Raw genomic sequence first — 57,671 nt, forward strand, 5'->3', positions numbered from 1 at the left:
AAACAGATGGCCGAAGGCGGTGTAGCGCTTGAGCTGCGGCGCGCCGACCACCAGCGGCACGCTGTCCTGGCTAAAAACCGAGCGGCCGATCTCGATAGCCCGGCCGATGCTGCCGAATGCCGGGCTGGAATCGAAGGTCGAGCAGACCTTGTAGTGGCAGATCTCGGCGTTCAGGGTCTTCAGCCAGGCGAAGGCGCGGTTGAGGTGCATGTCCATCCACTGCGGCGTCTCGCTTCGGCTGGTGCCGGCCAGGCCGATGGCACGGCAATGCGCGAACTGCGAAAGCATGGCCTCGTCCGGCTGACGCATGAACAGCACGGTCGGCACGCCGCCGAGCTCGAGCGCCTCCATGACGTCGGTCGAGCCGGTGAGATCATCGCCATAATAGCTCAGAAGCAGGCTTTGCATGGCGTCAGGCCGCTTTGCCGTCGCCGAATTTCTCGATCGACCGCGCCAGTTCCGGGTGGCTCAGGGCGAAGTCCGCCAACGGTATGCCATCGACGGCCGCCTGCCAGGCTTGCTGCACGGCGCGTACGCCGGCGCCCGGTCCGTCAGGATGGCTGACGATGCCGCCGCCGCAGAGATAGAGAAGATCGACCGTTCGGCCGGTTCGCCGGTAGGTTTCGGGGGCTTGTCCACCCCATTGGCCGGAGCCGGCGACCGGCAGCGCGCAATCCTCCGGCGAAAAGATCGGCGTGGTCACCGCCTCGAAGGAACTGATGAAGGACCAGTCCGGCTCCCAGTATTTCGAGGCGATGCCGTTGATCTGGAACTGGTCGACGCCGAGCAGCCGCCAGAACTGCTGCCAGACCTTGAAGTCCATGCCCAGACCGGGGTGGCGGGTGAGGATATCCCAGCCGTTGCGGTGGGCATGGAGCACCAGGCTGGAGCGCTTTCTCAGGTAAGCCATGCCGCCGAAGCCGACGGAATTGATGTTGACCACGGCGCAATTGCCGCCGGTCTTCGCCACCAGATCATGGTTGCGCATCATCTCGTCCGGGTCGGCGTGCGAGATGCCAAAGGCATACATTACCTTTTTGCCGGTCTTCTGCTCATGGTCGAGGACGAGCGGCATAATCGCCTTCACCCGTTCCGACAGCGGCGAATAGGCCGGGCTCATCAACTTCTCGTCGTCCTTGATGAAATCGACGCCGGCGTCGATCAGCTCACCGACCATTTCGGCCGTCTCGTGCGGGCGCAGCCCAAGCGCCGGCTTGACGATCGTTCCGATGATCGGGCGATCCCTGACGCCGGTCAGCCTGCGACTGCCGGCGACACCGAATTGCGGACCCGGATGCGCACCCCGGTATTCCTCCGGCAGCTTCATATCGACGACGCGAATGCCGGACAGGCCCTTGATCGAAAAGGCGCCGCCAATGGCGATGGTCATCAATGCCGAAAGATCGGTGCCGATGGCATCAAGCGGAAATGCGATGTCGACATCTGCCCGCTTGAAGGGCCCGTCCCCGGCTTCGGGAAGGGACGGGCGATCGGCGTCCGGCAGAGGCCGTATCGCCAATACGCGCGCCGCCACCCGGGCCTTGAGCTCCTCGGTCTCGCCGGCCAGCGCGACGAAGGTTCCGGTCGACTGGTCGCTGGCGATCTTGGCCGCCAGCGCGTCGATGCTGCCTTGGGTTTCGATGCGATAGGTGAGGGTGATCATAGTCCGAAAAAAGTTCCCTGATCCTCGAAATCTGGTATAATGAGTACATAAGTATTGCAAGCGATATCCTGCTCGGCCGAGCATTCCGAGATTCGTGATGACGATGCTAAACAGAACCGGTCAAGGGAGTGATTCGCGACGATGAACCGTTCGGAGCCGATCGTCCGGCGCAAACTTTCCGACGAAGTGTTTTTGCGACTGAAGCGCTTGATCACCAGCGGCGAATTGCAGCCGGGCGACGACATGCCATCGGAGCGCGAGCTGATGGAGCGCTTTGCGGTCGGCAGGCCGGCGATCCGCGAGGCGATGCAGGCGTTGAGCAATATGGGGCTTGTCGCGATCTCGCATGGCGAGCGGGCGAAAGTGCTGCAACTGACCGCCAAGTCGATCATCAAGCAGGTCGACGGCGCCGCCAAGATCATCCTGGCGTCATCGAAGGACACGCTGGAGCACCTCAAGAATGCGCGCATCTTCTTCGAGCGCGGCATGGTCCGGGAAGCCGCCGAAAAGGCCACCGCCGAGGACGTGCAGCGTTTGCGGGCAACAATTGCCGAACAGCGCAGCTTTCGCGGCGATTCCGAAGCCTTCATATCCGCCGACATGAAGTTTCATACCCAGATCGCGGCGATATCCGGCAACCCGATCTATGTCGCGGTCAGCGAAGCAATGCTTGGCTGGTTGAAGGAATATCACACCGAAATGCTGATCTGGACTGGCAAGGAAAATTTCACGCTGCTCGAGCACGAAGAAATCATCAGGCGCATCGAGCAGAAGGACGCGGACGGCGCCGAGAAGGCGATGATCAAGCACCTCGAGCGCTCGCGTGCGCTCTACGTGATGAATTCGGGTGATGAACTCCGGGTGACGAATTCCGGCAGCTGATTCACCCGATCCGGGTGATCGCGTAGGGCGTCATCACAAGGCGGCGTGGTTCGAACCCGGAAATATCAACCGTCACTTCGCTCGCCGTCAGGTTCGCCAGCCACATGATGGTCTGGCCCGCGGCAGAACGGCCGGCCAGCGTGAGCACCCGCGTCTCATCGCTCGTCCTCGCCGCCACCTGCCTGAAGCCGGCCAGTTCGCAAAGCCCCTGCACGGCCTGGAAGATCGGCCGGGGTTCACCTTCGCCGACAGGTTCCCCGGATGCCGCCAGTACGCCGAACGGTCCGCTGAAGCTGGACAGCGTGAGCATCTCCAGCCCGGCCGGCGCGACCCGCGCGCCATAGCCGATCGTCCATGCTGCCGCGAACAGCCCGGCATGGCGGGGATCCCGGTCGGCCATGGCGATGCGCTGATTGTGCGGGTTGGCCTTGGTCGCGCCGCCATAGGGGTTCTGCCGCATGGCGATGGTCGACGGGCCGATCCGGTAGGGTTTTGCCCCGAAGATCGCTCGCGCCGATCGGGTGATGAACGGCAGCGCCTCCAGCGACTGCATGACGCTGAGATCGTCGGCGGCGTGCACGATCGGGCAGGTGCAGTGGCTGACGAAATCGAGCAGATCGGCGGGAACGCGCTTGCGGTTGAGTTCGGTGAAATAGCTGAACATGCCGCCGCCGAGGCGGATGTCGGGAAAGGCGCGGCGCGCCGCGGCATAGACATCTTCAAGCGGCGGACATTCAGGCCATGCGCTGCCCGGCGGCGTCGACTGCCGGTCGACCGAAGGCGAGACGGCAATAGCCGAGAGTTTCAGCCCGGCCTGACGCACCATGCCGGCGACGCCTGAGAGCTCGGCATCGAGATCGCCAACGCAGGAAACGACGCATTCAAGCATGGTCTCGACCGGGTAGGCTGCGGCGAGCCGGGCAAAGGACTGCAAGGCGTCGAGGCCATGGCCCCGCGTTGGATCGTAATGGAACATCAGCTGCTGCGGGCCGAGCGCGGACAGTGTCGGCAGGTTTGCCAGCGCCGTCTCGACCTCGTCCGGGTAGATGATCACGCCGATATCCGGCAGCAGCGGTCCGGTTTCGCCGAGTTCGACTCGTACCGGCTCGGCGGTTGCTGCGGCAGCCGGCACCCTGCCGTCGCCGGTCACACGCAGCCTGATCGTCTGGCGCACAGTCTGGCCGGCGGGCAGCATGTAGGGCCAAGGCAGCGCCAGCGGCCGGACATAGGTCTTGTAGGACGCGTCCGACCAATTGCGCTGGTCCTCCATCTCGAACGCATCGCCTTCCATCCGGCATTCCGCGGTGACGCCGGGCCGGACCTCATGCGTGATCGCCCGCAGATCCTTGAAAGGCTGCCAGGGGTCGATCAGCTCAGGAAGTTTCGTTGCGACGACGCTGCCGTCGGTGTGCTCGACAGTGACCGGGCTGCCGGCCAGGCCGGCGATCGGATGCAGGATGCAGAAGCCGCAGCGATTGGTCTCGAAAGCGTTTTCGGGAAGCGCGCTCACGTCGAAAACCAGCTGGCCGTCGGCGGAACCTTTGATCGTCGCGCGAAAGTCGAGCCGGCTTCGCTCCGGTCCGACACAGCTTGCCGAATAGCTGACAGTGAAAGTGTCGGCGCCCTGGTCGATGACCAAATCCGTCAGCGCGGGCTCGTAGGTGCCCCAGTCGCGATCCCTGACGATGTAGGCTATGGCGCGCAGCACCTCGATGCCGCCATGGCGGATGGTGCGCAGATTGCCGTTGACGAAGTCGGCGCTGAGCGCGCCGGCGCGCAAGCTGACCGGCTCGGTCTCGACCGCGTGTGTGCCATAGAGGAGGAAGGCGTCCGCGGTCATCTCAGCAAAGCGTCGAGCTGCACCGGTTCACCGCTTGCAGCACCGGCATAGGCGGCCTCGACCAGCGCCAAGGTCCTAAGATTGTCGGCGCCCGAGGTTGCCGGCTCGGTTTTGCTCGCCAAGCAGGCGACCCAGTGCTTTTGGATGGCGACGACGCTTTCCTGGATGTTGTGCCACGGCCGCGATGCCCAGGGCAGCAGCGGCGGCGAGACGTCGCTGACCGCCGTTCCGTTCCTGCCGGTGACGGTGAGCCGGTAATCCTGTTCGAGCCGGATCGTGCCGTCGCTGCCGTCGATCTCGACCAGCGTCTGCGGAAATGGCTCGGTCGCGAGCTTGGTCGCATAGCTGCAGTCGACCACGGACGTTGTGCCGCTCTTGTGGTCCATCAGCATGGTAGCGACGTCCTCGCCGGCAATGTTGGGGTTGATGCGAGCGGTTCGGGTCGTGATCGTCGAAACGTCGCCCAGCAGGAAGCGGGCTATGTCGAGACTGTGGATGCCGAGGTCTTCGATGATGAAGCGCTTTCCCGTCGCCAGATAGGGCTGCCCGGAAAACACATCATAGGCCGAGCGGAACGAGATCCGGCCGAAGAAGGGCGTGCCGATGTCGCCGCTGTCGAGCACGGCGCGCACCGCCTGGATCGGCGACTGCCAGCGAAAATTCTCATGCACCATCAACGCCACGCCGGCATCGCTGCATGCCTTCACCATGGCCTTGGCGTCGGCAAGCGTCGGCGCAAACGGTTTTTGGCAGATCGCCGGAACGCGGTTTTGTGCCGCCATCTCGACAAGTGAACGATGGCTCGGCGCGGTGGTGGCGATATCGACGAAATCCAGGCTTTCGCCGGCAAACAGTGCCGCCGCGTCTGTGTAGCGTCGCTCAATGCCGAACTGGTCGCCGACCACCTTGAGCCGTTCCGGGTCGCGGTCGCAGATGGCGACGATCGAGGCGCTGTCGATGTCGCGCCAGGCATGCATCTGGTTGACGGCAAAGAAGCCGCAGCCGATCAGCGCTCCTCGCAGTTCCGCCACGGGTCAGCCCGCCTTTGCCATCTGCATCAGCGTCACCCGGCTCTGCAGCCGGCGCTGCGCCTGGTCGACGACGACGGCGACAATGATGACGAGGCCCTTGATCACCATCTGCCAGAACGAGCTCACCCCCATCATCACCAGCCCGTCGGAAAGGATGCCGATGACGAAGGCGCCGACGATTGTGCCGCCGATCGTGCCGCGGCCACCCGACATCGAGGTGCCGCCGAGCACCGCCGCGGCGATGGCGTTGAGCTCGAAGCTTTCGCCGGTCGCCGGATGCGAAGCCATCAGTTCGGACGAGATGATCAGCCCGACGACCGCCGCGCAGAAGCCGGAGAACATGTAGACGAACATCTTCACCATGTTGACCCTGACGCCCGAAATCCGCGCCGCCCGTTCGTTGCCGCCGACGGCGAAGATGTGGCGGCCGAGCGGGGTGTATTTGGCCAGATAGGCCGCCCCAACTGCTACGACGACAAGAATCCATATCGAGACCGGCAGGCCGAGCAGCCGGCCGGCGCCGAGGAAGCCGAACCCGGTCGTGCCCAGATCGGGTTTGCCGACGAGGTTCGGAAAGGTGCGACCATCCGACGACAGCAGCGCCAGGCCGCGTGCGACATAGAGCACGCCGAGCGTGGCGATGAACGGCGCGACATTCAGCCTGGTGATCAGCAATCCGTTGACGGCGCCGATCAATATACCGACCGCCAGCGTGATCAGTGCGATCTCGAAGACGTTGAAATAGATCGTGTAGCCGACCTGCAGGTCGATGCCGTTGAGCACGAGATAGCCGGCGACCATGCCGCACAGGCCGACAATCGAGCCGACCGAGAGGTCGATGCCGCCGGTGATGATGACGAAGGTCATGCCCATGGCGAGGAAGGCGTTCAGCGCGACGTGCTTCGACATCAGGATCAGGTTGGCGGCCGACAGGAAATTCGGCGCCGCGATCGAGAAGAAGATCAGGACGGCGATCAACGCAATGAACGTCCTCGCCTTCATCAGCGTCAGCAGCACGGAGCCGCTCGAGGCGGAGGCAACCGAAGCCTTGGCCGGGATGTCAGTCATGGGCGTGGCTCTCCATGTGCGGGACCGGCCCGTGGCCAAGCGCCGATGCGGCGACAAGTGCCGCCTCCGTCGCCTCGGCGCGATCGAACATGCCGGTCAGTTTTCCATTGCTCATCACCGCGATGCGGTCGGACAGCGCCATCACCTCGTCGAGATCGGAGGTGGCGAACAGAATGCCCAGCCCGTCGCGGGACAGTTTGCGCATGGTGCGAAAGACGTCGGCCTTGGCGCCGACATCGATGCCGCGGCTTGGTTCGTCCATCAACAGCACCTTCGGTCCGGTGAGCAGCGCCTTGCCGATCACCACCTTCTGCTGGTTGCCGCCCGACAGCGACGAGACCTCCTGCGCCGGATCGGCGACCTTGATCGCCAGTTCCCGCACCATCTGCGTCACCGCCTGGTTCTCCTTGGCGCCGCTGATATGGAACAGGCGGACAAACCGCGACAGGCTGGCCAGCGTCAGATTGCTGGCGACCGAGAGGATCGACACCAGACCTTCGCGCTGGCGGTCCTCGGGGATCAGCGCCAGCCCGCGCCGGATGCGCCGCGTGGTGTCGCGTTCTCTGACCTTCTTGCCGGCTATGAAAATCGTTCCGGTGGCATGGCCGTGGCGCCCCATGATGCAGTCGAACAGCTCGCTGCGACCGGCGCCCATCAGGCCGTATATGCCGAGGATCTCGCCGGCACGCAGCGACAGCGAGACATGATCGACCGCAAGCCCGCCGGTTACGCGCGGCAGGCAGATATCCTCGGCACGGAAGATCTCTTCGCCCGGAACATGGCCGTCGGGCTTGGCGAAGTCCTTGGCGTCGGAGCCGATCATCTGCCGCACGATCCATTGCGTGTCGACGTTTTTCATCCTCTCCTGGCCGGTGATGCGGCCGTCGCGCAGCACGGTGATGTAGTCGCCGATGCGGATCAGTTCCTCGAGCCGGTGCGAGATGTAGACGATCGCCACGCCGCGGGACTTGAGGTCGGCAATCACCTTGAACAGGATCTCGACTTCCGCCGCACTCAGCGCCGAGGTCGGCTCGTCCATGATCAGGATGCGCGCATCGAGCGAGACCGCCTTGGCGATCTCGACCAGTTGCTGCTGGCCGATGCGCAAATCCTCGACCAGCATGTCCGGCCGGATGCCGGCCTGCAGGCGCTCGAGAAATTCGGCCGCGCGGCGCACCTGTTCCCGGCTGTCGATCTTGCGGAACCGGTTGGTGATCTCGCGGGTGGCAAATATGTTTTCGGCGACGCTCAGATTGCCGAACAGGTTCAGCTCCTGGAACACCATGCCGATGCCGCGGTTCACCGCGTCGCCGGATGAGGAGAAGGAGACCTCTTCGCCCTCCAGGAGGATGCGGCCGAGCGTCGGCTGTTCGACGCCGGCGATGATCTTCATCAGCGTCGATTTGCCGGCGCCGTTTTCACCGACCAGCACATTGACCGCGCCCTTGCGCACTTCGAAATTCGCGCGCTTGACCGCGACTGTCCCCGAATAGACCTTGGAGACGTCTTCCAGCTTCAGGATGACATCATGATCGCCGGCGGCAGTCATGGCTTCGGCCCCACCTCTGCCTCCGCCGGGGTAACCAGCGGCAGGTCCTGGCCGCTGCCCATGACATAAGCGCCGACAACCCTGGCGCTGCGGCCCTCCAGCGCTTCGCGCGGCAGCTTGGAGAGCACCGTCTTGTCGGCATGGATGTTGAACGCCTTGCCGAACTGGGCGAAGTCGATCTGATTGGTGAAATCGTTGAACTGGATGAAGTCGAGGCTGTCGCGCAGCGCGGTGCCACGCATCGCGGGTCCGATCTGCACCCGTGCATCCGCCTTGCCGTCACCGTCGGCATCGACATCCATGGTTGCCGCGCGTGATTGTGTGTTCGCCGCGACAATCTTGCCTTCGAGGCGAACCGCGAAGGTCCACGGCGAATTCGCCTGCTTCTTCGGATTGCCATACTTGGCGCCGGCAGCCGCAGGATCGGCTTTCGCCAGGGCGTGAACCTCGGGAAACGATCCGGCCTTCTGCTGGAGATAGGGCACCATTTTGGCAGCCCAGATATCGCCGACCATCTTGTCCGCATTGAAGGCCGGTGCATTGCCGCCATTTTCCGCGGACGGTGTCGGCAGGATCTTGCAGGCAGTCAGGCTGATGCCAAATATCACGGCAACGGTCGCCCAAGTCAGCTTGTTCAACATGTCGGCTTGTTCGGCATGGCGGTCAGGGCACCCGGGAAATGGAAGCAAGGGACGAGCCGGAAGCTCGTCCCTTGCGATTGATGTCACACCGGCTCAGTTGGTCAGCGCGAAGGTTTCCAGCTTGGCGGCATTGTCGCCATTGATCAGGACGCAGTCCATCAGCTGCTTTTCCTCGGCCGGAGACTTCTTGTTCTTGATGAAGTCGTTGGCCTGCTCGACCGCCATCTGCGCCTGCGCATAGGCCGGTTGCAGGACTGTGGCCTTGATGCCGCCAGAGGCGATCGAGTCGCGGACGTCATTCGATCCGTCGAAGCCGACGACAATGACGTCCTTGCGGCCGGCGGCGGCAAGGGCGGCATGGGCGCCCATCGCCATCGTATCGTTGCCGGAGATCACGCCCTTGATGTCCGGGTTGGCCTGGAGGATCGATTCCATCTTGGCATAGGCCTCGGTCTGGCTCCAGTTGGCCGATTGCTGCGCCACCATCTTCAGGTCCGGATAGTCGTCGATGACGTCGTGATAGCCCTTGGAGCGGATGCCGGCATTGGTGTCGGATTCCTTGCCGACCAGCTCGACGTAATTGCCTTTCTCGCCCATCAGCTTGACGAATTCCTGCGCGCCAAGCTGGGCGCCCTGGTAGTTGTTGGAGACGATCTGCGCGACGGCGACGCCGGTGGCGTTGATCTCGCGATCGATCAGGAACGACGGAACGCCCGCGTCCTTGGCCTTCTGCACGGCGGCGACCGAGGCGTCGGCGCCGGCATTGTCGAGGATGATCGCCTTGGCGCCGCGGCCGATCGCCGTGTCGATCAGCTCGGACTGCTTGTTGGCGTCGTCGTCATGGACCAGCACCAGCGTTTCATAGCCGAGTTCCTTGGCCTTGGCTTCCGCGCCGACGGCTTCGGCCTTGAAGAATGGGTTGTCGTGCGAGGGCGTGATGATGGCAATGAGATCCGCCGCATAGGCGGGTGCCGCGGTGCCCAGCGCCAGCATGCCGGCAAAAGCCGCAAATGTCATTCTGCGAGTGAGTTTCATGATTTTCTCCCATTTGAAAAAGCCTGTGCTTCCGCGGCCCAGGCTGAAATGCATTCCAGTTTGTCAGGCGGATCGCGTCCGGTGTCGCGGATCGGGTCATTTGCCGGCTCATCCGGGCGGATCATCCGGCTCGGTTCCGTCCTCAGCCTGCCCCTCCACCTGCCGCCTGCCCAATTTTCAGCCCGGCCTCGGCTGGCCAAAGCCAATCCAACAGCTAAGCCAACTGGTATAATGAGTCAACCACAAATTCAGATGATATGTATCTGATGAGCAGCAAGCGCCAGAGTCATCCCACCAAGAGCGATACTTCGTTCCCTGCGATGCGCCTTGCATCTGGCCAGGTCGGAGAACCACCGCCTTAAGGAGTATGATACGCGCGTGAGGGCGCAATAATTTAAGTAAGGAGTAGACACTCCTAAGCCTTATTCGGTGCTCAGCGGGTACGCGCAGGCTTTGCTAGTGTCGCGTCGTGGTTGTGGAATTTCTCCCCGACCCCAGCCTGCGCGCGGTTTTCTTCCTAATGAAATCCGTTCGCGGCAAGGGTCGCGTTGCCGGTGAGGTTCAGCTATGACTTTTGTGCAGAGTTTCAGGCCGCCATCCTGCAGCCCCGCGCCAAGCTTTGCTGACCGACGGCATTCGCTTTCATTGCGTGGCATGCGCGGCAGGAGGGGCAGCGCCATGCTGTGCCTCATTTCGTTGTGTATCATCCTGCTGCTGGGATCTGCGGCACACGGTCGGCCGAAGGCTGACGACAGACTTGCTCCGCGAGACACGATCGAACTGCACGTTTGGCAGTGGACTGCCTTGCGCGACGGCGTTCTGGAAGCGTTGCAGCTCAACCATAGTTTCACCATCGACTCGACTGGCACACTTGACCTTCCCTTGATCGGCAGCATTGCCGCCGCAGGTCTGCGTGAGGAGGAGCTGGCAAAGCTGATTTCCGATCGCTTGCAAGCTAGGAGCGGCCGTCAGGAACGGGCTGACATAACCGTCAAACTGATACAAAGTTCGCCTTCCGACCTCACAGCTTCGGTGGAGGTCAAACAAGAAGCGCCCGAACCGCCGGCTGACGCAGCCAGCGACGGCTCTTCGGCCGTGGCTTCGCAACGCGCCAGTGTCGAGAACGGCCAGGCCGAGGCGCAACCGGGCGTGCGCGGTCCCCACACATCTCGGCAGCCTGCAGCGGAGCAGCAGCAAGCTCTGCACGGGGCATTGCTGAATGAGCTGTCCGCCGCTCGCATGGAAATCGCGGCAGCGCGCGCGGAAGCACTTGCGGCTCGCCGGACTGCTCGCAACGATGCCGCCCGACACAATCAGGACCTTGCGACGGCGCGTCAACGGGCCGACGCCTTGGTGCGGGAACTCGATGCGGTGCGGACTGACCGCGGTACGCTGGAACAAAAGCTCTTTGCGGCGCTAAGGGAAGTCGACGCGCTCAGGAAGAGCGTGCAGCCGGCTCGCGGTGACCCGGCTCGCGCTGACCATGACGGCCGCGATTTGGCGGCGGCGCGAGCCGAACTGGCCGTGATGCAGCGCGGCGCCCGCGATGCCAGTGCGCAGGCGCGTGCGGTAGCCGACATGATGGCTGAACAAGCACAGGCGCTAAAACAGCAGCAGCGAAGGTCCGAAGAGCTCGCGCTCGATCTGGAAGTGGCGCAACGCCAGGTCAAAGGCTTGAAGGCCAAAGCCACTCTCGCCGATCACGAGAACGCCGCCATGCTTGAAGCGCGTCACTCCATGGCGGCCTCTGTGGCAGAGGCGCAGCGAGCGCTGGATGAGGAGCGGCACAAGGCTGAGCGCTTCGAACGCGAACTCACCGCGGCGCGCCAGACCATCGACGCGCTTAGGACAAGCGCGGATCTGGCTGCGGCTGCGCGCACCGACGCCATCAGGGAACGACAGGTGGCCGAGGCGGCTTTGAAGCGAGCTGACGACGCACTCGAACTGGAGCGCGAACGGGCAGATTCAGCTGCCCGTGATCGCGACAGCGCCCGGCGGGAACGCGACGCGGCAAGGCAGGAAGCGAGCCGCGTCTCGATGGAGCTGAGCGTGGCGTTGGAGCAAGAGCGCAACAAGGCCGTCGGCCTGGCCCGCGAGCTCAGCGCCGCTCGAAAGGCGATTGACGTTGAAAAGGCCCGGGATGAGCGTCGCAGCGAGCGTATCAACCGCGTTCCGAAAGCGCGTGCCGTCGCAGCTTCGCGTGCAGATGTGTCCGTGCGCTCGCGACCAGCCCGTCAATCGGGGTTGCGGGAAAACCACAAAGTGAAGGCCAAAAAACCATCGCGACCTGTTCTGGTGGCGACCATCGCGCTTCCCGACGCGTTGCTCCCGACACGACCGCCGAAGCTCGGCGCTCCCTAGCGAGGGCTGATCGTGAAGGGCATTTCGGTGGGCCGAATCCATGCCGCAGGAGGAATATGGTGATGAACAAATACGTCGCAGCCGCATTGACCGTCGCGATCGCAATTTGCCCTGCCTCGGCTCTTGAGGCGGGGCTTGGCGGCAAACTTGGCGGTGTCGGGGTCGGTGCTGGCCTTAGCGCTGGCCCGAAAGGCGCCTCGGTGGCGGGCGGCTCGAGCGTCGATGGAGTAGGAGGAGCAAGCCTTGGCGGATCGCTCGGCGCGGGCAAGGGATCGCTCGGTGCCGGACTTGGCGTCAGCGGCAACCTCGGCGGCGCAAGCGGCGACCTGTCGACAGGTGTCGGGGTGGGCGACCGTTCGTCCGCATCGGGCACCGCTCCAGGAGGTAAGCCAGGCAATCCGGCGCTGGGCGCTGGGCAAGCCGCGAGCAGCAATGCCGGCATCACGCCAGCCACCACCAAGGCCAAGGCCGCGAGTCAATTCGCCATCCTGCCCCGCAAGCTCAGGCCTTCCGGAACTGGTCGCAACACGTCGGCGCGGATCACCTATGGCTATCCGTTTATGGCGCCACTGAAAACCAAACCCGGTATCCCACCAGCTGTGGTGCGCGCCTGCCGCACGGCGATCGCGTCGGCCGCGACGCCGCTTGGCGCCGTGCTTGTTCACGCGGTAAGCGCGGGCCCGTTGCAGCAACGTCGGGGCGCGCTCACGGCGCCGATCGAGGTGCGCATACACTATGCAAGACAAGGCGGCGTCGAGGTTCGGCAGGCGCGAGTCGGCTGTCGCCTCGATGCGGCGGGTAGGGTCACCGCGGTGACATAGGACGCGCCTGTACCTTCTCCTACGAGAGGAGAAGGAAAGGCGGCTTCCGCCTTCAGGTGATGCGCTGGATGCTCGCTGCAATCTCTTCCGGCTCGAAGACCCGCTTCCAGTCCTCGCGCATCAGCACCGGCTTGCCGAACTCGATGGCCTTGTTGCAGGCGTCGGAGAACACGCCCTTGGTCTCGCCGAAGATGACGGCGCCGAGCACATTCATGTGGCCAAGCAGGAAGTCGAGCGCGGCCTGCTGGTCGACTCCGCGCGCGACGACCTCGTCGACCGCTTCCTTCATCACGACCAGCAGCGAAGCGCAGACGGTCTCCGAAAGGCCCGGCTCGAGCAGCGCCATCTGGTCGACCGTGACGCGATGCGACCGCATCACCGGGGCCCAGATGATCTTGGCGATCGCTTCGCCCTTGGCGAAATCCTCCTCCGGTCCCTGCATCAGCGCGCTGACCATATGCTGCTTGGCCTTGACGCCGCCGAAATAGTCCTTCTTGGCCGCCATGTCGGTCTCGTCGTTGAAGATCGGCGGATGGCAGGGATGGGTGACGAAATAGGTCAGGTCCGGCCGCTTCGGCAAATGGCCGGCGAAAGGCGCTGCGGCGTCGAGCACGACCACCATTGTGCCGGACGCAAGCTTGCCCTCGATGCTGGCAGCGACCTTGCCGATATGGGTGTCGGGAACCGCCAGGATCACCACCTCGGCGGCGTCCAGGGCTTCATCGGCGCTGACCGCGTCGATGCCCAGCCCGGTCTTCAGCCGCTCGCGGCCGGCGTCGCTGACCTCGACATGGCGTAGGATGTAGGGAGAGCCGCGAAAATTGGTCGACAGGCGGTAACCCATTTTGCCGCCGGCACCAAACAGCGCAATCGTAGTCATCTAGCCCTACTCCTGATCTCCAACGATGGCCCTGCCGATCGTCACCTTAGTAACTGGTATAATCACACTACCATGGATTGGCAACCCGTTTGGGATGAACGCGTTCACGAGAGCCAATTCCGCAGTCCCGCGCCGTCGGCTGCGCCAGCTGGTGGCGGCCTTGTCGGATCATGTGGTGGATCGACATCGCATTTGGCATTGCCGGGGAGGCCGGGTCTTTTCAGGGGTCCGGCGAGCCGTCAGTCTTGATATTTAGGGTCCGCTGCCAACCGTTTCAGCAGTATCCGTGGGAGCAGGATCCATCAGCGTCCGGGAAACATCGCCTTCAAGCCTGCGCGCGACGCCCTGGCGACGCCGCGCTCGGTGATCAATCCGGTGACCAGCCGCGCCGGCGTCACGTCGAAGGCCGGGTTTGCCGCGGGCGTCGTCTCCGGCGAGATGCGGACCTGCGCAATCTCGCCACTCGCGGTCTTGCCCCAGACCAGTGAGACCTCGTCGCTGGAACGCTGTTCGATCGGGATTTCGGCTAGCCCGTCACCCACCGTCCAGTCGATAGTTGGCGACGGCAGCGCGACATAGAACGGCACGTCGTTGTCGGCGGCGGCCAGCGCCTTCAGATAGGTGCCGATCTTGTTGCAGACATCGCCGTCGGCGGTGGTGCGGTCGGTGCCGACGATGACCATGTCGATCTGGCCGCGCTGCATCAGATGGCCGCCGGCATTGTCGACGATCAGTGTATGCGGCACACCGTGGCCGGCCATCTCCCATGCGGTCAACTGGGCGCCCTGGTTGCGCGGGCGGGTTTCATCGACATAGACATGAACGGAAATGCCGGCTTCCGTTGCCAGATAGATCGGCGCCGTGGCGGTGCCGTAGTCGACGGTGGCCAGCCAGCCGGCATTGCAATGGGTCAGGATGTTGACCGGCTCTCCCGGTTGCTTGCGTGCTGCGATTTCCCTGATGATTTCAAGCCCGTTGAGGCCGATGGCGCGGTTGAGGCCGACATCCTCGTCGGCGATTTCGCCGGCGCGCCGGTAAGCCGCCTCGGCGCGCTGTCCTGATGTAAGCGGCCGCAGCAAATTGCGCATCTCATCGAGCGCCCAGCGCAGATTGATCGCGGTCGGGCGGGTTTCGTGCAAGATCTCCCAGACGCCGTCGAGTGCCGCATCCGAAGGGTCGTCGGCCATCTGCATGGCGACGCCATAGGCGGCGGTGACGCCGATCAGCGGCGCGCCGCGCACCCACATGTCGCGGATCGCCGTGGCAATGCCGGCAACGGTGCCGACTTTCTCGACGCGGAAATCATGCGGCAGCCAGCGCTGGTCGATGATCTCCACCGAACGGCCGTCGTCGCTCAGCCAGATGGTGCGATAGTGGCGGTCGCCGACGTTCAAATCCTGTTCTCCCGTTCGATCAGTGCGGCCAATTTGTTGACCTCGTCGATGCTGTGGATCTGGCGCCGGTTGACGGCGATGTGACGGCCGAATTTCAGCGCCTTCGCCTCACATGTGGCGCGCAGATCGGCGTCGGCAATGGTCTCGAAATCGGCATTGTGCGCGAGGCCGAGGATACGCCGGTGCACCTCGACGCCGGCAAAGCCCAGCATGTCGGTCCACACCTGGTGCAGCATGTGGTCGAGCGCCTGCTCGGCGCCGAGCCTGTCGCCCTGATCCTCGAACAGGCTTTGCTGGTAGAGCATGCCGGTGCGCTCGGTCCACCACAGATGCGAGAACTCGCTGCGGAACACCGACCATGTCTCAACCGTGACGTCGAGCAGATAGGCGCGCATGGTGTCGCGCTTCCCGTTCTGCTCGTGGCCACGCTGCGAGAAGAACGCCATCCAGAAATTGGCGAGCAGCATGCCGACGTCGAAGGCGATCGGGCCGTAGAAGGCGAATTCGGGATCGATCATCCGCGTTTCTGTCTCGGTGACCATGATCGAGCCGGAATGCAGGTCGCCGTGCAGCAGCGTCTCTGCATTGGCCGCAAAAATGTGCTTCAGCCGCTGCGCCTCGACCTTGAGGTCGCGGTCGGCGCGCAGCTCTGCGACGACGCTGTCGAGTTGCGGGCTCGTATGCCGGTTCATCCTGGCGTCGAAATACGGGTCCGAGAACACCAGGTTCTCGGTGATGTCGCAAAGCTCGACATTGTCGGCGAACAGCGCCAGATCGGCCTTGCGATCCCTGGTCGCCATATGCAGGTCGGAGCCGCGAAACAGGGTGCGGGCCATGAACAGGCCGATGTCCCTGGCGATGTTGGGCAGTTGCCGGCCCTCGATCAGCGCGCGCCGCAGGATGATGTGCGGCGACAGGTATTCCATGATGATCAGCGCCTGGCCTTCGTTGAAGTGATGGATCGCCGGCACCGAACCGGGCGCTCTTGCTTGCTGCCGGGTCAGTGCGTGATATTCGAAGAAGGAACGTTTTAGCGGCAGCGGCCAGCTGTCGCCGACCAGGCGGACATAGGGCAGGGCCTGCTTGACGACGGCCGCACCCTGCGCACCCTCGACGATGAACACCAGGTTCAGATTGCCGTCGCCGACCTCGCGAACCTTCCAGCGGCTCGTGTCCTTGCCGATATGCGAGCACAGCGCCGCGTTGGCGCCGAGGCGTGCCGCCAGTGTTTCGACCGATAGTGCTTCGAACGGCAATTTCCCAGTCATCCTCACCTCCCGTTTACGTGCTCTCACCTTAGTGGAGCCATCACGGTTGGTCCAAGCTAGGAAGCCCTCTGGCAATTGTCAATCGTGTTGACAATTGCCGGAACAGCCCATAGCGTCGTCGCCAGGGAGGAACGAATGGGCAATGATGCCGTGTTCCGCGTCGACGGCCTGAGGAAATCCTTCGGCCCTATCGAGGTGCTTGGCGGCGTCTCGCTCGATTTGCATGCCGGTGAAGTGACCGTGCTGATGGGCGCCAACGGCGCCGGCAAATCCACCTTGGTCAAGATCATCAGCGGCGTTTATGAGCGCGGCAGCGGCACGATGAGCCTCGCCGACCAAAACTTCGCGCCGAAAACGCCGGCGGCGGCGATCCGCGCCGGCGTCGTCACCGTCCATCAGAACATCAATGACGGTGTCGTCACCGATCTCGACGTCGCCACCAATTTGACGCTCGACAGGCTGAGCGGCAGCGGCGCGCCGACCCTGTTCAATCCGGGCCGGGTGCGCCGCGAGGCAAAGGCGGTTGCCGACCGCATGGGGCTGATGATCGACCTGAAGGCCCGGATCAGCGATCTCTCGCTGGCCGATCGCCAGATGGTGGCGATTGCCCGCGCCATGGCGCATCAGCCGAAGGTGCTGATCCTCGACGAGCCGACGTCGTCCTTGTCCAGCGCCGAGGCCGACCGGCTTTTCGCGCTGCTCGACAGGCTGCGCGAGCAGGGCGTCGCCATCCTCTACATCTCGCACCGCATGTCCGACATCAGGCGGCTTGCCGACCGGATCGTCTCGATGCGCGACGGCGTCGTCTCAGGCGTCTTCGACAGCAAGCCGCTCGATTATGAAGGCGCGGTCAACGCCATGCTCGGCCGCAAGATCCACCTCGAGCGGATCGTCGCCAGGAATTCGGCCAGGCCTGTCCTGACGATCGACAGGTTGCGCATTGCCGAAGGTTCCAGGCCGATCTCGCTGACGCTCGGCGACGGCGAAGTCGTTGCCATCACCGGCCTCGTCGGCGTCGGCAAGACAGCGCTCGCCGAGACGCTGTTTGGCGTCCGCAAGCCGCTGTCCGGCACCATGGTGCTGAACGGCAAAGCCTATGCACCGGGGTCGACAGGCGAGGCGATCGCCGCCGGCGTGTTTCTCGTCGCCAAGGACCGGAGCGAAAACGGGATCGTCGGCGACTTCAACATCCAGAAAAATATCAGCCTGCCGTTTCACAGGCGGATGTCGCGTCTGGGCGTTCTCAAGCGCCGCATCGAGCGCGCCACCGCCCGCCGGCAGATCAAGGAATTGGGCATCGTCTGCCGCTCGGAGAAGGACGAAATGTCAGCGCTTTCCGGCGGCAACCAGCAGAAGGTGATGGTCGCCCGCTGGATGTCGCAGGCGGCAAGACTGTTCATACTGGACGAGCCGTTTCAGGGCGTCGACATTTCAGCCAGGCGCGATATCGCGGCCAAGCTGCGGGCGAGCGCCAACGGCCGTGCGACGCTGCTGTTCGTCACCGAGCTCGACGAGGCGCTGGAGACCGCCGACCGCATCCTGGTGATGTCGGAGCAGACAATCGTCGGTGAGCATCGCAACGCCGACATCGACCTCGATCGCCTGCTGGCCGAAGTGGCGGGCGGGCCGCTGCACAGCGCAGCGTGAGGCGGGCAGACAATGGGACGTGGAATGGAGAGGGCATGAGTTCGGGTTGGGTAAGGATGGCAGCCGCGCGCGGCCATGCCATCCGCTATGGCTTCATCGTTCTGCTGTTCGGGTTGATCGCCTATTTCGCCATCGCCGCCGATGGCTTCGTCTCGCCGCAGAGCGCCGTCTTCATCTTCCAGTCCGTCGCCATCACCGGCGTGCTGGCGCTCGGCGTCACCGCCACCCTGGTCGTCGGCGGCTTCGACCTGTCGATCGGCTCCGTCGCCACCAGCGCCATGATGGCGGCCGCCTATGTCATGGTGGTGCTGGAGCAGAACGCTGTCGTCGCGGTTGTCGCCTGTCTCGCGATCGGCGTCATCGTCGGCCTCATCAATGGCTGGCTGATCGTCTATATGCGTGTACCGGACCTTCTGGCGACGCTCGGCATGATGTTCCTGCTCGTCGGTTTGCAGCGCATCCCGACCGAGGGCCGCTCGATCGCCACCGGCATGACGATGCCTGACGGCTCGGTCGCCAACGGCACGTTCGGCGCCGGCTTCCTGGCGCTCGGCCGCCACCGCTTCGATTTCTTCATCCCCAACCTCATCCCGGTTTCGGTCGTCGTGCTGCTCGTGCTTGCGGTGCTGATCTGGTTCTTTCTCGAATACACCCGTTTCGGCCGCATGATGTATGCGGTCGGCAGCAACCAACGGGCTGCCGAACTCGCCGGCGCGCCTGTCAAGGCATACAAAATCTGGGCATACGTTATTTCGGGGGTTTTTGCCTCGATCGGCGGCATTTTGCTCGCTGCCCGGCTTGGACGCGGCGACATCGCCTCGGGTAATAATCTCCTGCTCGACGCAGTGGCTGCGGCACTCATCGGCTACGCGGTTCTTGGCGCCGCCAAGCCGAACGCCTTCGGCACGGCTGTCGGCGCGGTGTTTGTCGGCGTGCTGCTGCAGGGTCTGACGATGATGAACGCGCCCTATTACACGCAGGATTTCATCAAGGGCGTGGTTCTCGTGGTTGCCCTGGTCTTCACCTTCGCCCTTTCCGACAGGGGCAACAGGTAGGATTTCGACGGACAGGATTTTCGACCGGCTGAAATTTGAATTCAACAAGTGGAGGAGACACCATGAAGATCACAAGAAGAGTTTTGGGGAAGGCAGCAATCGGGCTTGCCGGTGCTGCGCTGCTGATGCAGGTCCCGGCGATGGCGCAGGACAGGCCGGCGCCGTTCGACAAGCCCGGCGCCGTCAAGATCGCGCTGGTCCGCTATCTCTCGACCGGCGACTTCTTCCAGGCCTATCTGTCCGGTGTCGAAGCGCAGGCCAAGGCGCTTGGCGTCGATCTGCGCGTCCTCGACAGCCGTCAGGATGCCGCCCTTCAGGCGGACATGGTCGACCAGGCCATCGCGCTCGGCGTTCAGGGCATCATCATCCAGCACGGCTTGACGGAATCGATGAAGGAAGCCGCCCAGCGCGCGGTCGACGCCGGCATCAAGGTCGTCGCCTTCGACGTCAACCTCGAGAACCCCAAAATACCGCAGATCGAGCAGTCCGACCGCGACCTTGCACGCCTCGCTCTCGAGCAGGCAATCAAGGACAATGGCGAGGGCTGGAAGGCCGGCTACGTCTATGTCGCCGGCATCGCGCCGCTCGACCGCCGCAACGAGACCTGGGTCGAGTTCAAGAAGAAATATCCGGGCATCAAAGAGGCGGCGATGTTCGGCACGCTCGACAACCCGATCGCCAATTCCGTCGCCAACCAGGCCCGTTCGGTGCTGTCGGCCAACCCCGACATCAAGGTGATGTTCGCGCCCTTTGACGAATTCGCCAAGGGGGTGAAGATCGCCGTCGACGAGGCCGGCCTGTCACAGGACATCAAGATCTATTCGGCCGACATCTCGACCTCCGACATCGCCGCGATGCGCGAGCCCGACAGCGCCTGGGCGGCAACGGCTGCCACCAACCCGGCCGTCGTCGGCCAGGTTTCGGTGCGCGCGCTGGCGCAGCTTTTGGCCGGCGAAGACCCCGGCCAAAACGTCATCGTGCCGCCGACGCTGATCAGCCAGAAGGACCTGATCGACAAGGACATCAAGAACATGGAAGACCTCTCGGCCAAGCTGCCGCAGTTCGCCCATGCCGATGTCGCGATGCCGGCCTGGATGCCGAACCCCAACGCGAAGTAGGTTTATCACAGGTAAGTGGAAAGAGCGGCTCGCGGGTGGGTGGAATCACTTGGCGTCGCAGAAATGGGGCTAAAACAGATAGTTAGAGCGGGATGCCCAGTTCAATTTGAACGCATCCCGCTAGGTATCAATGCCTGCTGCGTCAGCCTCTCTGGTTTACAGCCAGTGTTCCGGATTGCGCATCCCGTGTACGATCGCCACGGGTCCTCCAACTGTGCAGCGGCTTTGCGAGCCGGCCGGCCTGCAGGCACTATCTCTGACGCTGGTGATTAGCCACAGGCCACCATGCCTTCGTCATCCCAGGGCGGAGCAGGAGCGAAGCGACGTCGCGCAGACCCTGGGATCCATTCCGTGACATCAGCCGAAGAATGCAACGGCCCAGAACGGCGCTTGCATCCGCAACGGTGGCAGTTACCCTTCACCATGACCGGCTATGCCTTTATGACCGCAAGCCAGAAGCGCGGCACGATCTACATCGGCGTCACCAATGATCTCGGCCGCCTCGGCGTTTGAGCGACATGCATTACCGCAGCGCTGCCGCGATGTTGCCGCCGTCCACCGTCGTCACATTGGCGGTGGTGCGCTCTGCCAGCGCCTGATGCAGGAAGGCCTGGGCGACGTCTTCGGCCGTCACTTCCTGCCCGAGCAGATTGCCCGCCATATATTCCTTTTCCGAGACCCCGCGGGCGCTCGAACGGCTGGCGATCATCGCGTCGGTCAACAGCCCGGAACGGATGCGGTCGGCGTTGACGGCATTGGAGCGGATGCCGTGGGCGCCGTAGTCGACAGCATATTGCCTGGACAGGAAAAGCGTCGCCGCCTTTGGCATGCCATAGGCGCCGAACTTCGGACCCGGATTGATCGCCTGCTTGGAGGTGTTGAACAAAAGCACGCCGCCGGTGCCCTGCTCGAGCATGATGCGCACTGCGTTCTGCGCCGCCGACTGGTGGGCGAAGAAATTGAGCTCGAAGCTCTTGCGCAAAGTGGCGTCGTCGAGTTCGCCGATCCTGCCTTCCCAGGCCGCGCCGGCATTCGAGACGAGGATGTCGAGGCCGCCGTAGACGGCAACGGCCTTGTCGAAGGCAGCGCGCATCTGCGCCGGGTCGGTGATGTCGGCGCCGACGCCGATCGAACCGTTGCCGGCCTTTTTTGCCGCCTCCGCCGCCCTCGCGGCGTCGAGATCGACGACGACCGCATGGGCGCCATTGTCGGCGAACAGCTTTGCCGTGGCGGCGCCGATCGCGCCGGCGCCGCCGGTGACCAGCACAATCTGGCCGGTCAGCGGCTTCGGCTTGTTGGCGGCGAGCTTGGCCTGTTCCAGCGACCAGTATTCGAGCGGGAAAAGGTCGGCCTTGGACAGTGGATGGAAATCGCCGATTGCTTCGGCGCCGCGCACCGCCTCGATCCACATCTCACCGACGTCGGAGGCAATCTTCGCGTCCTTCAGCGTGCGGCCATGGCCGAACATGCCGAGCCCCGGCACCAGCGTCAGGCGCGGCATCTGGTCGAGCATAGTGCGCTTCACATCGTCGAGCGCGTCGTTGGTCTCGAAGTAGGCGCGATAATCCCTGGCGAATTTTTCGACATGCTGGCGAATGACGGATTTGTAGTCGCCGATCTTGTCCGCGTCGGGCGCCGGCAGCGCCATCGGTCCGGTCTTGATGCGGATCGACAGGTCGGGCGTCGACACGCCGCGCCCGGCATAGTCGGCAATGTCAGCCGAATTGATGAAATCGACGATCGCGTCCGAGGTGCGGAAATCGCTGATCATGCGGTCGAAGCGGCCTTCGCCGCGCGCTACCGCCACCGCACCGCGCAGCATCGGGGCAATCTCCGCAGGCCTCGCCAGCCTGGCCGGCAAGGCAGCTTTTTCGCTGCGCGGCTTGCCGTGGCTGGCGATGAAATCCTCGGCGATATCAACATAATGGATCATCCGGTCGTAAGCCTGCCTGGCATCGTCGCCGAACGTGAAAATGCCATGCTTGTCGAGGATCAGGCCTTCGACCGTCGGGTCGGCGTCGAAGACATCGGCAGCCGCCTTCGCCAGGTCGAATCCCGGCATGATGTAGGGCACGAACCCCATCTTGTTGCCAAAAACCTTCTTGCTCAGCGCCTCGCTGTCGTCCTGGTCGACAATGGCCAGGATGGCGGTCGAGTGCGTATGGTCGACGAATTTATGCGGCAGGAAGGCGTGCAGCAGTGTCTCGACTGAAGGGTTGGGCGAAGACGGATCGATCAGGTTCACCCGCTGCAGCGTCACCATGTCTTCGTCGGAGAGTTTTTTGAGCGACCGCGCCTTGAGCAGCGCGCCGAGCTTGACCGCCGGCAGGCCCTGCGGCTCGATGATGCCCATGTCCCAGCCGCTGCCCTTGACGCAGAGCACGTCCCATTCCTCGCCGACGAGATCGATGGCCTTTGTCTTGCACGATGTGTTGCCGCCGCCATGCAGGACAAGCCGCGGTTCGCCGCCCAGAAGCCTGGTCGTGTAGACGCGCAGCGCCAGGTCGCGGGCCACACCCTTTGTTGCATAGTCGGCAACCAGCTTCTCCGCGTCGCCGTCATTCCACAGGTTCTTCATGTTCGCTTCGTCCGGTTGTTTTTGTTGTGAAACAGGAATGCCGCGACGCCTTGATGACAATGTGTCCGCGGCTTGTGTTCTCTAGGCGACCTTTTCTGCTGCCGGTCCGGCATGGTCGAGCAGTCGTCGCGCCATCCGGGCGCCGACCACCAGATGCGTGCATAGCCCACCTGCGATCGCCGCCACCAGCGGTCCGAACTTGCTGTCCTCCTGCACCACCACAAGACGCTTTTCAATCTTGCGCAGCGATGACAGCTCCGCCGAAATGATCCGCCTGTTGTAGCTGCAGTCGAGCGCCTTGCCTTGCGCGTCGATGATCTGACCGGCGATGACGCCGGCAGCCCCGGCACGACGCAGCACCTCCATTTCGCTGGCAGTCAGCGCGCCGCACTTGACGACATGGCTGTCGGCGTCGACGGTGCCGACCGAGTAAAGCGCCAGATTGCACGCACTGATGCCCGACAACTGCTCGCGGATCACCGGCTCGTCGCGCAGGCCGCGCGCCAGTTCCTCTGTCGTCAGCACCAGCGGCGCATAGAAATTGAGCCCCTTGGCATTGAGCCGGCGGGCGATTTCCATGGTGCATTGGTCGGGGCGGTAGGAATAGGGGGCTCCCAGATTGCCGCAGAGCTGCACCACCGTGACATCCTGCAGATCGGCATAGGACATGATGTCGGCGATCGTATAGATGGTCCTTCCCCAGGCGACGCCGATGCGATCGCCCTTCTTGATCAGCTCGAGAAAGACGCTGGCCGCCAGCACTGCGATGTCGGTCGACGGATCGGCGACATGGCCGTTTTCCGGCGCGATCCAGACGGCATCGAGCCTCAATGCGTCTTCGAGTTTGCGCGCCATGACATCGTCGGTGAAAAGCTGGGTCGAGGTCGAGATGTTGACGATGCCGGTCTCGCGCGCCTTGCGCAGATACATGGCGACCGAGGCTCGGGAAATCTTGAGCTGGCTGGCGACCTGGTCCTGGCGCAGGCCGTGGGCATAGTAGAGCCAGGCGGCCTTATGGATAAGCTGTTCTGCCGGTCGGATCGCCATGCCATCTCCTCGTTGACATTATTCACGGCTGTCGACAAAAGTCAAATTGTGGAATCCTGGTGAACTGCGGGTATTGTCGATGCCAGTGATTGCGCCATTTTTGTTATCGGGATAAAAACTGAACAGGAGGCCTGACAATGAACGTATCATTGGGTGAGCGCTGGGAAACTTTCGTGTCCAACATTGTCAAGCGGGGCCGCTACGGTTCTGCCAGCGAAGTCGTGCGCGAAGGCTTGCGCCTGGTCGAAGAACGCGAGGAAAAGCTAAAGGCGCTACGCGCCATGCTGGATAAGTCATTTGCTGACGACGGCGAAGCGACCGAGCAGGACATTGACGCGGCTGTGGAAGCCAAGGCTGAGCAACTCGCAAAGGAAGGCTTCTAGGAGTGCCACGGCTGCGTATGTTGCCGTCGGTACAGACAGATTTGGTCAATATCTTTGAATACGTCGCTCGCGAAAGCGGCAGCCTGGTGCTTGGCCGCCGTTTTGTGGATGCTCTGCGCCAGAAATGCCGTGATCTGGCGAGCTTGCAGGCGACAATCGGTCGTCCTCGCCCCGATCTCCGGCCGGACATCCGGAGTTTCGCCTTCCGGGGATACGTCATTTTCTTCCGCTATAATGGAGATTGCTTTGAGGTGGCGAACATCATCGAAGGGCATCGCGACATCAATGCGTTATGGTCAGAAGGCGAAGGCGGGCAGGGGCACCAGGAGTAGCTGAGGCGGCCTCGCTCGCCAGCGTCCCGAAGCGTTCGATAAACATGGGGAGGACGGGATGGGCAATCCCTACGAACAGGATCTCGGCAGGAATCCAGCCAACCACCAGCCGCTGACGCCGCTCAGCTATCTGGAGCGGGCGGCAAGGACCTTTCCCGACCATGTCGCCATCATCCATGGTCGCCAGCGCACGACCTATCGCGATTTCTGGCGGCGGTCGCTGAAGCTTGCTTCGGCGCTCTCCAGGCGCGGCATCGGCAAGGGCGACACCGTCACCGTCATGCTGTCCAATACCCCGCCGATGCTGGAAGCGCATTTCGGCGTGCCGATAACCAAGGCGGTGCTGCATTCGCTCAACACCCGTCTCGATGCCGCCGTCATCGCCTTCCAGCTCGACCATGCCGAAACCAAGGTGCTGGTCGTCGATCGCGAGTTTGCAAATGTCGTCAGCGAGGCGCTGGCGCTGGCCAGCGTAAAACCGCTGGTCATCGACTATGACGATCCCGAATACGCCACTGACGCGCCCTATCCCAAGGGCGAGCGGATCGGCTCGCTCGACTACGAGACCTTCGTCGCGGGCGGCGACGAGGATTTCGCCTGGTCGATGCCCGACGACGAATGGGACGCGATCTCGCTCAACTACACCTCCGGCACGACAGGCAATCCCAAGGGCGTCGTCTATCACCATCGCGGTGCAGCACTGATGGCCTATGCCAACACCATCCATGCCGGCATGGGCAAGCATGCTGTCTATCTGTGGACGCTGCCGATGTTCCACTGCAATGGCTGGTGCTTTCCGTGGACGCTGGCCGTGCAGGCCGGCACCCATGTCTGCCTGCGCTGGGTGCGACCGAAGCCGATCTATGACGCCATCGCCGACCACGGTGTCACCCATCTGTGCGGCGCGCCGGTGGTGATGTCGGTGCTGATCAACGCCAGCGACGAGGACAAGCGGCAATTTCCGCAGACGGTCACCTTCAACACCGCCGCGGCACCGCCGCCGGAAGCGGTGCTGTCGGGCATGGCCGATGCGGGTTTTGCCGTCACCCACCTCTATGGCCTGACCGAGACCTATGGCCCGGCGGTCGTCAACGAATGGCATGGCGAGTGGGATGGGCTGGAGAAGGGACAGAAGGCGGCGAGGAAGGCCAGGCAAGGCGTGCGCTACGCCGCGCTCGAGGATCTGACGGTGATGGATCCCGAGACGATGGAGGAGACGGCGGCCGATGGCGAGACGATCGGCGAGGTCATGTTCCGCGGAAACATCGTCATGAAGGGCTATCTGAAGAACCGCAAGGCGAGCGACGAGGCCTTCGCCGGCGGCTGGTTCCACTCGGGCGACCTCGGCGTCATGCATCCCGACGGCTACATCCAGCTCAAGGACCGCTCCAAGGACATCATCATTTCCGGCGGCGAGAACATCTCCTCGATCGAAGTCGAGGAGGCGCTCTACAAGCATACCGCCGTCGCCTCCTGCGGCGTCGTCGCCAGGCCCGACGACAAATGGGGCGAGGTGCCGGTCGCCTATGTCGAGCTGAAGCCGGGCAGGACGGCGACCGAGGCCGAGATCATCGATCACTGCCGCGCGCTGCTCGCCCGCTTCAAACTGCCGAAAGCGGTGATCTTCGCCGAAATCCCGAAGACCTCAACCGGCAAGATCCAGAAGTTCCGGCTGAGGGAGATGGTTAAGGGGTAGGTGGATTAGGCCGCCCCCTTCACTTCGTCATCCTAGGGCGGAGCAAGGAGCGAAGCGACGCGGCGCAGACCCTAGGATCCATGCCGTTACCCAAGCCGAAGAATGCAGCGGACCAGAACCGAGCGCCTACCACCCCCGTTCCGCGAAAAAGCTCGAACCCATTCTGGATTGGTCTTCTCGGTCAGCTCGATCTTCTAAGGCCAGCGCTTCAGCGACTTCTCGCGCTGGATGGTGTCGCAAATGTCGAAATGTTCGCCACACTTTTGGCTCGCGGTCATGGTGGCATAGCCGGTCATGGTGGAAGGTAGCTGGCACCGTCGCGGATACGAGCACCGTTCTGGGCCGCTGCATTCTTCGGCTGATGTCACGGAATGGATCCTAGGGTCTGCGCCGCGTCGCTTCGCTCCTTGCTTCGCCCTAGGATGACGAAGGCGTGGTGGCTTATGCCAATCGGCAGCGTTGGAGATTAGAGGTTGCAGGCCGGCCGGCAGCGACCGTCCACAGGGCTCGGAACCAAATCCTCGGTGCAGCGAAACTAGATCGAAAACGCCCCGCTCGCCACCACGATGCCGCGTCCAGACACGCTCACCGAGCCGGCATCGACATCCACCTCGATGATGCTGGTACGTCCGAGCGCCGTGCCTTGTTCGACCTTGATTACGCCGGGCTGCGCAACACCGTGTGCAACCAGATGTGCGGCGAGCGGACCAGCCGCCGTACCGGTTGCCGGATCCTCGGCAATGCCGACAGTCGGGTTGAAAAACCGTGCATACGCTGTGGTTCCCCGCTGTAGCGGATCAAGTGAGAAGACGTAACAGCCTTCCCCGCCGACCTCCTTGAGCAGGTCGAAAAGCTGTTTGGCGTCAGGCGAAATCCGGTCGACGGCTTGGCGATCGCGGATTGGCACCAGGAGATGGGCAGCACCGGTCGAGACCACCTGGCAAGGCACGAGGTCCGTTATTTCTTCAGTATTTAGGCCAAGTGCCGCGGCAAGGGCGCCAGGATTTGAGATCTGCCGGCCGGCCACTGGGGCTTCTTGCCGCATAATGATCTTTTCGAGCTTTCCCTGGCTTTGCCAGATGGCCAATGGATATACCAAGTCGCCGATCTGTTGGTGAAACCATGTCGGGCCATCGCCCAGCTCGAGCCGCCCGGCGGCAGCGAGCCACCACCAGGCCCCTAGCGTGTTGTGGCCGCCTGCGCCGAAAACCTCCACGCCTTTCGGCGTGAAAGAGCGCAATTTCCAATCGGCGTCCGCCCGGGTCGCCGGTAGGACAAAAGTGGTCTCGGACTGGTTGAACTCACGGGCAATGTTCTGCATCAGCTCGAGCGTCAACTCGTCACCGCCATCGACCACCGCGAGGGAATTGCCGGTCAGCGGCTCTACCGCGAAGACATCGACGAAATGAAATGGAATTGTTCTGCTCATGGTTTTTCCTCCGAGAACCGCAATTGGGCCCGTTCAGTTTGCAGAACAATCTCTACCGAAAGAACAATCTCTACCGAAGATGCGAGAGCACGTTGACCAGCTTGCCGGTCGGGTCGGCAATGAAGAAGCGTCTTACGCCCCACGGTTCGTCGGTCAAATCATAGACCACTCTGCAACCGATCTCGTTCGCGCGAAGATAAACCGCGTCGACATTGTCGACCTCGATCGACAGATCAGGCACCGGAGTGCCTGAGCCGCCCTGGCTGGCGATGCTGATCTGGGGGACGGTGGTTTCGCTGGACGCCAGCGTGACGAGCCAGCCGTGATCCATGACGGCATCGAGCCCGAACAAGTCGGTATAGAACTTCCGAACATCCGGAATGCTGTCTGTTGCGATGTTCGAGACGATGCGCAGCACGGTCATTCCATGTCTCCTTCACAGCTTGGCGTATCTCCACAGCTTCGATGATAACGCATTGCTGAGCTGCGGGGACCCGCAGCAGGCTTCGTTAACGCTGTTCACGCCCAGGTTGTATCAACGGATGTCGCCGGTCATCCAGAAAGGTTAACATCACCTGTTGACAGGCGCGCGATTTCGAATTACGAGTGACGAAATTCAAAATTCGTCACTCGTAAGAGCTAATGATACATGATGCATGACACCCTCGACACGACGGCTGATCTGGTCCGGCAGGAGAATGTCGCGCGCATCCTCGATTGCGCAGAGCGACTGTTCCGCCACTACGGCTACGGCAAGACCAATGTCGCCGACATAGCCCGTGAACTCGGCATGTCGACGGCCAATATCTACCGCTTCTTCGCCTCCAAGGTTGAGATCCACCAGGCGGTTTGCGGCCGTATGCTCGCTACCTGCTACCAACTGACCTACGACGCCTGCCATAGTCCCGGAACGGCCAGCGAAAGGCTGCGCCGCTACGTGCAAACGCATTATCAGTGGACCCGCGACACCATGCTCGACCAGGAGAAGGTGCACGAAATGGTCGTCGTCGCCATCGAGCGCGATTGGCATGTCATCGAGAAGCATATCGACAGGATCCGCGGCTTGGTCGAGGAGGTGATCCGCGAGGGAATCGCGGCCGGCGAGTTTGCCGACCAGGACCCGGAAGTCGCTTCGCGGTGTTTCGGCGCCGCTATCATCACCCTGTGTCACCCGCAGATGGTCGCCCAGTGCCTTGCCAAGAACAACCGGGCGATGCCGGACGAGCTTATCGAGTTTGCCATCAGGGCTTTGAAGAAATGACCGGCGGCGTCCGCCGGGCGTCGACAATCCATCTCCAGTTCGGGAGTACGCAAGTGTCTTTGTCCAAATCCATCATGAACAGGCTGCCGGCCATTGGTCCGGCTCTGGTCGTCGTCGCGGCGCTTGGACTCGCCGGTTGCTCGCAAGAAAAAGTGGAAGTCAAGGACATCGTCCGGCCGGTCAAGGTCGTCGAGATCGCTAAGGCGAACGATACCCGTGAGCTCTCCTACTCCGGATCGGTGCGCGCCCGCACCGAGATGAATCTCGGCTTCCGCATCAACGGCAAGATCACCGAGCGCCTGGTCGACATCGGCCAGCGCGTCAAGCCGGGCGACGTTCTGGCCCGCATCGATCCCGCCGACTACGACCTTTCGGTCAACAGCGCCGAGGCCAGCCTCGAGGCCGCCGAGCGGCAGGTCGAGACAACGGGCCTTGCCCGCCGTCGTGCCGAACAGCTGTTTGCCAAGAAGTTCTCCTCGAAATCACAGCTCGAACAGGCGACGCTCAGCTATGATCAGGCGGTCGCCACCCGCAATTCCGCCCGTTCAGCGCTTGACCAGGCGAAGAACCAGGTTCTCTACACCGACCTCAAGGCGGACAGGAATGGCATCGTCACGTCAGTCACCGCCGATGTCGGTCAGGTGGTCGGCTCCGGCACGCCGGTTGTGACCGTTGCCGTCGATGGCGAAAAGGAAGTGCTGATCGCCGTGCCGGAAACGGATATCGCCCAGTTCAAGCCGGGCAAGGACGTCAAGGCAAGCTTCTGGTCCGACGAAGCGCTGACGCTCGACGGCAAGGTCCGTGAAGTCGCCGGCAGCGCCGATCAGCAGTCGCGTACCTTTGCCGTTCGCGTCAGCCTGCCCAGCGATCCGCGCGTGCTTCTCGGCATGACCGCGAATATCGAGGCTTCGGCCGCCAACAACAGGCTGCAAAGCGTATCGATCCCGTTGAGCGCGCTGGCGCAAAAGGACGGCCAGCAGATCGTCTGGACCGTGGACCGCAACGGCGAGACCGTCCATGCGCGTCCGATCAAGGTCGCCGAGTTCACCTCCGACGGCGTGCATGTTGCCGAAGGATTGAAACCCGGCGATGTCGTCGTTGCGGCGGGCACGCAATTCATGACCGAAAATCTGAAGGTAAAGCTGGCCGGCGATGCGGTGCAACAGTCCGCATCGGCGGACGATGATGGCGACGCCGTCAAGCGCGTGCGCTGACGGCCAGGCATAAAACGGCTTTTCCTCGCATCGGCGCAAGCCGCGAGGTCAAGCGGTTCACGGTTTCCGGGCGGCAGGTGCCCGATTGTCAAGACGTCAGGTCGATGTACCCCCCCGACATCGATCCTGGCGCCCCACCGCGATGAGTGTCTCTCCGCTCGGAAAGCCTCGCCGCCCGGAAGCCTGGAGCATGATCCCGAAAAGTGGAATCCGGTTTTCGGAAAAGATCATGCTCGAACAGGAAAGATGGAGGCCCATCCCGATCCTATCGGGATGGAACAGGCTCCAGCATTAGAAGCTCCGTGGGCATGCCATGTGCGTGCGCTGACGATCAGACAGATGGACTGGCGCTATGACCACCGACACCACCGACACCAATGAAAAACGGCCCTTCAATCTTTCGCGCTGGGCGATCGGGCACCCGAGCATTGCGCGGTTCCTGTTCGGCCTGATCATCGTTGCCGGTGCGCTCGGCCTGATGCGCATGGGCCAGAAGGAAGATCCAGATTTCACCTTCCGCGTCATGGTCGTCCAGGCGGTCTGGCCCGGTGCCTCGATCCAGGAGATGGAGGACCAGGTCGTCAACAAGATCGAGCGCAAGCTGCAGGAAACGCCGCATCTCGATTTCGTCCGTTCCTATACGCGCGCCGGCAGCGCCATCATCACCTTGCAGGTGGAAGGCGACACCAATCCATCCCAGGTCGCGGATGCCTTTTACCAGGTACGCAAGAAGGTCGGCGATATCGCCAATGAGCTGCCCCAGGGGCTGCTTGGGCCTTACTTCAACGACGAATTCGGCGACACTTTCATCACCCTGCATTCGATCAGCGGCGATGGCTACAGCTATCCCGAGCTGAAGAAATTGGCCATCCAGGCGCGTGACATGCTTCTGACCACGCCCGGCGTCGAGAAGGCCGTGATCATCGGCGACCAGCCGGAAAAACTCTATATCGACGTTTCGTCCAAGGTGCTTGCCGAGCGCGGCCTGACACTCACCGATCTGCAGAACGCGATCAAGGGCCAGAACAATGTCGATCCGGCAGGCTCGGTCGACACCGGCCAGCGCTCTGTGCGCATCTCGGTCGAAGGCAGCGTGACGGAGGCAGCCGACATCCGCGAACTTCGCCTGCGCGCCGGCAACCAGGTGACGCGCCTCGGCGACATCGCAACCGTGACCACAGGTCTCGAGGATCCCTATCAGCGCAAATACCGCTTCAACGGCCGGGACAGCGTCCAGGTCGGCGTCGTCATGGCCAAGGGCTTCAACGTCACCGATGTCGGCAAGGAGGTCGAGGCGACCTATCACCGCTTCGAAGAGGCCTTGCCCTACGGCGTTTCGGTCGATCAGATCGCCGACCAGCCGGAAGTCGTGCGGGACGCGGTGAGCGAGTTCATGACGGCGCTCGGCGAGGCGCTGCTGATCGTGCTTGTCGTTTCGTTCCTGACGATCGGCTGGCGTTCGGGCCTGGTGATCGCAATCACCATTCCGCTCGTCCTGGCGGCCACCTTCGCCATCATGTACGAGATCGGCATCGATCTGCAGCGCATTTCGCTTGGCGCACTGATCATCGCGCTCGGCCTGCTTGTCGACGATGCGATGATCGTCGTCGAAATGATGGAACGCAAGCTCGAGGAAGGAATGGTCAAGATCGAGGCGGCGAGCTTCGCTTACACCTCGACGGCCTTCCCGATGCTGACCGGCACGCTGATCACCACCGCCGGCTTCATCCCGGTCGGCTTCGCGGCTTCGACGGCCGGCGAATATGTGCGCACGCTGTTCTACGTCGTCGGCATCGCGCTGGTCGTCTCCTGGTTCGTGGCGGTCTATTTCACGCCGTGGCTTGGTCATATGATCCTCAAGCAGCGAAAACACGCCGGCAGCCATCACGATGTCTTCGACACGCGCTTTTATCGCCGGCTTCGCGCCACCGTCAGCTGGTCCGTGCGCCACCGCATCATCGTGCTGGTCATGACGCTGGTGACCTTCGTCACCAGCCTGTGGGCGTTCCAGTTCATCCCGCAGAATTTCTTCCCGCAGTCGTCGCGTCCGGAAATCCTTGTCGACCTCTGGCTGCCGGAAGGCACCAGCATCAAGGAAGTCGAGACGCAGGCCAAGGCGCTCGAAACCAGGATGATGGACGACAAGGACAAGCGCTTCATCGCCACCTATATCGGCGAGGGCGCGCCGCGCTTCTTCCTGCCGCTCGACCAGCAGCTTCGCAATCCGAATTTTGCCCAGCTTCTGGTGATGGCCAATGACGAACCGGCCCGCGAACGGCTGATCGTCAAGCTGCGCACCATTCTGGCCGAGAATTTCCCGTCGGTCCGTGCCAAGGTCGACCGCCTGTTCCTCGGGCCACCCACTGGCTGGCCGGTGCAGATGCGCGTCATGGGCCCGGATCGCCAGGAGGTGCGCCGCATCGCCGACGAGGTGAAGGCGAAGTTCCAGGCAAATCCGCTGCTCGGCGCCGTCCACGACGACTGGCTGGAGCCGGTGCCGGAGATGAAGCTGGTGATCGACCAGGATCGCGCCCGTGCGCTCGGCGTCACCTCGCAGCGCATCCGCCAGATGCTGCAGGCGACCATGTCGGGAGCGCCGCTCGATGATTTCCGTGATGGCGAGGAGACGGTTTCGATCGTCGCCCGCGAGCCGGAGGCAAGCCGCCACCTGCTGTCGGCGGTCGACTCGATCTCTGTCCCGACGGATTTCGGTGGCTTCGTGCCGCTGTCGCAGGTCGCCAAGGTCGTCCCGGTGCTGGAGCAAGGTGTCGAATGGCGGCGCGACCGCCTGCCGACCATCAGCGTGCGCGCCACGCTGCCGGACGGCGTGCAGTCGAACGATGTCGTCATGAAGATGTACAGCGAGATGCAGGGTCTGCGCGACGGCCTGGCACCTGGCTACAACATCGAGATCCAGGGCGGCGCCGAGGATTCGGCCGAAAGCCAGGCCTCGATTGCTGCGAAAGCTCCAATCATGCTGGCCGTCATCGTCGTGCTGCTGATGATCCAGCTGCAGCATTTCGGCAAGGCGATGCTGGTGCTGGCGACCGGTCCGCTCGGCATCATCGGTGCTGCGGCGGCACTTTTGATCAGTGGCGCGCCGTTCGGCTTCGTCGCCATTCTCGGCGTCATCGCGCTGCTTGGCATCATCATGCGCAACTCGATCATCCTGGTCGACCAGATCGACCAGGACATCGCAGCCGGCATGGAACGCTCGGAGGCCATCATCGGCTCGGCAGTCCGCCGTTTCCGGCCGATCATGCTGACGGCGCTGACGGCGGTCCTGGCGCTGATCCCGATCTCGCGCGGCGTCTTCTGGGGTCCGCTCGCCTATGCCATGATGGGCGGCATCCTCGTTGCCACGGTGCTGACCATCCTCGTCCTTCCGGCAGGCTATGCCTTGTTCTTCGGCCGGGAGCGCAAGAAGGACGCGGCGCCGGCCGCCGAGCCGGCCGCCGAGCCGAAACTGGCGGAAAACGATGACCAGCCGCAACTGCCCCTGGCGGCCGAATAGGGTCGAGGCAATCGCGCAGGTTGGCGCCGCCCCTCATCTGGCTGCCGCCATCTTCTCCCCGTATAGTGACGGGGAGAAGGACGCCTTCGCAAAGGATTTCGCCAATCTCCAGCGCTGCAAAAAAAGCGCCGAGCGTGCGGCCAGCCCCTTCTCCCCGTCACTATACGGGGAGAAGTGCCCGGCAGGGCGATGAGGGGCGGCGCCGAGATCGACAATTAATCTCAAGTGAGGCTACCGCGCGCCGGAGGAGGACGTCATGACCATAGCTCAGGCACCGGTGGCGCTGCGCCGGCCGATCGACGGACGCCACCGCAAGATGTTCGTCGATGGGGCCTGGGTCGACGCCCGCTCGGGCAGGACCATGGAGACCCGCAATCCGGCCACCGGCGCGGTCATTGCCACGGTGCCGCGCAGCGACCGCCAGGACATCGAGCTGGCGGTGGCCGCAGCGCGCAGGGCCTTCGACGGGCCGTGGAGCCGGTGCAAGCCCTATGAGCGGCAGGTGCTGCTGCTCAGGATCGCCGATCTCTTCGAAAAGCACTGGGAGGAGATCAGCCGCTCGGACACCACCGACATGGGCATGCCGATCGTGCGCACCCTGGCCAACCGCAACCGCGTCATCGGCATGCTGCGCTATTACGCCGGCATGGCGACGTCCCTGCACGGCGAGACGATCGAGAACTCGCTGCCGGGCGAAATCGTCTCCTTCACGCGAAAGGAGCCGGTCGGCGTCGTCGGCGCCATCATCCCGTGGAACGCACCGACGGCGGCTTCGATCTGGAAGATCGGACCGGCGCTGGCGACCGGCTGCACGGTGGTGCTGAAACCATCGGAAGAGGCGCCGCTGACGCCGCTTCTGATCGCCGACATCATGAACGAGGCCGGCGTTCCCCCAGGCGTCGTCAACATCGTGACCGGCACCGGCGTCGAGGCAGGCGCCGCCCTTGCCGAGCATATGGGTGTCGACAAGATCGTCTTCACCGGCTCGACGGCAACCGGCCAGTCGATCGTCCGCGCCTCGGCCGGCAACCTCAAGCGCGTCTCGCTGGAGCTTGGCGGCAAGTCGCCGGTCATCGTCTGCGCCGACGCCGATCTCGACAAGGCGGTGCCGGTGGCGGCGATGTCGGTATTCGCCAATTCCGGCCAGATCTGCATCGCCGGCTCGCGCCTGTTCGTCGAACGCTCCGTCCATGATGAATTCGTCGAGCGGCTGGCGGCCTATGCCAAGGGTCTCAGGATCGGCGACGGCATCGACCCGGCGACCGAGATCGGCCCGCTCGTCTCCGAAAAGCAGCTGCAACGGGTCGCCTCGTATCTCCAGGCCGGCGCGGCGGAGGGCGCGACCCTCGTCACCGGCGGTCAACGCCTCATGGAAGGTGCCCTGGCCGCCGGCAATTTCGTCGCGCCGACCGTCTTTGCCGATGTCTCGGACGACATGAGGATCGCGCGCGAGGAGATCTTCGGGCCGGTGATTTCGGCGCTGCCGTTCGATACGCTCGATGAGGCGGTCGAGCGTGCCAACAACACGCCCTACGGTCTTGCCGCCGGGGTCTTCACCCGCAATGTCTCCACCGCCCACCAGCTGTCGCGAAAAATCCGCGCCGGCTCAGTCTGGGTGAACACCTATCACGCCATCGATCCGGCCGTGCCCTTCGGCGGCTACAAGATGAGCGGCTACGGCCGCGAGGGCGGTGCCGAGCACCTCGACGAGTATCTCAACACCAAGGGCGTGTTCATCAAGATCGATTGAAAACGCGGCTCTCCCTTCTCCCCTTGTGGGAGAAGGTGGCCTCGCGAAGCGAGGTCGGATGAGGGGTGTTCCAGCTTGGCACGGACGGCACTCCGGCCAACCCCCCTCTTCCGTCTTGGCGCTGCGCGCCAATCCACCTTCTCCCACAAGGGGAGAAGGCAAGGATGCAGCCGTCAGGAGCGCGGTCTGGTCTTTTGCGGATCGTAGTGGGCGAAGGCGACGACGCGCGCCGGCAGCCGCTTGCTGTGGCCGTCGAGCTTGCCGATCTCGACCTCGGTGCCGATCGCGGCATGGGTGACGTCAAGCCTGGCCAGCGCGATGGTCTTGTTGAGCAGCGGCGAGCGCATGGCGGAAGTGACCTCGCCGATCTGGGCGCGGCCGACATGGACGCAATCGCCATGCCCGACCGCGACATTGGCGTCGATGTCGAGGCCGACCAGTTTCCTCTGCGGGTTTTCCTTGCGCCGGATCAACGCCTCGCGGCCGATGAAATCGTCGGTCTTGCTCTTCAGCGGCACGGTGAAGCCGATGCCGGCCTCGAACGGATCGGTCTGGTCGGAAAATTCGTGAGCAGCAAAGATTAGCCCGGACTCGATGCGCACCATGTCGAGTGCCTGTAGCCCCATCGGCTTCAAGCCATGCGGCTGGCCGGCCGCCCAGATGGCGTCGAACACCTTTTCGGCGTCGCGCGGGTGGCACCAGATCTCGTAGCCGAGCTCGCCGGTATAGCCGGTGCGCGAAACGACGATTGGAATGCCGTTGCCGCCGCCGATGCGGGCGACGGCGAAACGGAACCATTCGAGCTCCTCGATCGCCGGCTGCAGCGGGGAAGTCCAGATGATCTCCTTCAGGATGTCGCGGCTCTTCGGTCCCTGCACGGCGACATTGTGCATCTGGTCGGTCGACGAGCGCACCAGCACGTTGAGGCCGAGGCTCGTCGCAGTGTCGCGCAGCCATTCGCCGGACAGATCGTCGCCGCCGACCCAGCGGAAATTGTCCTTGCCGAGCCTGAGCAGCGTGCCGTCGTCGATCATGCCGCCATGCTCGTAGCACATGGCGGAATAGACGACCTGGCCGACGCCGAGTTTTTTCACGTCGCGGGTCAGCGTGTATTGCAGCAGCGCCTCCGAATCCGGGCCGGTGACCTCGAACTTGCGCAGCGGCGACAGGTCCATGATGACGGCGGCCTGCCGGCAGGCCCAGTATTCGTCGATAGGGCCCTCTTTTGCGAAGGAATTGGCCAGCCAATAACCCCTGTACTCGACGAAGTTGCGGGTGTGCTTGGCAAAGCTCGAATGAAATGATGTCTCGCGGGTCATTTTCGGTTCCGAATCGGGCGTCATGCGTCTCGCGATCGCTCGCGAGAATTTATGCTTACCGGAATAGGTCCGCACATGGATGTCGGTCAGGTTCCAGCCATTGGCCGGCGTCGTGTCGTCGGGACAGGCGGACGACACGCAAACGATGTCGGTAAGTGCCCGCAGCAGCACATAGTCGCCCGGCCGCGACCATGGCTCGTCCGACACCATGACGCCATGCGCGTCGATCGCCGTGTTGAAGAAGAAGTTGATCGCCATCCAGCCCGCGCGCGGGGTGACGCCCTCGTCGGCGAGCGCGCGGTTGAAATTCTCCGAGCAGTTGGGATGACCGGGATAGCCGATGTCGTCGTAATATTTGGCGGCGCAAGCGAGCGCGAACGCATCGTGCCGGCCGCAGGTGTCCTGCACCACCTCGACCAGCGGCTCCATGTCCTGGTCGTAATATTTCGAATGCAGGCCGGGCATCGGATAGCTCGAACCCATCAGCGTGCGGGTCGTCGTCACGTCGAGCGGATGGTCGCGTCCCTTGTCGAGCTTGCGCGCCGAAAAGCACTGGAAGTCGGTGCATTGGCGCCCGTCGACATCGATGATCTGCAGATAGTCACCCGCCTTGACGAAGTAGGCTTCCGCGGTCGCCGAATGGACGCGCAAATCGAGCACCGGGTCGGCCAGCGGATCGCCAAGCCTGGACTTCGCCGCCGGATGGATCGTGGCACGGCGCACGATGACGCTGAGCGGCGTTGCCGTGTCGTGGCCGTCGACCGGCATCGGCCCGCCCGGGGCGGCGATCAGCATCGAGCCATTGCGGGCAACGGCAAAACCCTGTTCGGTGCCGGCAGCGGTGGCGCCGCCGAAGACACGAACCGCCTTTGCCTGGTCGAGTTGCACCTGGCGTCGCTCGAGCCCCTGGCGCAAGAACGCGAGGCTGTCGTCGCCATCGGCCAGCAGCGCCTTGATGCCGGCGGCATTGCTGTTCGATTTCTCGCCGAAAATGCCGGCATCAGGCACGCCGCTCTTGTCCCATGCCAGCAACTCGCAAGCCTGGCCGCCTTCTACGTTGCGTACGCTGACGGTATCGCCGGCCTCGACGTCGATGAGCACCGCACCATTGCCTTGGACGGAATAGCGCTCCATGCCGGCGGGCAGCGCCTTCTGGCCGGGCCGCAGGATCAGGCTCGGTCGTGGCGGTCCGGCGGCGACGGCGGGGTAGGGCGACTGGCTCATCTCGACCCGGGTCTCAAGAAACAAGTTTGCCTGTACGTAAAATTATTTTCGCAGCAAGAATAGCAGTGCGTGTCGGTTTGGCAAGGCGAAGGTGGTGCGCGGCGCCTCTTCCTTCTCCCCTTGTGGGAGAAGGTGGATCGGCGCGTAGCGCCGAGACGGAAGAGGGGTGTTGGACGGAATGCTGTCGGTGTCAAGCTGGAACACCCCTCATCCGACCTAGCTTCGCGAGGCCACCTTCTCCCACAAGGGGAGAAGGGAAGAGACAACCGCTACCCCAACTCCCCTGAATACCCGATGTCGACGCCATACTCGGCGGCTGCGTCGAGCATCGTGTGCCACAGGCTTTCGGCGAAACTTGCAAACACCAGAAGGTTGAACATCGGCTGCCCGTCCGGCCGGTCATTGCCACGCCAGAGATTGACGCCGGTGTGGTCGATCGATGTGGCGGCAGCGGCGTCGATCGGAAACGCCGCCGGGTGCAGATCGAGCGACGACAATTTCGCCAGCATGGCGCGCGCCTTGGCTCCCGAGACGCTGATCAGGGCGCGCGCATGCGACTGGTCCGACAGCGAGGCGGACTGCGAGAACGCCTGGCTCAAAATGTCGATCGTGTGCTTGCCGCTCTTGGACAGGACGAGGAACTGATCCGGTCCCGACCAGATGAGCGTCACGTCCGAAGCGCTGACGGCCTTCGGCAGATCCGGAGCCGCCATGCCGAAACGGGCTTTGGCGGCGTTTGCCAGTTCCGCCCCTTTGCCGCGCCGCGCCATCACCTGGATCAGGTCGAAATTGCGAACTTCAGTGAGGGAAATGCACGGCGCGACGTCGCGCGCGCCATGGGCGCCTACGACAAGTGCGTGCTTCAGCGGACTGCGAGAAAGCCACGAAAACTCAGCCACGCTGGCGCCCTCCATCCGGATCGTAGAAGACGGGATTGCACAGCTCGACGTCATAGTCTTCACCTCTCAGCGGATCGTGCGCATGGACGATCTCGCCGATGCGCTCGCGGCCGCGCTCGACAAGCGCCAGCCCGATCCACTGGTCAAGCGTCGGCGAGAAACAGACCGAGGTGACATAGCCCTGGTCGTTGGCAGAACCCGGTATCTCGCCTTTCGGAATGACATGCGCGCCGGAGCGCAGGCGGCGCGCTCTGTCCGTCGGCTTGATGCCGACCACGACCTGCCGATCCGGTGCGACCAGCGCCTCGCGTCCGGCCATGACGCGGCCGACAAAATCCTTTTTGGTCGACATCATCTTGCCCAAGCCGAGATCGGCCGCGGTCGTCGTGCCGTTCAGTTCCGGCCCTGCAACATGGCCCTTTTCGATGCGCATGACGCCGAGCGCCTCGGTGCCATAGGGCGTGACGCCGAATTGTTTGCCGGCTAGCATCAGGTTGCGCACCAGCGCGTCGCCGTAGCGGGCCGGAACGGAAATCTCGAACGCCATCTCGCCGGAGAACGAAATGCGGAACAGCCGCGCCCTGATGCCGCCGCGAAGCGCGACTTGCCGCGCGCCCATGAACGGAAAGCCCTCGTTCGACAAATCCTCGGCCGGGTCGACCATTTCGCGAAGCAGGTCCCGGGTTTTCGGCCCGGCGATCGAGAATTGCGCCCACTGGTCGGAGACTGACGTGAGTTGCACGTCGAATTGAGGAAACAGCACCTGCCGGCAGAATTCGAGATGCTGCATCACCGGCCCGGCCTTGGCAGTCGTGGTGGTCAGGAGATAGTGGTCATCGGCCAGCCGCGACGTGGTGCCGTCGTCATAGACCAGGCCGTCCTCGCGCAGCATCAGCCCATAGCGAGCTTTTCCCACAGCAAGATTGGAGAAGGTGTTGATGTAGACGCGGTCGAGGAAGGCGCCGGCATCCGGTCCGTGCACGTCGATCTTGCCGAGCGTCGAGACGTCGCAAAAGCCGACGCCGGAGCGTACCGCCTTGACCTCGCGGATGACCGTTTCCAGCCAGTCCTTCTCGCCGGCGCGCGGATACCATTGCGCCCGCTTCCACAAGCCGGTGTCGATGAACACCGCGCCCTGTTCGGCTGCCCAGTGATGCGACGGCGTCAGCCTTGTCGCGTGGAAGTTTTCGTCGCGATGATGGCCGGCAAAGGCGCCGATGGCGACCGGCACATAGGGCGGCCGGTAGATCGTCGTGCCGGTCTCGGGAATGGATTTGCCTGATATCGCCGCCATGATGGCGAGGCCGGCGACATTCGAGGTCTTGCCCTGGTCGGTCGCCATGCCGAGCGTCGTATAGCGCTTCAGATGCTCGACCGATTCAAAGCCTTCGCGCTGCGCCAGCTCGATGTCGGCAGCGGTGACGTCATGCTGGTAGTCGACAAAGGCTTTGCCTTTGCCGGCAACATGCCAGAGCGGGGTCAGCGAAAACGCTTCGTCGTCGGCGACTGGCGGCGTGCCGGCACTGCCGCTGTGCCCGGCGCTCTGCGCCGCCGCCGCACCGGCGGCAAACCCCTGGCGCAGGCAGGCGCCGAGCCCAAAAGCGCCGTTGGCGGCACCGGCGGCCACCATGCCGGGAGGCGCGCCGTCCGGCACGAAGGCCGATATGTCGTCCTGCCATTGCGGCCGGCCGCGATGGCAGGAGGTCAGCCCGACCGCCGGGTTCCAGCCACCGGAAACGGCAAGCCCGTCGGCTTCGACCTCGGCGCGTGCGCCGCCTGCCAGAGATATCGAGATTTTCCTGACACCGCCCTTGCCGCCGTCCACCCCGCTGACGAAACCGTTCAAAATGGCAAAGCCGGTTTTGGCGGCAAGCGCGCGACGCGCGGCCGATACGTCCGGACGCGCATCGACGACGGCAGCGATCTGCAATCCGGCGTCGAGTGCCGCCTCGACCGTGCGCCAGCCATCCTCATTGTTGGTGAACAGCGCAATCCGCTTCGCCGGGGTTGCCGCATAGCGCGCGATATAGCTCCGCATTGCCGAAGCCATCATCACGCCGGGCGTGTCATTGCCGGCAAAGACGATCGGCCGTTCGATGGCGCCGGCGGCAACAATCGAGCGCTTTGCCACGATCCGCCACAGCCGCTGGCGCACCTGATGCTCCGGCGGCGAGGGCAGGTGATCGTTGACCCGTTCGATGGCGCCATAAGTCCCGCCGTCATAGACGCCGAACAGTGTCGTGCGGTTTATGATGCGGACATCGGGCAGTGAGGCGAGTTCGGCCAGCGTGCGCGAAATCCATTCGGCTGCGGGCACCCCGTCGATCGTACCGCCGTCGGCAAGCAGGCGGCCGCCAAGCGCAAAATCTTCCTCGCACAGGATGACGCGGGCACCAGATCGGCCGGCGGCAAGTGCTGCCGCCAGCCCGGCTGGGCCGGAACCAGCGATCAGCACGTCGCAATGCGCCCACGTCTTGTCGTAATGATCAGGATCGGCAACGCCCGCGGCGCGGCCGAGACCAGCGGCGCGGCGGATCGCCGGCTCGTAGACTGCTTCCCAGAATTTTGCCGGCCACATGAAGGTCTTGTAGTAGAAGCCGGCGACGAACATCGGTGAGAACAGCTGGTTGACCGCCATCAGATCGTGGCGCAGCGACGGCCAGCGGTTCTGGCTGGCGGCTTCCAGACCGTCATAAAGTTCGGCGGTGGTCGCCTTGGTGTTGGGCTCACGCCGGGCTCCGGTGCGCAGCTCGACAAGTGCGTTGGGTTCTTCCGAGCCCGCGGTCAGGATGCCGCGCGGCCGGTGGTACTTGAACGAGCGGCCGACCAGCTTGACGCCATTGGCGATCAGCGCCGAGGCCAGCGTGTCGCCCTGGAAGCCGGCAAAGGTTTTGCCGTCGAAGCGAAAGTTCAGCAGCAACGAGCGGTCGATGAGACCGCCCGATGCGAGACGACGGGGCTGGCTGGTGATCACGGTTGCCGGCCCCCATGCACGAGCGTCGCGCTGCCCCTCATCGCCCTGCCGGGCACTTCTCCCCGTATAGTGACGGGGAGAAGGACGCCTTCACTGAGGGTTTCGCCAATCTCCAGCGTAGCAGGAAGGGCGCCGAGGTTGCGGCCATCTCCCTTCTCCCCGTCACTATACGGGGAGAAGGTGCCGGCAGGCGGATGAGGGGCGGCGCTGAGTTGGCTAAGAATACTCATTTTGCCTGCCTCGCCCCGACTCCCGCCGCCGGCTCGACCGAGGAAATCTCGTGTGTCAGCGTGTTGCGGATGATCTTCAGCCAGGCCCGGCAGCCGCCGCCATGATACCAATGTTCGCTCGTCTCGCCGGCAATGTTGTCGCGCAGATAGACGTAGTCGAACACCTCGTCTTCCGAGGCGCCGGCTGCCGGCCGCAGCGGCTTGGCGTCGCCGAGACAGGTGAACTCGCCGAGTTCGCGTTGGCCGCAGAAGGGACAGACAATACGCATGCTTTTCGGGCCGTCCTCAGTGCAGGTTCGGTTGGGCGCCGACGCCCTTTTCATCGATGACAGCGCCCCGCCGGAACCGGTCGAGACGGAAGCGCGCCGCCTCCTTGTGCAGTTCGTCGCGGGCCAGAAGATGGGCAAAGACAAGGCCGGAGCCGGGCGTCGCCTTGAAGCCGCCATAGCACCAGCCGGCATTGAGATGGAGCCCGTCCACGGGCGTCTTGTCGATGATCGGCGAGCCGTCCATCGACATGTCCATGATGCCGCCCCATTGGCGCAACAGGCGCACGCGACCGATCATCGGCATCAGCGCCATGCCGCCCTCGCAGACGTCTTCCATCACAGGCATGTTGCCGCGCTGGGCATAGGAATTGTAGCCGTCTATATCGCCGCCGAAGACCAGCCCGCCCTTGTCCGACTGGCTGACATAGAAATGGCCGGCGCCGAAGGTCATGACATTGGGTATCAGCGGCTTGATCGCCTCGGAAACGAAGGCCTGCAGCACATGGCTCTCGATCGGCAGCCGCAGGCCAGCCATCGCCGCGACGCGCGACGAACTGCCGGCGACGGCCATGCCGACCTTGCCGGCGCCGATTGTGCCGCGCGATGTCTCGACGCCGGTCACCTTGCCGTTGGCGTCGCGCCCAAAGCCGGTCACCTCGCAGTTCTGGATGATGTCGACGCCGAGCGCGCTCGCCGCATGGGCGTAGCCCCAGACCACGGCGTCGTGGCGTGCTGTGCCGCCGCGCCGCTGCAGCAGGCCGCCTTGCACGGGAAAGCGGGCATTGTCGAAGTTCAGGAACGGCATCATCTTCTTGACCGCCGCAAGATTGAGCAGTTCGGCATCGATGCCGTTGATGCGCATCGTGTTGCCGCGCCGCGCATAGGCGTCACGCTGCGCATCGGAATGGTAAAGGTTGATGACGCCGCGCTGGCTGACCATCGTGTTGTAGTTGAGGTCCTGCTCCATCCGCTCCCACAGCTTCATCGACAGCTCGTAGAAGCCGGTATTGCCGGGCAGCCCGTAATTGGAGCGGATGATGGTGGTGTTGCGGCCGGCATTGCCGGAGCCGATCCAGCCCTTTTCGAGCACGGCGACATTCCTGATGCCGTATTCGCTGGCGAGGAACCATGCCGTCGCCAGGCCGTGGCCGCCGCCACCGATGATCACCACGTCGTAGCGGTCCTTCGGGCTGGCGTCGCGCCAGGTGCGCTGCCAATTCTTGTGACCGGAAAATGCCGCACGGGCGAGGGAGAAGATCGAGTATTTCATGACTCTATTCCGAGGTCGCTCGCGCCGCGCAGGACCATTCTTGACGCATCGGAATCGTCCGAAAACCGCTTCACACTTTTCGGTCCGATGTTCTAGATATCCAGCGTGTGGTCGCGCTCCCACTGGGTGAAGTGGGAAGCATAGGAATTCCATTCCTGATGCTTCAGCTTTAGATAAGCCGACGAGAATTCCTCACCCAGCGCCGCCTTGAGCGATTTGTCGTTGTCGAACTCGCGCAATGCATCGAGCAGGTTGAGCGGCAGCTTCGGCGCGCCCTCCACCGTATGCCCGAACTGGTACATGTCGATGTCGTAGCGCTTGCCGGGATCGGCCTTCGAGCGGATGCCGTCGAGGCCGGCGGCGATGATGACCGCCTGCAGCAGGTAAGGGTTTGCCGCGCCGTCGGGCAGGCGCAGCTCGAAGCGTCCGGGGCCGGGCACGCGCACCATATGGGTGCGGTTGTTGCCGGTCCAGGTCACCGAGTTCGGCGCCCAGGTGGCGCCCGAAATGGTACGCGGCGCATTGATGCGCTTGTAGGAATTGACCGTCGGGTTGGTGATCGCGGCAAGTGCCGAGGCATGCTTCATGATGCCGCCGAGAAAATTCCTGCCCTTCGCCGACAGGCCGAGCTCCATGGCGTTGTCGGCAAAGACATTGGTCTTGCCGTCCTTGTCCCACACCGAGATGTGGGCGTGACAGCCATTGCCGGTCAGGCCGGGGAACGGTTTTGGCATGAAGGTGGCGCGCAGCCCGTGCTTTTCTGCAACGGACCTCACCATGAACTTGAAGAAGGAATGCTTGTCGGCGGTCGCCAGCGCATCGTCGAAGGCCCAGTTCATCTCGAACTGGCCGTTGGCGTCCTCATGGTCGTTCTGGTAGGCGCCCCAGCCGAGCGCCAGCATGTGGTCGCAGATCTCGGCGATGACATCGTAGCGCCGCATCACCGCCTGCTGGTCGTAGCAGGGCTTTGACGCCGTGTCGTATTCGTCGGAAATCGTCTTGCCGTCCGGCGAGATCAGGAAGAACTCGGCCTCGACGCCGGTCTTGACATGCATGCCGTCGCCCGCCACCTCGTCAATCAGCCGCTTCAGCGTGTTGCGCGGCGCCTGAGCGACCGTTTTTTCGTCCATCATGCAATTGGCGGCAATCCAGGCGACTTCCGGCTTCCACGGCAGCTGGATGACCGAATCCGGATCCGGCACCGCCAGCATGTCTGGATGCGCCGGCGTCAGGTCGAGCCAGGTGGCAAAGCCGGCAAAGCCGGCGCCGTCCTTCTGCATGTCGGCGATGGCTTGCGCCGGCACCAGCTTGGCGCGCTGCCCACCGAACAGGTCGGTGTAGGAGATCATGAAATATTTGACGCCGTTCCCTTTGGCGAAGGCGGCGAGATCGTTCCCCATTATAGTTCCTCGCTTATTGGTATTTGGTAGTTTTGTATCAGAAGCCGTTCTTCCCCGGTATCCAGTTGGTCCCGGCCAGCGGCACGCCGGCCATGGCGGCGGCTTCGATCGTCAGCGCGACGAGATCCTCGGGCTCGAGATTGTGCAGGCTGTTCTTGCCGCAGGCGCGGGCGATCGTCTGCGCCTCCAGCGTCATCACCTTGAGATAATTGGCCAGCCGTCGCCCGGCCGCTATCGGATCGAGCCGTTTCATCAGCTCGGGATCCTGCGTGGTGATGCCGGCCGGATCGCGGCCCTCGTGCCAGTCGTCATAGGCGCCGGCGGTGGTGCCGAGCTCGTTGTACTCCGCCTCCCAGCGCGGATCGTTGTCGCCGAGCGCGACAAGTGCGGCGGTGCCGATCGACACCGCGTCGACGCCGAGCGCCAGCGCCTTGGCGACATCGGCGCCGTTGCGGATGCCGCCCGAGATGATCAGCTGCACCTTGCGGTGCATGCCGAGATCCTGCAGCGCCTGCACCGCCGGCCTGATGCAGGCAAGCGTCGGCTGGCCGACATTCTCGATGAACACTTCCTGGGTTGCGGCGGTGCCGCCCTGCATGCCGTCGATCACGACGACATCGGCGCCTGATTTCACCGCAAGGGCTGTGTCGTAATAGGGCCGCGCGCCGCCGACCTTGACGTAGATCGGCTTTTCCCAGTCGGTGATTTCACGCAGTTCCAGGATCTTTATTTCGAGATCGTCGGGCCCGGTCCAGTCGGGATGGCGTGAGGCTGAGCGCTGGTCGATACCCTTGGGCAGCGTGCGCATTTCGGCGACACGGTCGGAGATCTTCTGGCCAAGCAGCATGCCGCCGCCACCGGGCTTGGCACCCTGGCCGACGACGATCTCGATCGCATCCGCCCGGCGCAAGTCGCGCGGGTTCATGCCGTAGCGCGACGGCAGGTACTGGTAGACCAGCGTCTTGGAATGGCCGCGCTCTTCCTCGGTCATGCCGCCGTCGCCGGTCGTCGTCGAGGTGCCGGACAGCGTCGCGCCGCGGCCGAGCGCTTCCTTGGCCGGGCCGGACAGCGAGCCAAAACTCATGCCGGCAATGGTGATCGGGATTTTCAGCTTGATCGGCTTTTTCGCATGGCGCGAGCCCAGCACGACGCTGGTGTCGCAGCGCTCGCGATAGCCTTCGAGCGGATAGCGCGAGATCGAGGCGCCGAGGACAAGCAGGTCGTCGAAATGCGGCAGCCTGCGCTTGGCGCCGGCGCCGCGGATGTCATAGATGCCGGTCGCAGCGGCGCGACGGATCTCGGAAAGCGTGTAGTCGTCGAAGGTCGCGGATTTGCGCGGCGTCGTCGGCGGGTTGCGATAGGTCATTGAGCCTCAATACTCGTCGGCGTTGTCGATGTTGAAATTGTAGAGCGTGCGCGCCGAGCCGTAACGCGTGAACTCCGCCGCCTTGACGCCGGTCACCCCGGCGCGGTCGAGCAGGTCCTGCAGCAATGCCAGATGCTCGGGCCGCATCTCCTTGGCGATGCAGTCGGCGCCGAGGCTGCCGACCTTGCCGCGCACGAACAGCCGCGCCTCGTAGATGGAATCGCCGAGCGCATCGCCGGCATCGCCCAGCACCACCAGATTGCCGGACTGCGCCATGAAGGCCGACATATGGCCGATATTGCCGTGGACGACGATGTCGATGCCCTTCATCGAGATGCCGCAGCGCGACGACGCGTTGCCCTCGATGACCAACAGCCCGCCCCTGCCGGTGGCACCGGCATATTGGCTGGCATCTCCTTTGACCGTTATCGAGCCCGACATCATGTTTTCGCCGACGCCGGGTCCGGCCGAGCCATGCACCGTGATGGCGCTGCCGTCGTTCATGCCGCCGCAATAATAGCCGACGCTGCCGCGGACATCGACGGTGACCGGCTGGTCGACGCCGACGGCGACCGAATGGCTGCCTTTCGGATTGAGCACTTCCCAGGCGGTCTGGTTCGAACCGGGAGTCAAATCGTGAAGCGTCTGGTTAAGCTCGCGCAACGGCATCTCGGCCAGGTCGAAGACCCTGGATGCATGGCTCTGGTCGAGTGCCTTGGAGACGTTGATTGCCGGCATGAGCTTAATGCTCCCAGAAATAGACGGTTGCGGGCTCGGGCTCCCAGACCCTCGCATTGTCGATGCCGGGCAGCTTGGTGAGCGCGCGATATTCCGAGCCGAAGGCGACATACTGGTCGGTCTCGGCCATGACGGCAGGCTTGCAGGCGATCGGGTCGCGCACCACGCCGAAGCCGTTCTTGGTGCCGACGACGAAGGTGAAGAAACCGTCGAGGTCGCTCAGCGCGCCTTCCAGCGCCTCGCCGAGATTCTTGCCATGAGCCATCTGCGAGGAGAGATAGGCGGCCGCGACTTCGGTATCGTTCTCGGTCTCGAATTTCATGCCTTCGCGGCTCAGCTCGCGGCGGACATTGTTGTGATTGGACAGCGAGCCGTTATGCACCAGGCACTGGTCGGCGCCGGTCGAGAACGGATGCGCGCCCATCGTCGTCACCGCCGATTCCGTCGCCATACGGGTGTGGCCGATGCCGTGCGTACCGGTCATGCTGCGCACGTCGAAGCGATCGACGACCGCTTCGGGCAAGCCGACCTCCTTGTAGATTTCGACGACGTCGCCGGCGCCCATGATGCGGATGTCGGGGCGCAGCGCCTGGATGGTCTCGCGCACTTCATCGATCTTGTCGGGCGTGGTCCTGACGACCGCATGCGTCGATTTCACCGCGATGTTCACCGGCGTTCCGATCGCTCTGGCGAGTTCGGCGTCAAGGTTGCGGAAATCGTGCTCCGGCTTTGCCGACTGCATGGTGATCTTGGCCTCATTGTCGGATGGCGCGCCATAGATAGCGATGCCGGCGCTGTCGGGACCGCGATCGCTGAGCGAGATCAGCATCTCCGACAGCATCGAGCCAAGCTGGGGCTCGAGCGACTTGTCCTTCAAAAACAGTCCGACGATTCCGCACATGTCAGGCTCCCGAGGTGAGGTATGATTCCGGTGCTACCAGCTTCATAGGTTGAGTTCAACTCGTATGAAAGTTTTTTTCATCCTGGACAAGTCGTCTGGCGCAAATGGCGCGCCAGACGGCCCGGCGGTGACTTAATGGCGGTCGATCGCCTTTCTCGTCTCATCTCCCGTGCGATCCGCAGCCATATCGGCCTCGATCTCAGCGTTCTCGTGGCGCGTCTGAAGGACATGCCACCCGATCCAGAAGACGAGGCCGATGATGACCATCACGACTTCGGAACCCTGAAACGGGTAGATCGCGCCGACGTCCTTGAGGTCGACGGCCCAGCTTTCCATTCCATTGGTAGACATTGCGGTTCTCCTTGCCCGTTGACTATTTGATCATGGCTTTTTCGGCGGCTCCCACTTCGCGGACCGACGCCTCAAACGCATGGTTGAGGGCAAAGTCGAAGCCCTCGAGTTCCACCTTCGCCGGTACGCGCAGGAGGTTCATGCTGTTGAGGATCTTGCAGACGACAAAGGTGGGGACGAAGCCGAGCACGAACATCAGCACCGCACCAGCGAAATTGCCGAGCGGGTTGATATGCGCGAAGCCCTCATAGGGCGAGGACGGCTGTCCCCACAGCATGAAGCCCGCCACCACGACACCGAGGAACCCGCCATAACCGTGCACGGCAACGGCGCCCACCGCATCATCGATCTTGAAGCGGCGCTCGACGAAATAGTGCAGCTTGTAGCAGATGGTCGGGACGATCGCGCCGATCAGCAGTGCCTGGATCGGGTGATAGAGGTCGTTGCCGGCCGAGGCCGAGACAATGCCGCAAAGCCCCATCGAGAACGTCCAGAAAGGGTCGCCTTTCGAGACGATGTAGCCGGCCAGCATACCGCCCGACAGCGACATCAGAAAGTTGAAGGTGATCGCCGAAAGCGTGGTCGGCGCGAGATAGATGTTGGTCGCCGTCCAGGTCTCGCCGGTGATCTGGCCGGCAATCGTGGCCGGGCTGATCAGCGGAATGTTGCACGCGGCGTAGAAGCCCCAGAAGCCGGTGAAGATCAGGAACAGGCCGATCGTGACCAGCCACACATTGTGGGGCGGGATGTCGCGCGCCGTGCCGTCGGGCCTGAACTTGCCGATGCGCGGACCAAGCACGATGAGAAAGGCGAGCGCCGCTCCGCCCGCGATTGCGTGCACGACCCCCGATGCATAGGCGTCATGATAGCCCCAGAGTTTCACCATCCAGCCTTGCGGATGCCAGCCCCAGGACGCGTCGAGAATCCACAGGACCGAGCCGACCAGCACCGCGACGATCCAGAACGCACCCGAGCGCGCGCGTTCTATGATCGAACCCGAGACGATCGACGCCGTCGTGATGGAAAACAGCAGGAAGGCGCCCCAGAACACGCCGTTGAGGCGATGCCACAGCGCGGCGTCGGTAGGGGTGACCCCCGTCTCGCCCGGATTGACGCCGGAGAGGTGGGTGCCCATCAGCGGATTCCATGCTTCGGCGAATGGTGCGGTGACAAGTCCGCCGGCGATGCCCGGCCCATTGGGAAAGCCGAAATAGATCCACCAGCCGAAAAAATAGAACGTGATCGTGACGAGCGGGATCGCCATCGCGTTCTTCATAAGCGTTTTCAGATGATTGCGCCGGCGCGATACGCCGACCTCGTACATGCAGAACCCGACATGGATCAGGAACATCATGACGATGGTCACCCAGTAATAGAATTCCGTGAAAATGGTCGTTAGAGCGTTGAGATTCCCTTCCATTTCATGTCCCCTCCGTTCAGTTGCGTTCCTTGCCTCTGAGTAAAACTTTTTGCATCTTAGTATTGCGCGCTTTTGGAGTTTTGAGTCAATATGGCGCGGACCGTCGCATGGCAGCGCCCTGAAGCGGCGAAACGTCGGCAATCCTGTGAGGAGAAGCAAGTCCATGACCGCATCCTGGAGATTTTCGACCTTGGCGGATCGCCATCGTGCGCTCGGTTCGAAGCTCGAAGACTGGAGCGGGATGGGCACCGCCTGGACCTACGACAAGGACGCCGACGAGGAATACATCGCCATCCGCACCAAGGCCGGGCTGATGGATGTGTCGGGCCTGAAGAAGGTCCACATCACCGGGCCGCATGCCTCGCATCTGATCGACCTCGCCACGACGCGCGACGTGGAAAAGATCTATCCCGGCAAGTCGGCCTATGCCTGCATGCTGAACGAGGCCGGCAAGTTCACCGACGACTGCATCCTCTACCGCACCGGCCCGAATGCCTGGATGGTCGTCCACGGTTCTGGCACCGGCCACGAGGAGTTGCAGCGGGCCGCCATGGGCCGCGATGTCTCGCTGCGTTTTGATGACAATCTGCACGACCTCTCGCTGCAGGGACCGATATCAGTCGACTACCTGGCAAAGCATGTGCCTGGCATACGCGACCTCGCCTATTTCCATCACATGCAGACCCGGCTGTTCGGTTTTCCGGTGATGATCTCGCGCACCGGCTACACCGGCGAACGCGGCTACGAGATCTTCTGCCGTGGCCAGGATGCCGGCACGATCTGGGACACCATCCTCGACGAGGGCAAGAGCGCCGGCATCATCCCGTGCCGGTTCACCACGCTCGATATGCTGCGCGTCGAGAGCTACCTCCTGTTCTACCCCTACGACAATTCGCAGAAATATCCGTTCGAGAACGAAGGCCCCGGCGACACGCTGTGGGAACTCGGCCTCGATTTCACCGTCAGCCCCGGCAAGACAGGGTTTCGCGGCGCCGAGGAGCACTACCGCCTCAAGGGCAAGGAACGCTTCAAGATCTTCGGCGTGCTGCTCGAAGGCAAGGAGCCGGCCGACGAGGGCGCACCGGTCTATCGCGACGGCAAAAAGGTCGGCGTGGTGACTTGCGCCATGTATTCGCCGCTGGTCAAGAAATCGATGGGCATTGCCCGGCTCGATGTCGACTGCGCCGTCCAGGGCACCAGGCTCGAGATCCGCAACAAGAGCGGCGCCATCAGCGCGACGGCTGAGCCGCTTCCCTTCGATGATCCGAAGAAGACCAAGCGCACGGCGAAAGGCTGAGGCATACTGGGAGAATGGCAGAGAAAAGCATCATCAGCCGGCCGGTCTACGGAACCCTGTCTCCGCAGCCCGGCAAGCACCATCTTTTCGTGGCGGATGCAGAAGGAGCGCTGGCGATATCAGAGCTGGCCGCCAAGGCGCCCGATGGTTTCTTTGCCGATGCTCACATCATCTTCATCCCCGGCCGGGATGGCAGACATGTCGCCGCGCTCGAAGCGCTGAAGCCGGCGCAATTCTACCAGGGGCCTTCCTTCGCCAGTGCCTTGCCGCGGCTGAAGCAGACGCTGGCCAACGCGCATATGGGCCTGCGCCTCTATCTCGCCGGCACCGAGGGGCTGATCGGCCAGGCGATGCAGGCGGCGCTCGACGCCGGCATCGACCACACGTCGATCCAGACCGAGCATCGCGGCTCGCTGGCGCGCCGCGTCCAATGCGTTCATTGCAAGGGCATCACCGAAAACGTGACGACGCAGCCGGCAACGTGTTCGCATTGTGGCCTGCTTCTTCTGGTACGCGATCACTATTCCAGGCGCCTCGCCGCATTCCAGGGCGTCTGCATCAATGCGGAAGACCGCAGCGAAATTCCTCCGGCGGAGGAGATCTTTCGATGAGCACCGGCACCACCAAGCTTGACGTCGTCGTGAGCGATGTCGTCCCGGTCAACGAACTGGTCACGCGCTTCCATTTCCGCAGGCGCGACGGGCAGCTTTTGCCGACATTCTCCGGCGGCGCCCATGTTGTGGTGGAGATGCGCGACGGCGAGCGGACCAGGCTCAATCCCTATTCGTTGATGGGCTCGCCGCTCGACACACGCGAATACACGATCTCGGTGCGCCGCGACCACATCGGCCGCGGCGGCTCGCTGTTCATGCACAGGCATGTCAGGCCCGGCATGGAGATGGTGATCAGCTACCCGGTCAATCTTTTTTCGCTCGACCTGCGCGCCAGGAAGCACCTGATGCTGGCCGGCGGCATCGGCATCACGCCGTTCATGGCGCAGACCGCGCAGCTGGCAGCGGAAGGCGGCAATTTCGAGCTGCATTACACCTGCCGCACCGCCTCACTCGGCACCTACGCCGATGTGCTCAGAGAGCGCTACGACCGCCGCGTCAGGCTCTATCACGACGACCGCGACGAGCGCATCGAGCTCGACCGGCTGCTGTCGTCACAGCCGCTCGGCACACATCTCTATGTCTGCGGCCCGTCAGGCATGATCGGCTGGGTGCGCGACCGCGCCGCTGCCTTGGGGTGGCCGACGGAAACCGTCCATTTCGAGCATTTCGCCGCCCCGCAGCCCGGCGCCCCGTTCGAGGTGACGCTGGCGGTCAGCGGCAAGACGATCGGCGTCGGCGAGCAGCAGAGCCTGCTCGAGGCGATCGAGGGGGCCGGCGTCGATCCTCCCTATCTCTGCCGCGGCGGCGTCTGCGGCCAGTGCGAAACCAATGTCATCGCGCATGACGGCGAATTCATACACAACGACCACTGGCTGAGCGAAGAAGAGCACCGATCCTGCAAAAAGATCATGCCCTGCGTCTCGCGCTTCGAGGGCAAGTCGCTGGTTCTGGAAAGATAGGAGGCGAGCCTGGGCATCACCTTTCGTAACGAGACGTTCCGTAACGACTTCACCTTCAGGAACAGCCCGGAGCACATCAGGCGGTTTCCGTTCCCGTTCCACGAAGACAGCTACATGTATGCGGTCAACATCGAGCCGCACGTCGTCGGGCCGAAGGGCAGCGTGCTCGAAAACCTGATCGACGTCGACGAGCACTATGTCGCCGAGATGCAGGACCGCGCTTTGGTGCTGGCGGAGGATCCGCTGCGCTGCCAGTCGTTGCCGCACATGACGCTGGCCGGCTGGGACCTGCTCGAACTTCTGATGGAACAGCAGGCGCTGGGCTATCCCGAGCATTTCACGCTGACGCGTGACGGCGACAAATGGCGCTGGATCAACCGGCCGCTCGGCATCGACGACAGCTTCACCTTCGGCGATGTCTCGACGCTGCCTTACGGGCCGATGGAATACATCACGCGGCAGAGCCAGGGCGATTTCTGCATCCTCGACCAGCGCGACGGCAATCTGTGGATGGATGCCGGCATGGTCACCACCCAAGCAGACTGGTCGCTCGATTTCGACATCGGCATGAACTTCTTCGAATGGCACGCGCCGGTGCCGCTGGCGCATGAGAAGGGCGTATTCGTCCGGGCGCTGAAGTTCCTCACCAACATCCAGCAAGGCAAGCCGGCGCGGCGGCTGAACTGGACGATGACCATCAATCCGCGCCTCGACACCAGTCCAGAAAATTATCACAAATGGGGTCCGGACCGGGCGACGGTGACGCCCGAAAACGTCGGCGACAAGGTCCATCTGCGCGTTGAGCTGCAGAGCTTCTGGCGGCTGCCGCGCTCGAACGGCATCGTCTTCCCGATCCGCTGCTATCTGATCAAGATGGATGAGCTGGTGACGCAGCCGAAATGGGCGCGCCGCCTACACCGCGTCATCCGCGACCTTCCCGAAGAGCTGGCCAACTACAAAGGCCTCACGCGCTACCGCGCGACGCTGGTCGAATGGCTGTCGAAGCTCGACGACGGCAGCCCGACATCGCCCGGCTTCGGGCCGGACTAAGGAGCTTGCACCGGCGCTTCCGATCACCTCAGAAGATTTTTGACCCGCACCGATGATTTCCGACCGCCTGCGCTGTCCTTGTCAATGGGCGTGGCTGGATGGTCCAGCTGCCCGGATAGCAAGGTGGGTCCATGAGATTGTTACAAGGTCAGAATGTCGTCGTCGTTGGAGGAAGCCGTGGTGTCGGCCGCTCGATCGTAGAAGCCGCCCTCAGCGAGGGAGCGACGGTCCTCGCAGTCGCCCGCAACGAACAGACCCTGGCGGAATTTGCCCGGGAGACTTCGGGCGTGAAGACGTTCGCGGTCGATGCAACTGTGGACATCGCTCCCGATCAGGTCTTCGCCGCGCTGGAACCGGACGTCCTGGTGATAGGCGCAGGTGCTCTTGCCCCCTCCGCGCCCCTACATGAACAGAACTGGGAGGCGTTCTCCGCAAACTGGGAAACGGACGTCAAGGCGTCGTTTCTGTTTTGCAAGGCCGCGCTTCGGCGTCCGCTCAAACCGGGCGCCCGGGTTGTTCTGATCTCCAGCGGCGCGGCTCTGACCGGGGGGCCACCGAATTCCGGCGGCTATGCCGGCCGCAAAACGCATGCAGATGTTCCTGGCCGGTCATAGCCAGAAGGAATCGGATCGGCGCGGCCTCGACCTGCGCTTCATGGCGCTTGCGCCTATGCGCATCATGCCAGGGACCGGCGTGGGCGACGCCGGCATCGAGAGCATTTCGGCCTATAGGGGCGTCCGGCCCATGGAGTTCATCGCGGGCATCCTCGACATGCAGACGCCGGCCGACGTCGGACGGGCGGTGGTGGCACTCGCCACCCAACAATCGCAAGGATGTTCCTTCGCAGTGAGCGCGAGCGGACTTGCGCCGGCCGCCTGAGACGCGCGTAATGCAAACTCCAAATTGCCGGATCCGCATGACAGACTCGCAGGCACCTCTCAAGCCGGTACGTGAGCCGGGCCAGCCGATCCTCGATCGGCTGGCCTTCGAACAGTTCACGGCTGCCCATCGCCGGGAGCTCAAGCTCCATTGCTATCGCATGATGGGCTCGCTGCACGAGGCGGACGACCTTGTCCAGGACACGCTTCTGCGCGCCTGGCGCGCAAGATCGGAGTTCGATGGGCGGGGTTCGGTTCGCGGTTGGCTCTACACGATCGCGACCAACTCTTGCCTCAACGCGCTCAAGGCCAGGTCGAGAGCGAATCGCATTCTCCAGCAGCCCGAACGGCCGGCTTCCCACGGGATGGCCACAGGCGGCCCTGCAGCCGAGGTCACCTGGTTGGAGCCTTACCCGGACGCAGAGCTACCGGGCCGCGCTGATGGTGAGCCGGGTCCGGAAGCGCGCTACGAGACCCTCGAAGCCGTCCAACTCGCTTTCGTCGCCGCGATCCAGGATCTGCCGCCCAGGCAGCGCGCCGCTCTACTGCTTTCCGACGTGCTGGGCTGGTCGGCTGTCGAAACGGCGGGATTGCTGGGCGGGTCGACGGTTTCGATCAACAGCGCATTGCAGCGGGCCCGCATAACCCTTGCGGCGCGATATCCCCAAGGACGTCCTATCCATCGATCGAAGCCCAACCCCGACGAAGGCCTGCTGCTCGAACGTTACATGCGAGCCTGGGAGGCCGCCAATCTCGACAGCCTGATCGAACTCCTGCGGGAGGACGCCACCTATCGCATGCCGCCCTGGCAGGAATGGTATCGTGGGCGCGCGGCGATCCGCAGTTTCCTCGAGACCATCTGGGGCAATTTTTCGGGCTTCCGCACCGTAGCCATTGGAGCCAATGCCCAGCCGGCAGTCGGGGTCTATTCCCGCAGCCAGAATGACCCTGCGTGGCGAGCCCATTCGCTGCATGTGATCGAGCCCGCCGAGGGCGGTATCGCCGCTCTGACGGTCTATGTGCCGCCGCTCGGCCCCAGCTTGTTTGCGGCCTTCGGCCTGCCGCCATCCTAAAGCGCGTCGCATTTGACCGGCCCCATGCGACGCGCTTTACGTTGTTGTTTCATGCATGTCGATATCGCAAAACCGCTGCACACTTTTGCGCGACATGCATTAGAGCAATTCCAGGAAAAGCGTGGAACGGCTTTCCCGGGAAAGCGCATAGCGCTTTCCCTAGGGAATTGCGCATAAACAAAGAGATTTAGCGGTTCTAGCCTGGACCTGTAACATTCCATCCGGCCGCTTCGCGGCCACGGCGCTCAATGAGGGGACTTCGCTTGCGTCCGAACCCGCTCAACCGGCGCTGCCCTGCGGATAGCAGATGATCGAGAGATAGCGCATCGGGAGAATGGTAAGCACCTCCGGCCCGTGCGGCGCATCGGCGTCGAAGAACAGGCTGTCGCCGGGCTTCATCGGGTAGAGATTGCTGCCGTGCCGGTAGGTGACCGCGCCTTCGAGCATGTAGAGGAACTCCATCCCTTCGTGCTGAAAAGTCGGAAACACATCGGAATCCTCGGTCAGCGTGATCAGATAGGGTTCGACGACGACGCCGCTGGTGTTGGAGCCGATATGGCCGAGCAGATTGTACTGGTGGCCGGCGCGCGTGCCGCGGCGCTCGACGTCGAGCCCTTCGCCAGCCCTAACGAAGACGGCGCTGCGCTCTTCCTCAAAGCGGCGGAAGAAGGCGGTGACCGGAACGCCGAGCGCCCGCGACAGCGCCTGCAAGGTGGTCAGCGACGGCGAGGTGATGCCGTTTTCGATCTTCGACAGCATGCCAAGCGAAATGTCGGTGGCAGCGGCAAGATCGGCAACAGTGATGCCGAGTTTCTTGCGAAACGCCCGCACCTCGCGGCCGATCGCGACCTCGAGGACCTTTTCGCGGGTGTCGCGGACGGCGTGCGGGTCCTGGGTCAGTGGCGTCCGGATCGTTGCCACGCTCTTCGGCGATGGCTTGGCCTTGGCGGCGGCGCCATTCCTCAAACTGGAAGCTTTCTTCGCCATGTCGCCACCCGGTCCTGCAGATTAATTTCACTCAGGGTGAACATATTCGCTGCTGATACAGAGCGCAACTGCGACCGCAAGCCAGTTTAGCTCGAATGGCATGCTCTCCCGGTTTTTCGCCCGTCAGCGGTTCTGCTGAAAATCCGATTGGTGAACCGTGGTTTCGGCAGAAGGCCTGTTGACAGCATCGAAGGGGCAATTACTGTCCTGTCAGTGAAATTTGTTTCGTTAGGGAAATGAGACCGGGAGGCCCGCAATGAAAAGTCGTGTTGCCGTCATCGGAGCCGGGCCGTCCGGCATGGCCCAGCTTCGAGCCTTCAAGTCGGCAGCCGACAACGGCGCGGAGATCCCGGAAATCGTCTGCTTCGAAAAGCAGTCCGACTGGGGCGGCCTGTGGAACTACACCTGGCGCACCGGCCTCGACGAGCATGGCGACCCGGTGCACGGCTCGATGTACCGCTACCTCTGGTCGAACGGGCCGAAGGAATGCCTCGAATTCGCCGACTACACGTTCGAGGAGCACTTTGGCCGGCCGATCGGCTCCTACCCGCCGCGCGCCGTGCTGTGGGACTACATCAAGGGCCGCGTCGAAAAATCCGAGGTGCGCCACTGGGTGCGCTTCAACAGCCCGGTGCGCATGGTGACCTTCTCCGATGCGACGAAAAAATTCACCGTCACCGCGCATGACCGAAGCAACGACGTCACCTATTCGGAGGAGTTCGACAACGTCGTCGTCGCCTCGGGGCATTTTTCCGTGCCCAACGTCCCCTATTTCGAGGGTTTTTCGAGCTTCAACGGCCGCATCCTGCACAGCCATGATTTCCGCGACGCCATGGAATTCAGGGACAAGGACATCCTGATCATCGGCCGCTCCTATTCGGCCGAGGACATCGGCTCGCAATGCTACAAATACGGCGCCAGGTCGATCACCTCCAGCTACCGCTCGAAGCCGATGGGTTTCAAATGGCCTGACAACTGGCAGGAAGTGCCGCTGC

The 57,671-nt window shown here is 63.3% G+C and carries 49 protein-coding genes (2 of these 49 running past the window's edge); 22 read left to right on the forward strand and 27 right to left on the reverse strand.

The annotated features are described in order from the left end of the window. Together AC0L3H_RS02925 and oiaX are read right to left on the reverse strand one after the other, a co-directional pair. Positions 1-408, reverse strand: partial view of a four-carbon acid sugar kinase family protein gene (locus tag AC0L3H_RS02925; protein WP_473584442.1) — the beginning only. Its footprint begins 927 nt before the window's first position; 408 of the gene's 1,335 nt are visible here — the first part of the coding sequence; it begins with the start codon at positions 406-408; its stop codon lies beyond the left edge, outside the window. 4 nt (positions 409-412) lie between these two features. Continuing rightward, positions 413-1,663, reverse strand: a complete 1,251-nt coding sequence (gene oiaX / locus AC0L3H_RS02930) for a 3-oxo-isoapionate-4-phosphate decarboxylase OiaX (protein ID WP_473584443.1) — start codon at positions 1,661-1,663, stop codon at positions 413-415. Between the two features lie 141 nt (positions 1,664-1,804). Here oiaX and AC0L3H_RS02935 point away from each other — a divergent pair, with 141 nt between their 5' ends. Beyond that, on the forward strand, positions 1,805-2,545 hold the full coding sequence (locus AC0L3H_RS02935) for a transcriptional regulator NanR (RefSeq protein WP_473584444.1): 741 nt from the start codon (positions 1,805-1,807) through the stop codon (positions 2,543-2,545). Between the two features lies 1 nt (position 2,546). On the opposite strand, the gene apnL is transcribed toward AC0L3H_RS02935, so the two are convergent. The 6 genes from apnL to AC0L3H_RS02965 all read right to left on the reverse strand — a co-directional run bounded on the left by apnL (position 2,547) and on the right by AC0L3H_RS02965 (position 9,709). Continuing rightward, positions 2,547-4,385 (reverse strand): D-apionate lactonase, encoded by a 1,839-nt coding sequence (gene apnL / locus AC0L3H_RS02940; RefSeq protein WP_473584445.1) that lies wholly within the window; start codon positions 4,383-4,385, stop codon positions 2,547-2,549. Then, the gene (locus tag AC0L3H_RS02945) at positions 4,382-5,416 is read right to left on the reverse strand and encodes a Gfo/Idh/MocA family protein (protein WP_473584446.1); all 1,035 of its coding nucleotides are present in this window, start codon (positions 5,414-5,416) and stop codon (positions 4,382-4,384) included. The genes apnL and AC0L3H_RS02945 overlap by 4 nt, the downstream gene beginning before the upstream one ends. Before the next feature lie 3 nt (positions 5,417-5,419). Further along, positions 5,420-6,484 (reverse strand): ABC transporter permease, encoded by a 1,065-nt coding sequence (locus AC0L3H_RS02950; RefSeq protein ID WP_023800208.1) that lies wholly within the window; start codon positions 6,482-6,484, stop codon positions 5,420-5,422. Next, positions 6,477-8,033, reverse strand: coding sequence for a sugar ABC transporter ATP-binding protein (locus AC0L3H_RS02955; protein WP_473584447.1), 1,557 nt, complete (start codon positions 8,031-8,033; stop codon positions 6,477-6,479). The genes AC0L3H_RS02950 and AC0L3H_RS02955 overlap by 8 nt, the downstream gene beginning before the upstream one ends. Further along, complete coding sequence (locus AC0L3H_RS02960; protein ID WP_473584448.1) at positions 8,030-8,674, reverse strand: DUF2291 family protein; 645 nt, start codon at positions 8,672-8,674, stop codon at positions 8,030-8,032. The genes AC0L3H_RS02955 and AC0L3H_RS02960 overlap by 4 nt, the downstream gene beginning before the upstream one ends. Positions 8,675-8,767: 93 nt before the next feature. Then, positions 8,768-9,709 (reverse strand): D-ribose ABC transporter substrate-binding protein, encoded by a 942-nt coding sequence (locus AC0L3H_RS02965; protein WP_031255363.1) that lies wholly within the window; start codon positions 9,707-9,709, stop codon positions 8,768-8,770. Positions 9,710-10,387: 678 nt separating this feature from the next. Between AC0L3H_RS02965 and AC0L3H_RS02970 the strand changes: the two genes are divergently transcribed. Together AC0L3H_RS02970 and AC0L3H_RS02975 are read left to right on the forward strand one after the other, a co-directional pair. Next, on the forward strand, positions 10,388-12,070 hold the full coding sequence (locus tag AC0L3H_RS02970) for a polysaccharide biosynthesis/export family protein (RefSeq protein ID WP_473584449.1): 1,683 nt from the start codon (positions 10,388-10,390) through the stop codon (positions 12,068-12,070). Positions 12,071-12,132: 62 nt separating this feature from the next. Next, positions 12,133-12,891 carry a hypothetical protein gene (locus tag AC0L3H_RS02975; protein ID WP_473584450.1) on the forward strand — a complete coding sequence of 253 codons (759 nt, stop codon included), beginning with the start codon at positions 12,133-12,135 and terminating at the stop codon, positions 12,889-12,891. Between the two features lie 52 nt (positions 12,892-12,943). Here the strand turns inward: AC0L3H_RS02975 and AC0L3H_RS02980 are convergent, their stop codons facing one another. The 3 genes from AC0L3H_RS02980 to mtnK all read right to left on the reverse strand — a co-directional run bounded on the left by AC0L3H_RS02980 (position 12,944) and on the right by mtnK (position 16,433). After that, a complete protein-coding gene (locus AC0L3H_RS02980; protein WP_473584451.1) occupies positions 12,944-13,771 on the reverse strand; it encodes a phosphogluconate dehydrogenase C-terminal domain-containing protein in 828 nt (275 codons plus the stop codon). 302 nt (positions 13,772-14,073) lie between these two features. Further along, positions 14,074-15,165, reverse strand: a complete 1,092-nt coding sequence (gene mtnA, locus AC0L3H_RS02985) for an S-methyl-5-thioribose-1-phosphate isomerase (protein ID WP_473584452.1) — start codon at positions 15,163-15,165, stop codon at positions 14,074-14,076. Then, positions 15,162-16,433, reverse strand: a complete 1,272-nt coding sequence (gene mtnK, locus AC0L3H_RS02990) for an S-methyl-5-thioribose kinase (RefSeq protein WP_473584453.1) — start codon at positions 16,431-16,433, stop codon at positions 15,162-15,164. The genes mtnA and mtnK overlap by 4 nt, the downstream gene beginning before the upstream one ends. A 135-nt stretch (positions 16,434-16,568) precedes the next feature. Here mtnK and AC0L3H_RS02995 point away from each other — a divergent pair, with 135 nt between their 5' ends. From AC0L3H_RS02995 to AC0L3H_RS03010, 4 genes are all read left to right on the forward strand, one after another. After that, the gene (locus tag AC0L3H_RS02995; protein WP_473584454.1) at positions 16,569-18,080 is read left to right on the forward strand and encodes a sugar ABC transporter ATP-binding protein; all 1,512 of its coding nucleotides are present in this window, start codon (positions 16,569-16,571) and stop codon (positions 18,078-18,080) included. Positions 18,081-18,115: 35 nt separating this feature from the next. Continuing rightward, the gene (locus tag AC0L3H_RS03000; protein WP_473508872.1) at positions 18,116-19,135 is read left to right on the forward strand and encodes an ABC transporter permease; all 1,020 of its coding nucleotides are present in this window, start codon (positions 18,116-18,118) and stop codon (positions 19,133-19,135) included. Between the two features lie 62 nt (positions 19,136-19,197). Next, positions 19,198-20,253, forward strand: a complete 1,056-nt coding sequence (locus AC0L3H_RS03005) for a substrate-binding domain-containing protein (protein ID WP_473584455.1) — start codon at positions 19,198-19,200, stop codon at positions 20,251-20,253. Positions 20,254-20,604: 351 nt separating this feature from the next. Continuing rightward, the gene (locus AC0L3H_RS03010; protein WP_473584456.1) at positions 20,605-20,766 is read left to right on the forward strand and encodes a hypothetical protein; all 162 of its coding nucleotides are present in this window, start codon (positions 20,605-20,607) and stop codon (positions 20,764-20,766) included. Between the two features lie 10 nt (positions 20,767-20,776). Here AC0L3H_RS03010 and AC0L3H_RS03015 read toward each other — a convergent pair whose 3' ends face one another. Both AC0L3H_RS03015 and AC0L3H_RS03020 read right to left on the reverse strand, forming a co-directional pair. Beyond that, positions 20,777-22,831 carry a bifunctional aldolase/short-chain dehydrogenase gene (locus AC0L3H_RS03015; RefSeq protein ID WP_473584457.1) on the reverse strand — a complete coding sequence of 685 codons (2,055 nt, stop codon included), beginning with the start codon at positions 22,829-22,831 and terminating at the stop codon, positions 20,777-20,779. Between the two features lie 81 nt (positions 22,832-22,912). Beyond that, entirely contained in the window at positions 22,913-23,878 is a 966-nt protein-coding gene (locus AC0L3H_RS03020; protein ID WP_473584458.1) for a sugar-binding transcriptional regulator, read from the reverse strand. Positions 23,879-24,015: 137 nt separating this feature from the next. On the opposite strand from AC0L3H_RS03020, the gene AC0L3H_RS03025 reads away from it, so the two are divergent. The 3 genes from AC0L3H_RS03025 to AC0L3H_RS03035 are packed head-to-tail and all read left to right on the forward strand — an operon-like array spanning position 24,016 to position 26,289. After that, on the forward strand, positions 24,016-24,261 hold the full coding sequence (locus tag AC0L3H_RS03025; RefSeq protein ID WP_077381476.1) for a type II toxin-antitoxin system ParD family antitoxin: 246 nt from the start codon (positions 24,016-24,018) through the stop codon (positions 24,259-24,261). Positions 24,262-24,263: 2 nt separating this feature from the next. Then, positions 24,264-24,593 (forward strand): type II toxin-antitoxin system RelE/ParE family toxin, encoded by a 330-nt coding sequence (locus AC0L3H_RS03030; protein ID WP_473584459.1) that lies wholly within the window; start codon positions 24,264-24,266, stop codon positions 24,591-24,593. A gap of 58 nt (positions 24,594-24,651) precedes the next feature. Then, positions 24,652-26,289 carry an acyl-CoA synthetase gene (locus tag AC0L3H_RS03035; RefSeq protein WP_473584460.1) on the forward strand — a complete coding sequence of 546 codons (1,638 nt, stop codon included), beginning with the start codon at positions 24,652-24,654 and terminating at the stop codon, positions 26,287-26,289. 535 nt (positions 26,290-26,824) lie between these two features. Here the strand turns inward: AC0L3H_RS03035 and AC0L3H_RS03040 are convergent. Together AC0L3H_RS03040 and AC0L3H_RS03045 are read right to left on the reverse strand one after the other, a co-directional pair. Continuing rightward, entirely contained in the window at positions 26,825-27,718 is an 894-nt protein-coding gene (locus tag AC0L3H_RS03040; protein WP_473584461.1) for a PhzF family phenazine biosynthesis protein, read from the reverse strand. Between the two features lie 70 nt (positions 27,719-27,788). Continuing rightward, positions 27,789-28,142, reverse strand: coding sequence for a VOC family protein (locus tag AC0L3H_RS03045; RefSeq protein ID WP_473584462.1), 354 nt, complete (start codon positions 28,140-28,142; stop codon positions 27,789-27,791). A gap of 228 nt (positions 28,143-28,370) precedes the next feature. On the opposite strand from AC0L3H_RS03045, the gene AC0L3H_RS03050 reads away from it, so the two are divergent. From AC0L3H_RS03050 to AC0L3H_RS03065, 4 genes are all read left to right on the forward strand, one after another. Continuing rightward, positions 28,371-28,979 carry a TetR/AcrR family transcriptional regulator gene (locus AC0L3H_RS03050; protein ID WP_031255374.1) on the forward strand — a complete coding sequence of 203 codons (609 nt, stop codon included), beginning with the start codon at positions 28,371-28,373 and terminating at the stop codon, positions 28,977-28,979. Positions 28,980-29,053: 74 nt separating this feature from the next. After that, entirely contained in the window at positions 29,054-30,193 is a 1,140-nt protein-coding gene (locus tag AC0L3H_RS03055; RefSeq protein WP_473584611.1) for an efflux RND transporter periplasmic adaptor subunit, read from the forward strand. A gap of 352 nt (positions 30,194-30,545) precedes the next feature. Then, the gene (locus tag AC0L3H_RS03060; RefSeq protein ID WP_473584463.1) at positions 30,546-33,707 is read left to right on the forward strand and encodes an efflux RND transporter permease subunit; all 3,162 of its coding nucleotides are present in this window, start codon (positions 30,546-30,548) and stop codon (positions 33,705-33,707) included. Positions 33,708-33,963: 256 nt separating this feature from the next. Continuing rightward, on the forward strand, positions 33,964-35,457 hold the full coding sequence (locus tag AC0L3H_RS03065; protein WP_473584464.1) for an aldehyde dehydrogenase family protein: 1,494 nt from the start codon (positions 33,964-33,966) through the stop codon (positions 35,455-35,457). Positions 35,458-35,630: 173 nt separating this feature from the next. On the opposite strand, the gene AC0L3H_RS03070 is transcribed toward AC0L3H_RS03065, so the two are convergent. The 11 genes from AC0L3H_RS03070 to AC0L3H_RS03120 all read right to left on the reverse strand — a co-directional run bounded on the left by AC0L3H_RS03070 (position 35,631) and on the right by AC0L3H_RS03120 (position 49,818). Then, positions 35,631-38,000, reverse strand: coding sequence for a DUF1989 domain-containing protein (locus AC0L3H_RS03070; protein ID WP_473584465.1), 2,370 nt, complete (start codon positions 37,998-38,000; stop codon positions 35,631-35,633). Positions 38,001-38,269: 269 nt separating this feature from the next. Beyond that, positions 38,270-38,899, reverse strand: a complete 630-nt coding sequence (locus tag AC0L3H_RS03075) for a sarcosine oxidase subunit gamma (RefSeq protein ID WP_473584466.1) — start codon at positions 38,897-38,899, stop codon at positions 38,270-38,272. Then, positions 38,892-41,870: a sarcosine oxidase subunit alpha gene (locus tag AC0L3H_RS03080; protein WP_473584612.1), complete on the reverse strand. Its 2,979-nt coding sequence runs from the start codon at positions 41,868-41,870 to the stop codon at positions 38,892-38,894. The genes AC0L3H_RS03075 and AC0L3H_RS03080 overlap by 8 nt, the downstream gene beginning before the upstream one ends. 229 nt (positions 41,871-42,099) lie before the next feature. Continuing rightward, entirely contained in the window at positions 42,100-42,372 is a 273-nt protein-coding gene (locus AC0L3H_RS03085; protein ID WP_473584467.1) for a sarcosine oxidase subunit delta, read from the reverse strand. 16 nt (positions 42,373-42,388) lie between these two features. Further along, complete coding sequence (locus AC0L3H_RS03090) at positions 42,389-43,642, reverse strand: sarcosine oxidase subunit beta family protein (RefSeq protein ID WP_473584468.1); 1,254 nt, start codon at positions 43,640-43,642, stop codon at positions 42,389-42,391. A 92-nt stretch (positions 43,643-43,734) separates the two neighbouring features. Then, the gene (gene glnT / locus AC0L3H_RS03095) at positions 43,735-45,042 is read right to left on the reverse strand and encodes a type III glutamate--ammonia ligase (RefSeq protein ID WP_473584469.1); all 1,308 of its coding nucleotides are present in this window, start codon (positions 45,040-45,042) and stop codon (positions 43,735-43,737) included. Positions 45,043-45,079: 37 nt separating this feature from the next. Next, entirely contained in the window at positions 45,080-46,408 is a 1,329-nt protein-coding gene (locus AC0L3H_RS03100) for an FMN-binding glutamate synthase family protein (protein WP_473584470.1), read from the reverse strand. 6 nt (positions 46,409-46,414) lie between these two features. Continuing rightward, on the reverse strand, positions 46,415-47,146 hold the full coding sequence (locus tag AC0L3H_RS03105; protein ID WP_473584471.1) for a GltB/FmdC/FwdC-like GXGXG domain-containing protein: 732 nt from the start codon (positions 47,144-47,146) through the stop codon (positions 46,415-46,417). A 4-nt stretch (positions 47,147-47,150) separates the two neighbouring features. Then, positions 47,151-48,047, reverse strand: a complete 897-nt coding sequence (locus tag AC0L3H_RS03110) for a class II glutamine amidotransferase (RefSeq protein ID WP_473584472.1) — start codon at positions 48,045-48,047, stop codon at positions 47,151-47,153. Positions 48,048-48,179: 132 nt separating this feature from the next. Further along, positions 48,180-48,398: a hypothetical protein gene (locus tag AC0L3H_RS03115; RefSeq protein WP_127316094.1), complete on the reverse strand. Its 219-nt coding sequence runs from the start codon at positions 48,396-48,398 to the stop codon at positions 48,180-48,182. A 22-nt stretch (positions 48,399-48,420) separates the two neighbouring features. Continuing rightward, a complete protein-coding gene (locus tag AC0L3H_RS03120) occupies positions 48,421-49,818 on the reverse strand; it encodes an ammonium transporter (RefSeq protein WP_473584473.1) in 1,398 nt (465 codons plus the stop codon). Between the two features lie 163 nt (positions 49,819-49,981). On the opposite strand from AC0L3H_RS03120, the gene AC0L3H_RS03125 reads away from it, so the two are divergent. From AC0L3H_RS03125 to AC0L3H_RS03155, 7 genes are all read left to right on the forward strand, one after another. Continuing rightward, positions 49,982-51,115 carry an aminomethyl transferase family protein gene (locus AC0L3H_RS03125; protein WP_473584474.1) on the forward strand — a complete coding sequence of 378 codons (1,134 nt, stop codon included), beginning with the start codon at positions 49,982-49,984 and terminating at the stop codon, positions 51,113-51,115. A gap of 14 nt (positions 51,116-51,129) precedes the next feature. Next, complete coding sequence (locus tag AC0L3H_RS03130; protein ID WP_473584475.1) at positions 51,130-51,726, forward strand: dimethylamine monooxygenase subunit DmmA family protein; 597 nt, start codon at positions 51,130-51,132, stop codon at positions 51,724-51,726. Next, positions 51,723-52,688, forward strand: coding sequence for a PDR/VanB family oxidoreductase (locus tag AC0L3H_RS03135; protein ID WP_473584476.1), 966 nt, complete (start codon positions 51,723-51,725; stop codon positions 52,686-52,688). The genes AC0L3H_RS03130 and AC0L3H_RS03135 overlap by 4 nt, the downstream gene beginning before the upstream one ends. 9 nt (positions 52,689-52,697) lie before the next feature. Then, positions 52,698-53,738: a heme-dependent oxidative N-demethylase family protein gene (locus tag AC0L3H_RS03140; RefSeq protein ID WP_473584613.1), complete on the forward strand. Its 1,041-nt coding sequence runs from the start codon at positions 52,698-52,700 to the stop codon at positions 53,736-53,738. Positions 53,739-53,869: 131 nt separating this feature from the next. Continuing rightward, positions 53,870-54,352 (forward strand): SDR family NAD(P)-dependent oxidoreductase, encoded by a 483-nt coding sequence (locus AC0L3H_RS03145; RefSeq protein ID WP_473584477.1) that lies wholly within the window; start codon positions 53,870-53,872, stop codon positions 54,350-54,352. After that, on the forward strand, positions 54,327-54,617 hold the full coding sequence (locus AC0L3H_RS03150) for a hypothetical protein (protein ID WP_473584478.1): 291 nt from the start codon (positions 54,327-54,329) through the stop codon (positions 54,615-54,617). The genes AC0L3H_RS03145 and AC0L3H_RS03150 overlap by 26 nt, the downstream gene beginning before the upstream one ends. A gap of 37 nt (positions 54,618-54,654) precedes the next feature. Beyond that, complete coding sequence (locus AC0L3H_RS03155) at positions 54,655-55,689, forward strand: RNA polymerase subunit sigma-70 (protein ID WP_473584479.1); 1,035 nt, start codon at positions 54,655-54,657, stop codon at positions 55,687-55,689. 279 nt (positions 55,690-55,968) lie between these two features. Here AC0L3H_RS03155 and AC0L3H_RS03160 read toward each other — a convergent pair whose 3' ends face one another. Further along, on the reverse strand, positions 55,969-56,676 hold the full coding sequence (locus AC0L3H_RS03160) for a helix-turn-helix domain-containing protein (RefSeq protein ID WP_473584480.1): 708 nt from the start codon (positions 56,674-56,676) through the stop codon (positions 55,969-55,971). Positions 56,677-56,932: 256 nt separating this feature from the next. Between AC0L3H_RS03160 and AC0L3H_RS03165 the strand changes: the two genes are divergently transcribed. Further along, positions 56,933-57,671, forward strand: the 5' portion of a protein-coding gene (locus tag AC0L3H_RS03165; RefSeq protein ID WP_473584481.1) for an NAD(P)-binding domain-containing protein. The gene runs 620 nt beyond the window's last position; the window shows 739 of its 1,359 coding nt (coding positions 1-739); its start codon is at positions 56,933-56,935; the stop codon falls past the right edge of the window.

The sequence above is a fragment of the Mesorhizobium sp. WSM4816 genome (genome assembly GCF_055811535.1).

Bases quoted from the DNA above. Each gene is read 5' to 3' on its own strand.
- AC0L3H_RS02950 (WP_023800208.1), bottom strand. From the start codon at position 6,484: ATGACTGACATCCCGGCCAAGGCTTCGGTTGCCTCCGCCTCGAGCGGC.
- AC0L3H_RS03035 (WP_473584460.1), top strand. From the start codon at position 24,652: ATGGGCAATCCCTACGAACAGGATCTCGGCAGGAATCCAGCCAACCAC.
- AC0L3H_RS03015 (WP_473584457.1), bottom strand. From the start codon at position 22,831: ATGAAGAACCTGTGGAATGACGGCGACGCGGAGAAGCTGGTTGCCGAC.
- AC0L3H_RS03005 (WP_473584455.1), top strand. From the start codon at position 19,198: ATGAAGATCACAAGAAGAGTTTTGGGGAAGGCAGCAATCGGGCTTGCC.
- AC0L3H_RS03055 (WP_473584611.1), top strand. From the start codon at position 29,054: ATGAACAGGCTGCCGGCCATTGGTCCGGCTCTGGTCGTCGTCGCGGCG.
- AC0L3H_RS02935 (WP_473584444.1), top strand. From the start codon at position 1,805: ATGAACCGTTCGGAGCCGATCGTCCGGCGCAAACTTTCCGACGAAGTG.
- AC0L3H_RS03060 (WP_473584463.1), top strand. From the start codon at position 30,546: ATGACCACCGACACCACCGACACCAATGAAAAACGGCCCTTCAATCTT.
- AC0L3H_RS03160 (WP_473584480.1), bottom strand. From the start codon at position 56,676: ATGGCGAAGAAAGCTTCCAGTTTGAGGAATGGCGCCGCCGCCAAGGCC.
- AC0L3H_RS03135 (WP_473584476.1), top strand. From the start codon at position 51,723: ATGAGCACCGGCACCACCAAGCTTGACGTCGTCGTGAGCGATGTCGTC.
- AC0L3H_RS03155 (WP_473584479.1), top strand. From the start codon at position 54,655: ATGACAGACTCGCAGGCACCTCTCAAGCCGGTACGTGAGCCGGGCCAG.
- AC0L3H_RS03100 (WP_473584470.1), bottom strand. From the start codon at position 46,408: ATGACCTATCGCAACCCGCCGACGACGCCGCGCAAATCCGCGACCTTC.
- AC0L3H_RS03000 (WP_473508872.1), top strand. From the start codon at position 18,116: ATGAGTTCGGGTTGGGTAAGGATGGCAGCCGCGCGCGGCCATGCCATC.
- AC0L3H_RS02960 (WP_473584448.1), bottom strand. From the start codon at position 8,674: ATGTTGAACAAGCTGACTTGGGCGACCGTTGCCGTGATATTTGGCATC.
- glnT (WP_473584469.1), bottom strand. From the start codon at position 45,042: ATGGGGAACGATCTCGCCGCCTTCGCCAAAGGGAACGGCGTCAAATAT.
- AC0L3H_RS02975 (WP_473584450.1), top strand. From the start codon at position 12,133: ATGAACAAATACGTCGCAGCCGCATTGACCGTCGCGATCGCAATTTGC.
- AC0L3H_RS03045 (WP_473584462.1), bottom strand. From the start codon at position 28,142: ATGACCGTGCTGCGCATCGTCTCGAACATCGCAACAGACAGCATTCCG.
- AC0L3H_RS03115 (WP_127316094.1), bottom strand. From the start codon at position 48,398: ATGTCTACCAATGGAATGGAAAGCTGGGCCGTCGACCTCAAGGACGTC.
- AC0L3H_RS03145 (WP_473584477.1), top strand. From the start codon at position 53,870: ATGAGATTGTTACAAGGTCAGAATGTCGTCGTCGTTGGAGGAAGCCGT.
- oiaX (WP_473584443.1), bottom strand. From the start codon at position 1,663: ATGATCACCCTCACCTATCGCATCGAAACCCAAGGCAGCATCGACGCG.
- AC0L3H_RS02955 (WP_473584447.1), bottom strand. From the start codon at position 8,033: ATGACTGCCGCCGGCGATCATGATGTCATCCTGAAGCTGGAAGACGTC.
- AC0L3H_RS03125 (WP_473584474.1), top strand. From the start codon at position 49,982: ATGACCGCATCCTGGAGATTTTCGACCTTGGCGGATCGCCATCGTGCG.
- AC0L3H_RS03050 (WP_031255374.1), top strand. From the start codon at position 28,371: ATGCATGACACCCTCGACACGACGGCTGATCTGGTCCGGCAGGAGAAT.
- AC0L3H_RS03120 (WP_473584473.1), bottom strand. From the start codon at position 49,818: ATGGAAGGGAATCTCAACGCTCTAACGACCATTTTCACGGAATTCTAT.
- AC0L3H_RS02995 (WP_473584454.1), top strand. From the start codon at position 16,569: ATGGGCAATGATGCCGTGTTCCGCGTCGACGGCCTGAGGAAATCCTTC.
- AC0L3H_RS03085 (WP_473584467.1), bottom strand. From the start codon at position 42,372: ATGCGTATTGTCTGTCCCTTCTGCGGCCAACGCGAACTCGGCGAGTTC.
- AC0L3H_RS02970 (WP_473584449.1), top strand. From the start codon at position 10,388: ATGCTGTGCCTCATTTCGTTGTGTATCATCCTGCTGCTGGGATCTGCG.
- AC0L3H_RS03105 (WP_473584471.1), bottom strand. From the start codon at position 47,146: ATGCCGGCAATCAACGTCTCCAAGGCACTCGACCAGAGCCATGCATCC.
- AC0L3H_RS03090 (WP_473584468.1), bottom strand. From the start codon at position 43,642: ATGAAATACTCGATCTTCTCCCTCGCCCGTGCGGCATTTTCCGGTCAC.
- AC0L3H_RS03020 (WP_473584458.1), bottom strand. From the start codon at position 23,878: ATGGCGATCCGACCGGCAGAACAGCTTATCCATAAGGCCGCCTGGCTC.
- mtnK (WP_473584453.1), bottom strand. From the start codon at position 16,433: ATGACTGGGAAATTGCCGTTCGAAGCACTATCGGTCGAAACACTGGCG.
- AC0L3H_RS03065 (WP_473584464.1), top strand. From the start codon at position 33,964: ATGACCATAGCTCAGGCACCGGTGGCGCTGCGCCGGCCGATCGACGGA.
- AC0L3H_RS03150 (WP_473584478.1), top strand. From the start codon at position 54,327: ATGCAGATGTTCCTGGCCGGTCATAGCCAGAAGGAATCGGATCGGCGC.
- AC0L3H_RS02980 (WP_473584451.1), bottom strand. From the start codon at position 13,771: ATGACTACGATTGCGCTGTTTGGTGCCGGCGGCAAAATGGGTTACCGC.
- AC0L3H_RS03130 (WP_473584475.1), top strand. From the start codon at position 51,130: ATGGCAGAGAAAAGCATCATCAGCCGGCCGGTCTACGGAACCCTGTCT.
- apnL (WP_473584445.1), bottom strand. From the start codon at position 4,385: ATGACCGCGGACGCCTTCCTCCTCTATGGCACACACGCGGTCGAGACC.
- AC0L3H_RS03040 (WP_473584461.1), bottom strand. From the start codon at position 27,718: ATGAGCAGAACAATTCCATTTCATTTCGTCGATGTCTTCGCGGTAGAG.
- AC0L3H_RS02965 (WP_031255363.1), bottom strand. From the start codon at position 9,709: ATGAAACTCACTCGCAGAATGACATTTGCGGCTTTTGCCGGCATGCTG.
- AC0L3H_RS03110 (WP_473584472.1), bottom strand. From the start codon at position 48,047: ATGTGCGGAATCGTCGGACTGTTTTTGAAGGACAAGTCGCTCGAGCCC.
- AC0L3H_RS03070 (WP_473584465.1), bottom strand. From the start codon at position 38,000: ATGAGCCAGTCGCCCTACCCCGCCGTCGCCGCCGGACCGCCACGACCG.
- AC0L3H_RS03025 (WP_077381476.1), top strand. From the start codon at position 24,016: ATGAACGTATCATTGGGTGAGCGCTGGGAAACTTTCGTGTCCAACATT.